The 55,436-nt window shown below is 64.2% G+C and carries 55 protein-coding genes and 1 tRNA gene (1 of these 56 running past the window's edge); 31 read left to right on the forward strand and 25 right to left on the reverse strand.

Features of this window, described 5'->3' with window-relative positions; all coding sequences use genetic code 11:
- The first annotated feature begins 379 nt into the window (after positions 1–379).
- From LQK81_RS19190 to LQK81_RS19240, 11 genes are all read left to right on the forward strand, one after another.
- The gene (locus tag LQK81_RS19190; RefSeq protein WP_230807992.1) at positions 380–3,391 is read left to right on the forward strand and encodes a phage tail length tape measure family protein; all 3,012 of its coding nucleotides are present in this window, start codon (positions 380–382) and stop codon (positions 3,389–3,391) included.
- 3 nt (positions 3,392–3,394) lie between these two features.
- The gene (locus tag LQK81_RS19195; protein ID WP_230807993.1) at positions 3,395–4,048 is read left to right on the forward strand and encodes a hypothetical protein; all 654 of its coding nucleotides are present in this window, start codon (positions 3,395–3,397) and stop codon (positions 4,046–4,048) included.
- Complete coding sequence (locus LQK81_RS19200; RefSeq protein ID WP_230807994.1) at positions 4,048–4,683, forward strand: hypothetical protein; 636 nt, start codon at positions 4,048–4,050, stop codon at positions 4,681–4,683. Before LQK81_RS19195 ends, LQK81_RS19200 begins: the two co-directional genes overlap by 1 nt.
- A gap of 10 nt (positions 4,684–4,693) precedes the next feature.
- Entirely contained in the window at positions 4,694–5,104 is a 411-nt protein-coding gene (locus LQK81_RS19205) for a DUF6950 family protein (protein WP_230807995.1), read from the forward strand.
- Between the two features lie 31 nt (positions 5,105–5,135).
- Positions 5,136–5,354, forward strand: a complete 219-nt coding sequence (locus tag LQK81_RS19210) for a hypothetical protein (protein WP_230807996.1) — start codon at positions 5,136–5,138, stop codon at positions 5,352–5,354.
- A gap of 28 nt (positions 5,355–5,382) precedes the next feature.
- A complete protein-coding gene (locus LQK81_RS19215) occupies positions 5,383–5,571 on the forward strand; it encodes a hypothetical protein (RefSeq protein ID WP_230807997.1) in 189 nt (62 codons plus the stop codon).
- 58 nt (positions 5,572–5,629) lie between these two features.
- A complete protein-coding gene (locus tag LQK81_RS19220) occupies positions 5,630–9,973 on the forward strand; it encodes a phage tail protein (protein ID WP_230807998.1) in 4,344 nt (1,447 codons plus the stop codon).
- 6 nt (positions 9,974–9,979) lie between these two features.
- On the forward strand, positions 9,980–10,402 hold the full coding sequence (locus tag LQK81_RS19225) for a hypothetical protein (RefSeq protein WP_230807999.1): 423 nt from the start codon (positions 9,980–9,982) through the stop codon (positions 10,400–10,402).
- The gene (locus tag LQK81_RS19230; RefSeq protein ID WP_230808000.1) at positions 10,392–10,802 is read left to right on the forward strand and encodes a hypothetical protein; all 411 of its coding nucleotides are present in this window, start codon (positions 10,392–10,394) and stop codon (positions 10,800–10,802) included. Before LQK81_RS19225 ends, LQK81_RS19230 begins: the two co-directional genes overlap by 11 nt.
- 348 nt (positions 10,803–11,150) lie before the next feature.
- Positions 11,151–11,951, forward strand: a complete 801-nt coding sequence (locus tag LQK81_RS19235; RefSeq protein WP_230808001.1) for an N-acetylmuramidase domain-containing protein — start codon at positions 11,151–11,153, stop codon at positions 11,949–11,951.
- Positions 11,948–12,127, forward strand: a complete 180-nt coding sequence (locus LQK81_RS19240; protein WP_230808002.1) for a hypothetical protein — start codon at positions 11,948–11,950, stop codon at positions 12,125–12,127. The genes LQK81_RS19235 and LQK81_RS19240 overlap by 4 nt, the downstream gene beginning before the upstream one ends.
- On the opposite strand, the gene LQK81_RS19245 is transcribed toward LQK81_RS19240, so the two are convergent.
- Complete coding sequence (locus LQK81_RS19245) at positions 12,100–12,333, reverse strand: hypothetical protein (RefSeq protein ID WP_230808003.1); 234 nt, start codon at positions 12,331–12,333, stop codon at positions 12,100–12,102. The two genes, LQK81_RS19240 and LQK81_RS19245, sit on opposite strands and share 28 nt — an antisense overlap.
- Positions 12,334–12,458: 125 nt before the next feature.
- On the opposite strand from LQK81_RS19245, the gene LQK81_RS19250 reads away from it, so the two are divergent.
- Together LQK81_RS19250 and LQK81_RS19255 are read left to right on the forward strand one after the other, a co-directional pair.
- The gene (locus LQK81_RS19250) at positions 12,459–12,758 is read left to right on the forward strand and encodes a hypothetical protein (RefSeq protein ID WP_230808004.1); all 300 of its coding nucleotides are present in this window, start codon (positions 12,459–12,461) and stop codon (positions 12,756–12,758) included.
- Between the two features lie 167 nt (positions 12,759–12,925).
- Positions 12,926–14,368, forward strand: coding sequence for a DUF1254 domain-containing protein (locus tag LQK81_RS19255; RefSeq protein ID WP_230808005.1), 1,443 nt, complete (start codon positions 12,926–12,928; stop codon positions 14,366–14,368).
- Between the two features lie 302 nt (positions 14,369–14,670).
- Here the strand turns inward: LQK81_RS19255 and LQK81_RS19260 are convergent, their stop codons facing one another.
- From LQK81_RS19260 to xylF, 11 genes are all read right to left on the reverse strand, one after another.
- Positions 14,671–14,922: a YMGG-like glycine zipper-containing protein gene (locus LQK81_RS19260; RefSeq protein WP_230808006.1), complete on the reverse strand. Its 252-nt coding sequence runs from the start codon at positions 14,920–14,922 to the stop codon at positions 14,671–14,673.
- Between the two features lie 406 nt (positions 14,923–15,328).
- On the reverse strand, positions 15,329–15,733 hold the full coding sequence (locus LQK81_RS19265) for a helix-turn-helix domain-containing protein (protein ID WP_230808007.1): 405 nt from the start codon (positions 15,731–15,733) through the stop codon (positions 15,329–15,331).
- Between the two features lie 128 nt (positions 15,734–15,861).
- A complete protein-coding gene (locus LQK81_RS19270; RefSeq protein ID WP_230808008.1) occupies positions 15,862–16,140 on the reverse strand; it encodes a hypothetical protein in 279 nt (92 codons plus the stop codon).
- Positions 16,133–16,321, reverse strand: coding sequence for a hypothetical protein (locus LQK81_RS19275; protein WP_230808009.1), 189 nt, complete (start codon positions 16,319–16,321; stop codon positions 16,133–16,135). Before LQK81_RS19275 ends, LQK81_RS19270 begins: the two co-directional genes overlap by 8 nt.
- Before the next feature lie 10 nt (positions 16,322–16,331).
- Complete coding sequence (locus LQK81_RS19280; RefSeq protein ID WP_230808010.1) at positions 16,332–16,520, reverse strand: hypothetical protein; 189 nt, start codon at positions 16,518–16,520, stop codon at positions 16,332–16,334.
- Between the two features lie 527 nt (positions 16,521–17,047).
- Entirely contained in the window at positions 17,048–17,248 is a 201-nt protein-coding gene (locus tag LQK81_RS19285) for a helix-turn-helix transcriptional regulator (protein WP_230808011.1), read from the reverse strand.
- Positions 17,249–17,460: 212 nt separating this feature from the next.
- Positions 17,461–17,709: a hypothetical protein gene (locus LQK81_RS19290; RefSeq protein ID WP_230808012.1), complete on the reverse strand. Its 249-nt coding sequence runs from the start codon at positions 17,707–17,709 to the stop codon at positions 17,461–17,463.
- 109 nt (positions 17,710–17,818) lie between these two features.
- Positions 17,819–17,895 (reverse strand) — tRNA-Arg (locus tag LQK81_RS19295).
- Positions 17,896–18,106: 211 nt separating this feature from the next.
- Complete coding sequence (locus tag LQK81_RS19300; RefSeq protein WP_230808013.1) at positions 18,107–18,892, reverse strand: ATP-binding cassette domain-containing protein; 786 nt, start codon at positions 18,890–18,892, stop codon at positions 18,107–18,109.
- Between the two features lie 14 nt (positions 18,893–18,906).
- On the reverse strand, positions 18,907–20,220 hold the full coding sequence (locus tag LQK81_RS19305) for a sugar ABC transporter permease (protein WP_230808014.1): 1,314 nt from the start codon (positions 20,218–20,220) through the stop codon (positions 18,907–18,909).
- Positions 20,221–20,564: 344 nt separating this feature from the next.
- Entirely contained in the window at positions 20,565–21,602 is a 1,038-nt protein-coding gene (gene xylF / locus LQK81_RS19310; protein ID WP_230808015.1) for a D-xylose ABC transporter substrate-binding protein, read from the reverse strand.
- A 244-nt stretch (positions 21,603–21,846) separates the two neighbouring features.
- On the opposite strand from xylF, the gene LQK81_RS19315 reads away from it, so the two are divergent.
- Positions 21,847–23,064 (forward strand): ROK family transcriptional regulator, encoded by a 1,218-nt coding sequence (locus tag LQK81_RS19315; protein ID WP_230808016.1) that lies wholly within the window; start codon positions 21,847–21,849, stop codon positions 23,062–23,064.
- A 102-nt stretch (positions 23,065–23,166) separates the two neighbouring features.
- Here the strand turns inward: LQK81_RS19315 and iolG are convergent, their stop codons facing one another.
- The gene (gene iolG / locus LQK81_RS19320) at positions 23,167–24,159 is read right to left on the reverse strand and encodes an inositol 2-dehydrogenase (protein WP_230808017.1); all 993 of its coding nucleotides are present in this window, start codon (positions 24,157–24,159) and stop codon (positions 23,167–23,169) included.
- A 351-nt stretch (positions 24,160–24,510) separates the two neighbouring features.
- Between iolG and LQK81_RS19325 the strand changes: the two genes are divergently transcribed.
- Complete coding sequence (locus LQK81_RS19325; RefSeq protein WP_230808018.1) at positions 24,511–24,756, forward strand: hypothetical protein; 246 nt, start codon at positions 24,511–24,513, stop codon at positions 24,754–24,756.
- Positions 24,757–24,799: 43 nt separating this feature from the next.
- Here the strand turns inward: LQK81_RS19325 and LQK81_RS19330 are convergent, their stop codons facing one another.
- Both LQK81_RS19330 and LQK81_RS19335 read right to left on the reverse strand, forming a co-directional pair.
- Positions 24,800–25,309 carry a hypothetical protein gene (locus LQK81_RS19330; RefSeq protein WP_230808019.1) on the reverse strand — a complete coding sequence of 170 codons (510 nt, stop codon included), beginning with the start codon at positions 25,307–25,309 and terminating at the stop codon, positions 24,800–24,802.
- A gap of 9 nt (positions 25,310–25,318) precedes the next feature.
- Positions 25,319–26,335, reverse strand: coding sequence for a LysR family transcriptional regulator (locus tag LQK81_RS19335; RefSeq protein ID WP_230808020.1), 1,017 nt, complete (start codon positions 26,333–26,335; stop codon positions 25,319–25,321).
- 267 nt (positions 26,336–26,602) lie between these two features.
- Between LQK81_RS19335 and chvE the strand changes: the two genes are divergently transcribed.
- The 4 genes from chvE (at position 26,603) to araD1 (ending at position 31,663) form a co-directional block, all read left to right on the forward strand.
- On the forward strand, positions 26,603–27,673 hold the full coding sequence (chvE, locus tag LQK81_RS19340) for a multiple monosaccharide ABC transporter substrate-binding protein (RefSeq protein WP_230808021.1): 1,071 nt from the start codon (positions 26,603–26,605) through the stop codon (positions 27,671–27,673).
- 117 nt (positions 27,674–27,790) lie between these two features.
- Positions 27,791–29,326: a multiple monosaccharide ABC transporter ATP-binding protein gene (gene mmsA / locus LQK81_RS19345; protein WP_230808022.1), complete on the forward strand. Its 1,536-nt coding sequence runs from the start codon at positions 27,791–27,793 to the stop codon at positions 29,324–29,326.
- On the forward strand, positions 29,326–30,534 hold the full coding sequence (gene mmsB / locus LQK81_RS19350; RefSeq protein ID WP_230808023.1) for a multiple monosaccharide ABC transporter permease: 1,209 nt from the start codon (positions 29,326–29,328) through the stop codon (positions 30,532–30,534). Before mmsA ends, mmsB begins: the two co-directional genes overlap by 1 nt.
- 133 nt (positions 30,535–30,667) lie before the next feature.
- On the forward strand, positions 30,668–31,663 hold the full coding sequence (gene araD1 / locus LQK81_RS19355) for an AraD1 family protein (protein WP_230808024.1): 996 nt from the start codon (positions 30,668–30,670) through the stop codon (positions 31,661–31,663).
- 20 nt (positions 31,664–31,683) lie between these two features.
- Here araD1 and LQK81_RS19360 read toward each other — a convergent pair whose 3' ends face one another.
- Positions 31,684–31,824 (reverse strand): hypothetical protein, encoded by a 141-nt coding sequence (locus LQK81_RS19360; RefSeq protein WP_230808025.1) that lies wholly within the window; start codon positions 31,822–31,824, stop codon positions 31,684–31,686.
- Between LQK81_RS19360 and LQK81_RS19365 the strand changes: the two genes are divergently transcribed.
- Together LQK81_RS19365 and araD are read left to right on the forward strand one after the other, a co-directional pair.
- Positions 31,823–33,256, forward strand: a complete 1,434-nt coding sequence (locus LQK81_RS19365) for an aldehyde dehydrogenase family protein (protein ID WP_230808026.1) — start codon at positions 31,823–31,825, stop codon at positions 33,254–33,256. The genes LQK81_RS19360 and LQK81_RS19365 overlap by 2 nt on opposite strands.
- A gap of 65 nt (positions 33,257–33,321) precedes the next feature.
- The gene (gene araD / locus LQK81_RS19370; RefSeq protein WP_230808027.1) at positions 33,322–35,061 is read left to right on the forward strand and encodes an L-arabinonate dehydratase; all 1,740 of its coding nucleotides are present in this window, start codon (positions 33,322–33,324) and stop codon (positions 35,059–35,061) included.
- A 53-nt stretch (positions 35,062–35,114) separates the two neighbouring features.
- Here the strand turns inward: araD and LQK81_RS19375 are convergent, their stop codons facing one another.
- The 4 genes from LQK81_RS19375 to LQK81_RS19390 are packed head-to-tail and all read right to left on the reverse strand — an operon-like array spanning position 35,115 to position 39,237.
- Positions 35,115–36,014: an alpha/beta fold hydrolase gene (locus tag LQK81_RS19375; RefSeq protein ID WP_230808028.1), complete on the reverse strand. Its 900-nt coding sequence runs from the start codon at positions 36,012–36,014 to the stop codon at positions 35,115–35,117.
- Between the two features lie 32 nt (positions 36,015–36,046).
- Positions 36,047–36,871, reverse strand: coding sequence for a transglutaminase family protein (locus tag LQK81_RS19380; RefSeq protein ID WP_230808029.1), 825 nt, complete (start codon positions 36,869–36,871; stop codon positions 36,047–36,049).
- 24 nt (positions 36,872–36,895) lie between these two features.
- Entirely contained in the window at positions 36,896–37,837 is a 942-nt protein-coding gene (locus LQK81_RS19385; protein WP_230808030.1) for an alpha-E domain-containing protein, read from the reverse strand.
- Positions 37,838–37,842: 5 nt separating this feature from the next.
- Positions 37,843–39,237 (reverse strand): circularly permuted type 2 ATP-grasp protein, encoded by a 1,395-nt coding sequence (locus LQK81_RS19390; protein WP_230808216.1) that lies wholly within the window; start codon positions 39,235–39,237, stop codon positions 37,843–37,845.
- A gap of 350 nt (positions 39,238–39,587) precedes the next feature.
- On the opposite strand from LQK81_RS19390, the gene LQK81_RS19395 reads away from it, so the two are divergent.
- Both LQK81_RS19395 and LQK81_RS19400 read left to right on the forward strand, forming a co-directional pair.
- Positions 39,588–40,478: a DMT family transporter gene (locus LQK81_RS19395; protein WP_230808031.1), complete on the forward strand. Its 891-nt coding sequence runs from the start codon at positions 39,588–39,590 to the stop codon at positions 40,476–40,478.
- Between the two features lie 145 nt (positions 40,479–40,623).
- The gene (locus LQK81_RS19400) at positions 40,624–41,262 is read left to right on the forward strand and encodes a LysE family translocator (RefSeq protein WP_230808032.1); all 639 of its coding nucleotides are present in this window, start codon (positions 40,624–40,626) and stop codon (positions 41,260–41,262) included.
- 76 nt (positions 41,263–41,338) lie between these two features.
- Here LQK81_RS19400 and LQK81_RS19405 read toward each other — a convergent pair whose 3' ends face one another.
- A complete protein-coding gene (locus LQK81_RS19405) occupies positions 41,339–42,853 on the reverse strand; it encodes a DEAD/DEAH box helicase (protein ID WP_230808033.1) in 1,515 nt (504 codons plus the stop codon).
- Positions 42,854–43,276: 423 nt separating this feature from the next.
- On the opposite strand from LQK81_RS19405, the gene LQK81_RS19410 reads away from it, so the two are divergent.
- Positions 43,277–43,723 carry a host attachment protein gene (locus LQK81_RS19410; protein ID WP_230808034.1) on the forward strand — a complete coding sequence of 149 codons (447 nt, stop codon included), beginning with the start codon at positions 43,277–43,279 and terminating at the stop codon, positions 43,721–43,723.
- 233 nt (positions 43,724–43,956) lie between these two features.
- On the forward strand, positions 43,957–44,469 hold the full coding sequence (locus LQK81_RS19415) for a c-type cytochrome (RefSeq protein ID WP_230808035.1): 513 nt from the start codon (positions 43,957–43,959) through the stop codon (positions 44,467–44,469).
- Positions 44,470–44,497: 28 nt separating this feature from the next.
- Here the strand turns inward: LQK81_RS19415 and LQK81_RS19420 are convergent, their stop codons facing one another.
- Entirely contained in the window at positions 44,498–46,090 is a 1,593-nt protein-coding gene (locus LQK81_RS19420; protein WP_230808036.1) for a trimethylamine methyltransferase family protein, read from the reverse strand.
- 234 nt (positions 46,091–46,324) lie between these two features.
- On the opposite strand from LQK81_RS19420, the gene LQK81_RS19425 reads away from it, so the two are divergent.
- On the forward strand, positions 46,325–50,038 hold the full coding sequence (locus tag LQK81_RS19425) for a PAS-domain containing protein (RefSeq protein WP_230808037.1): 3,714 nt from the start codon (positions 46,325–46,327) through the stop codon (positions 50,036–50,038).
- Positions 50,039–50,062: 24 nt separating this feature from the next.
- Here the strand turns inward: LQK81_RS19425 and mnmD are convergent, their stop codons facing one another.
- Complete coding sequence (gene mnmD / locus LQK81_RS19430; RefSeq protein WP_230808038.1) at positions 50,063–50,827, reverse strand: tRNA (5-methylaminomethyl-2-thiouridine)(34)-methyltransferase MnmD; 765 nt, start codon at positions 50,825–50,827, stop codon at positions 50,063–50,065.
- Here mnmD and LQK81_RS19435 point away from each other — a divergent pair.
- A complete protein-coding gene (locus LQK81_RS19435; protein ID WP_230808039.1) occupies positions 50,826–52,016 on the forward strand; it encodes an NAD(P)/FAD-dependent oxidoreductase in 1,191 nt (396 codons plus the stop codon). The two genes, mnmD and LQK81_RS19435, sit on opposite strands and share 2 nt — an antisense overlap.
- Positions 52,017–52,019: 3 nt before the next feature.
- On the opposite strand, the gene LQK81_RS19440 is transcribed toward LQK81_RS19435, so the two are convergent.
- Positions 52,020–52,397 carry a PRC-barrel domain-containing protein gene (locus tag LQK81_RS19440; RefSeq protein ID WP_230808040.1) on the reverse strand — a complete coding sequence of 126 codons (378 nt, stop codon included), beginning with the start codon at positions 52,395–52,397 and terminating at the stop codon, positions 52,020–52,022.
- A gap of 140 nt (positions 52,398–52,537) precedes the next feature.
- On the opposite strand from LQK81_RS19440, the gene puuE reads away from it, so the two are divergent.
- From puuE to uraH, 4 genes are read left to right on the forward strand one after another with little or no spacing between them, the layout of a single operon-like run.
- Positions 52,538–53,467, forward strand: coding sequence for an allantoinase PuuE (gene puuE, locus LQK81_RS19445; protein ID WP_230808041.1), 930 nt, complete (start codon positions 52,538–52,540; stop codon positions 53,465–53,467).
- Positions 53,464–53,967 (forward strand): 2-oxo-4-hydroxy-4-carboxy-5-ureidoimidazoline decarboxylase, encoded by a 504-nt coding sequence (gene uraD / locus LQK81_RS19450; protein WP_230808042.1) that lies wholly within the window; start codon positions 53,464–53,466, stop codon positions 53,965–53,967. Before puuE ends, uraD begins: the two co-directional genes overlap by 4 nt.
- Complete coding sequence (locus tag LQK81_RS19455; RefSeq protein WP_230808043.1) at positions 53,960–54,493, forward strand: ureidoglycolate lyase; 534 nt, start codon at positions 53,960–53,962, stop codon at positions 54,491–54,493. Before uraD ends, LQK81_RS19455 begins: the two co-directional genes overlap by 8 nt.
- Positions 54,490–54,852 (forward strand): hydroxyisourate hydrolase, encoded by a 363-nt coding sequence (gene uraH, locus LQK81_RS19460; protein WP_230808044.1) that lies wholly within the window; start codon positions 54,490–54,492, stop codon positions 54,850–54,852. The genes LQK81_RS19455 and uraH overlap by 4 nt, the downstream gene beginning before the upstream one ends.
- A 115-nt stretch (positions 54,853–54,967) precedes the next feature.
- On the opposite strand, the gene LQK81_RS19465 is transcribed toward uraH, so the two are convergent.
- On the reverse strand, positions 54,968–55,436 hold the final stretch of the coding sequence (locus LQK81_RS19465; RefSeq protein WP_230808217.1) for an alcohol dehydrogenase family protein. The gene runs 587 nt beyond the window's last position; 469 of the gene's 1,056 nt are visible here — the last part of the coding sequence; its start codon lies beyond the right edge, outside the window — the gene reads right to left on this strand; the stop codon is at positions 54,968–54,970.

The following is a 55,436-nucleotide window of genomic DNA, read 5'->3' on the forward strand; positions in this document are numbered from 1 at the left end:
CAAGCATCCAAATAAAAAGCCTCCGATGAAACCGGAGGCTGTTGTAACCCCATCGCAGATGGGGGTCCCGTTTGGACGCCGATCACCCCATGTGCGGGGTCCTTATTCCATGCCGAAACACACTCCAGGAGGAGAAGGCCGATGCCGACGAGCGCCAGAAAAAGCAAGATGAGGCGAAGCGGTAATGGTCACTGAGGTTCGCAGTCTTCGCGTCGTCGCCGGCATGGATGAGAGCGGCTATACCGCCGGCGCTGCCCGCAAGGTTGCCGCCGACAAGGCCATGGCCGCGTCTGGCAAAGAGGTCGTCTTTCAGTTCACGGAAACCGACCAGAAGGTCAGCCAGACCGGCAACGTGCTTGCGCGGCTGTCGCGGCAGTATGTGGACGGCTTCGCCTCCGCGCAGCGCTTCAATGCCGCCATCAACCAGCTGACGCGTGGTGTCGAGCTCGGCAAGATCGAGATGACGCAGGCGACCGTCATCCTCGACGGCATCTATAAGCGATACGGGCTGATGGCTGATGCTGCGCAGATCGCACAGCGCGGCCAGTTGGACCTTGCCCGCGCTGTCGAGCAGGCCAATACCCGGTTGGCGGCGCAGCAGAAGATCACGCCTGCGAACCAGAATGGCGCACTCGGTCAGCGGCCGGCAAACATGAACCCCGGGAGCTTCCAGACTGCCAACATCGCTGCGCAGTTTCAGGACATTGGCGTCACCGCTGCCATGGGCATGGCGCCGCTGCAAATCGCCCTGCAGCAGGGCACGCAGCTATCGATGGTGTTCGAGCAGATGAAGGCGAGCGGGCAGAGCGCAGGCTCGGCTCTGGCCGCCGCCTTCGCCTCGGTCATAAGCCCGCTCTCACTCATCACGATCGGTCTTGTGGCAGGCAGCGCCGCGCTGATCCAGTATTTCATGACCGCGGAGAGCGCCAGCGAGAAGGCGAACAAGCTTCTCAAGGAGCAGAACGACATCATCCGCAATGCTGCCAAGCTCTGGGGTGACGCAACGCCTGCGCTCAAGGCCTATGTGGATGAACTCGATCGCGCCGACAAGCTGAACCAGGGTCGCGAGGCCGGCGGGGTGCTCGCCACCAAGATCCTGGAGGAAATGTCACCCAAGCTCGATGCACTGCGCGACAAGGCCGTCTCGGCCTTCTCCGCGCTGCGGGCGCGACCGGGCTCAGACGACACCGTGCGTGCGCTGGGCTATGCCTGGGACGATCTGAGGGAGCGCGTCGCTGCCGGCACAGCGACGGTTACCGACTTCGACAGGGCCAGGAACACGCTCGACGATGCCATCGCCAAGTTCGGACTTCAGGCGCTCAAGGACTTCAGCACCGGCGTCGACGATGTCACGTCTGCGTTCTATCGAAGCTTTGAGGCAGCCCAGAAGGCGCGCGACGAGTGGATCGCTGCGACTGCTGGTGGCTCCACCGTTCAGGACATCCTTGCGGGCTCGACCTTCTCCGAGGACGGGCGCACCTACCAAAGCGATGCCTTCCGTCCTCGTGGCTCCACGCCGGTCCCGGAGCGCCGGCCGCTCTACGAACTCGACCGCGATCCCGATCCTGCAACGATCACGAACTCGGACGGCGTCACGGTCGGCGTGCCTGTTCCGGAGCGCAAGCCGTCTCCGCTTGCCGGCGATCCGGACAGGAAGGCCGAGAGCGAGGCACAGCGCGCCGCGAACGCCTATCGCGATCTGATCAAGACCGCCAACGACCGCGTGGCGCAGATGCGGCTTGAGGCCGACGTTTCGGGACAGGCAGGCATTGCGGCGCAGGCGCTGCGGTTTGAACTCGATCTCTTGCAGAAGGCGCAGGACAAGGGTCGCGAGATCACCGCGCAGCAACGCGAAGAGATCAAGGGGCTTGCCGAGGACTATCGCGTTGCCGCCGAGGCTGCCGCGAAGGCGAAGCTGCAGCAGGACTTGATGTTCGAGCGCGAACAGATGTTCCGGTCCAGCGGCGACCAGTTGATTGCCGGCAGGCTGCGCGGCGCCGGGCTTCCCGTCGATCTGCAGTCGCAAGAAGCGCAGATGATGCGCGAGAACGCACGCATCCAGGAGACGAAGGACGCTGTCAACTCGTTCTTCTCCGACTTCAAGAGCGCTCTGGAGAGCAACGGCGGAGATATCGGCGAAGCGCTTGGCGATGCGCTGAAAAACGCCCTCATGAACCAGTTGAACAAGTGGGCGGACCAGGCTTTCGAGGCTGTTGGCAATGCCATCACCAACGCGCTGTTCGGCAACGGCTCGGCCGGCAGTGGCGCAGGCGGTAGCGGCATTGCGGGCTCGGTCGTGGGTTCGATCTTCGGGTCGCGCGGCTCAAGCGCTGCTGCCGGCGCGACACGGATGTTCAACCCGGCAAATTCGAGCGTCGCCAGCGCCGGGGGCGCCGTCGATCTCGCCGGTGCGCTCCTCGGATCGAACGAGTCCACGAACGCGTCACAGATCAACAGCTTCCTGAAGCAGGGCGGCGTCGACATCGATGCGGCACGCACCGCCTGGTGTGCGGCTTTTGTCAACTCTTCGCTGCAGCAGATCGGGGTCGACGGCAGTGGTTCGCTGGTTGCCAACTCATTCCAGAACTGGGGCAGCCAGATCGACCCGAGCGAGGTGCTGCGTGGTGATGTGCTCCTCAAGACGAACGGCCTTTCTGCGTCGCAGCCCGGCGGGCATGTCGGCTTTGCGACCGGTGCGACGCGGATGCTCAACGGACAGTCCCAGCTTGAGATGCTGTCCGGGAACTACAGCGGCGGCGTGGGTAAAGGGTGGTTCAACGCCGTGGATCTGCAGGTGCGCCGTGCAACCGAAGCCTCGGACGCGCTGGCGACCCTTGCGACGTCGTCGACTGGCGCCACGCAGGGGCTCGGCCAGTTCGGGTCTGGTCTCGGTGCGCTGGGAAGCAATCTCGCCAGCTTCTTTCCGGCGGCTCCGGGCGGGGGCGTCAGCGGCGGCGGATTCGGGACATGGCTTGGAAATCTCGCGGGCAACCTGACCAACGGCGCAGGAACGCAGTGGGCGGCTGCCGTTTCCGGAAGCCTGCTGCCCGGTCTGTTTGCCGACGGAACGCAATCGGCACCTGGTGGCCTGGCGATCGTCGGCGAGCGTGGCCGCGAGCTCGTCAATCTGCCGCGTGGGTCGCAGGTGGTCCCCAACCACAAGACCGAACACCTGCTCTCGTCCGCGGCGAACAGCAACGGCGGCGGCTCGGTCAAGGTCGACGTGGAGGTCTTCATGAAAAAGGATGGCACGCTGGATGCGCATGTCAGGAAAATCTCTCGCGAGGAAAGCACCAGCACCGTCCAGCAGGGGCTTGGCGAGTACCGCCGGAATGGCGTGCAGGATGACATCAAGCGGTACAACGACGATCCGTATGCGCGGGGAGCATAAGCTATGGCCTTAAGCCACCCCCTTAATGCGTCCGAGTTCGCCAACAAGCTCCGCATCCAGACCGTTCGCTGGTGGCTGCAGGAGTATCAGGAAAGCTCGATGACTGGCGGCGGCGATTTCCTCGTTGCCGATCTCGCGCCGCGCCTGTGGCGTGCCGATGTCACGCTTATCCGCATGAGCCATGATGACGCGGCTGAGGTGCAGGCGCTTATCGAGAGCCTTGATGGCTCAATTCACGCCTTCAACCTTTACGACCCGCGCAATCGCTACCCCCGCGCCGACCCGAACGGAACTCTGATCGCAGGCTCCACGCCGATCATTTCGTCGCTGAGCAGCAACAACAAGGCGTTGGAGATCTCGGACCTTCCGGCCGGCTACAAGCTCTCGGGCGGAGACATGTTCTTCTTCCCATACGGTTCCGGCACGCAACGGCTCGCGCTCCATCGAATTGTCTCGCCGGTCACCGCGAACGGCGCGGGTGTCGCAAGCGGGGTCGAGGTCCGGCCCCACTTCAGGCCGGGCGTTGCCACCGGGATCGCCCTCGACTTCACAAGCCCGGTCGCGCGGATGAGGGTCGTTCCCGGCACCTTCGACCCGGGGACGGCGCGCGGAATGATTACCGAAGGCATGTCCTTCCAGGCGCAGCAGGTGATCTGATGGTGCGCTCCGTCGATTCGAACACCAGCAACTATCTGAACGCCGGCAAGGGCGTAATCCCCCGCAACTTCGTATGGATCAAGGCCAGGAACCGGGACACCGGGGCCGCCGAGTACGTCGGGTTCTGGAACGGCCTGGACAGCGTCGACGTGTCCGTGATCGACGGCGTTTCCGGCCTGCCGGTGACCCGGACCTATCATGCCGCCGGATCCCTGCTGGCTGTTGGCACCATCACCCGGACGCCGGAACTGGAAGTGCGCACGGTGCGGGTCGGTCTCAGCCAGATCAGCGAAGCGGTGCAACTGGCCGTTCGCGGCTACGACGTTCGCCATGCGCCGATCGAGATCCATGAGGGATATCTCGATCTGGAGACCCGCAAGCTGGTCGGCGATGCGATCGTCGACTTTGTCGGCTGGGTGAATGGCGCCCCGATCGACACGCCGGCCATCAATCAGAATGGCGGTATCCAGCTCGATTGCGTGTCGCACAGCCGCATGCTGACCCGGACGAACCCGGCAAAAAAGTCCCACGAGACGCAGAAGCGCCGGTCGGCGGACAAGTTCCGGCAATACAACACCGTCGCCGGCCAGTGGCAATACTGGTGGGGCGAGCGCGAAGGCGAGTCGATGGGGTGAGGCGATGGCGATGACCCGCAAAGACGATTGGTATTCCTGCCTGTCCGCCTATATCGACGGCGCTTTCCGCCGACCCTTTGCCTATGGCGAGTTCGACTGCACGCTGTTCGCTGCCGGCGCGGTCGAGGCGATGACCGGGGTCAACCTCTATGCCGACGTCCTCGGCCGCTACCGCACGCGGCGCGGCGGGATGCTGCAGCTGAAGAAGCTCGGGTTCGACAATCAGGTCGACTACGTCGCCTCGCTGTTCAGTGAAGTCCATCCCTCCATGGCGCAGGTGGGCGATATCGCCGTCATCGACGCCGACGACGGCCAGGGGCTCGGCATCGTCCAGGGTTCCCGCATCTACGTCACCCAGCCGGGCGCCCTCGGCCTCGGGCTGGTCGATCTTCTCCGGGCCACCCGCGCCTTCCGCGTGTAGCGCCGGTCTCTCCCCCTCGAAAGGAACGAGCATGTCTCAGGCCATCATCAGCAGCCTCAAGTCTCAGAACGCATTCCTGCAAGCCGAAGCCGAACGCTTCGCGGCTGCTGTCGACCATCTCTCGCAGCAGCTCGCAGCAGCGCTCAACCGCCTCAATCCGCACGATCCCGAATTCGTCGCCGCGATGATGGGCAACGAGCCCGGCGAGAAGGTGCCGGCCGTGCGCGTCGATGGCGACACCGCCGAGTGACAATCTCAACAGCGAAAGGACCACTGCCATGGCAAACAAGACCTACGAAATCCGCAAGGACGGCGCGCTGCTCTTTACCGTCCAGGGCGCCCGCTGCGTCGTCGATGGCATGGGCGTCCGTGTCTATGACGACGAGGGCGATGTCGTCTTCAACGGCGATCACTCCCACTCCGCCGTAAAGGAACCGGTTCGCCCTGTCGAGCCGGCCACCGAATAAGCCTCTATCGACCTTCCTCCGTCGCCGCCGGCTATCGGCGTAACGCTCCGGGTTCTCCATGAAATTTCTGGTCCTCCTTCTGGCCGCCTGGTTCGTCCTGGCGACGCCTTCGGCTGCCCATGCCGACCCGATCACCGCGCTCGTGACTGCCATCGCCTCGACGATCGGCAGTCTCGGCGCGTTCGGGCAGGCGCTTTTCGGCCTTGCGCTGAAGATCGGTACCAGCCTGCTGGCGAAGGCGATGCAGAAGGACCCGGAGCCGGTTGGCGTTCGCGGACAGATCCAGGTCGGCGGCGACAATCCGGTTTCCTTCATCGTGGGGACGTACGCCACGGAGGGGCAGCTGGAATACGTCGGCACCTGGGGAAAATCCGGCAAGACGCCGAACGCATATCTGACGCAGGTCATCTCACTCTCTGACCTGCCGGTGAACGGGCTGGTCGATCTGTTCGTCAACGGCGAGAAGGTCACGATCGACTATGACGACACGTCGTACGGCGATTGGGGCTTCCCGATCAAAGAGTATGCCGACGGTTCGGACAACGCCCTCTGGATCAAGTTCTACGACGGCACACAGACGGACGCCGACCCGCTGCTGATCGAGGAGTTCGGCGACCATGACGAGCGGCCGTGGGAGGCTGAGATGATCGGCCGCGGCGTCGCCTATGCGGTTGTCACCGGGCAGTTTCGCCGCGATCGTCTCACCGGCCCGCCGCGGTGCGTGTTCGTGATCGAGGGTATCAAGGTCTACGATCCGCGCAAGGATACGACGGCTGGCGGCAGTGGCTCCCATCGCTGGGGCGATCGCAGCACCTATGAGTGGTCGGACAATCCCAAGGTCATCCAGTACAACGTGATGCGCGGCATCTACTACGGTGGCGAGTGGTTCTATGGCGGCCAGGGCATGCGGGCCTTCCAGCTGCCCGTCTCGTCGTGGTTTGCCGCCATGAACGAGTGCGACCGCCTGGTGGACAAGAAGGGCGGCGGCACGGAAAAGAACTTCCGCTGCGGCTATGAGGTGAAAGGCGACCTCGAACCGATCGAGCTTTGCCAGAAGCTTGACCGCGCCTGCAACGGCAAGACGGCGGAGAACGGCGGCATCTACAAGACCGTCTGCGGTAACCCCGGCATGCCGGTCTACTACTTCACCGACGAAAACCTCATCGTGTCGGAGCCGCAGAGCTTCACTCCGTTCCCCGGGCTGGAAAAGACCTACAACGGCGCGCACGCCAGCTATCCGGAGCCCGAGGAGGCCTGGGCCGCGAAGGATGCGCCGCCGCGCTACCGTTCTGACCTCGAGGACGAAGACGACGGCCGCCGGCTGATCGCCAACCTCACCTATGAGGCCGTGCCCTACAAGCGCCAGGTGCAACGGCTGATGCGCGCAGCACTGGAGGCCAACCGTCGTTTCCGGTCGCATCAGGGCGTGTTCACGCCGGCCGCCAAGCTGCTGGAGCCGCTGGATGTCATCTCGTGGACGTCGGCACGCAACGGTTACGAGAACAAGCGTTTCCAGCTTGGCGCCATCGATGACCTGAACAACGTCAATCAGTCGGCCGCCTTCTCGGAGCTTGATCCCAGCGACTACGACTGGTCGACCGACTACGAACTGCCGGACAGCACCGGACCCATCGGCCGCGTCAAGCCGCAGCCACAGGTGCTGACAGGCTTCGGCGTGTTTCCCGACACGGTGAAGGATGCCAACGGCAATGACCGCCGGCCGGCAATCCTGCTCGTCTGGCCCTGGGACGCGGACGATGTCGCTGTTCGCGCCATCGCCTTCCGGGTGCGCCGGCAGGACAATCAGGAGATGGTCTTCGCCGGCCGCTTCGACCAGCCTGAAGACGGACAGGTGCTGATCGCCCCGTTCTCGCTGGTGGGGAATGACGACTACGAAGTCCGGGCCAAGTTCATCACGAACAGCAACACCGAACTGTTCGCCTGGAGCACCTGGCTGCCGGTGACGACGCCCGACGTTCAGTTCATCGCCGAGGACATTCTCGACGGCGCTATCACGGCCCAGAAGATCGCAGACGCCGCGATCACTGCCGCCAAGCTGATGGACGAGGCCGTCACCGAACTCAAAATCGCCGACCGCGCGATCTCTGACGCCAAGATCAAGCTGGACGCAATCAAGACGGAACTGATCGACAACGAAGCTGTCGTGGAGGCGGCGCTGGCTGATGTCGCTGTCACCAGCGCCAAGATCGCGAATAGTGCAGTAAGTGAGCTGAAGCTCGCTGAAAATGCCGTGACCGAGGCGAAGGTCGCCGTCGGCGCGATCACCCAACTGAAGATCGCCTCAGGGGCCGTCGGGAACGCTCAGCTTGCGGGTCTCGCGGTAGATGCGGCCAAGCTGGCAACAAACGCGGTCACTGAGACGAAGATTGCGGACGGCGCGATTACGACGCCGAAGCTTGTGGCCAACGCCGTCGTCGCCGACAAGATCGCGGCTCAGTCGGTATCCGTCTCGAAACTAATTGTTGCGAACCTCGAGAATGCTCTGGCTGGCGGCGAGGACCCTTCTACGACGGGTTGGGTGGCTGTTTCCGGGGCAGGGGGCGGGTTTAGCTCCACCACCACGTACAACGGCAAGCCCTACGCGCTTACTATCGCCCCGGCAACGGGTCTTACAACCTTTACGTATCCGGCAAAGATCGGCGTTAACGAGGGCGAGCAGTACTACCTGTCATTCATGATGAACCGCAGCGCTCTTTGGGATGGTTCCGTCGGCAATGCAAAGCTTCGCATTGGCGATCAAGACGGCAACTATCTTGCCGCGTTGAGCTACTCCAATGTGGATGCGGCTCAGAATACTTGGGTAAAACGGGAGGCGACCTACACCATCCCGGCGGGCGTCACCAGCCTTACCCTTGCGCTCACGTCAGACAGCACCGCAGGCGGGTTGCGCCTCAGCGACTTCGTCTTCCGCAAGATGGCCTCGGCTGAATTGATCGTGGACGGTGCCGTCATCGCAGGCAAAGTTGCGGCGCTCGCTATCTCCGCTGGGAACCTCCAGGCAGGTTCGGTCACGGCCGGTAAGATTGCGGTCGATGCGGTCACGGCTGCAAACATCGTTGCTGGGACCATCACTGCGACCGAGCTTGCCTCGAACTCCGTGACGGCGGTGAAAATCGCAGCAGGTGCGGTGATCGCGGGTAAGCTGGCCGCCAATTCGGTGGTGGCCGACAGTATTAGTGCTGGTGCCATTACAGCCATCAAGATTGATGCAGGAGCCGTCACCACTGACAAGATCCAGGCGGCCGCAGTCGTTGGCGACAAGATCGCCGCGAACTCAGTCACGTCGGACAAAATGGTAGCGAACTCTATCACCGCCCGTGAGCTCGTGCTTACGGACTTTGAGAACATCGTGCCGAACGGTTTCTTCAGTGATGGCACCCTGAACGGCTGGACCAACGTGGCCCCCAGCATCGCTGTGGTGCCCGGCACATCGCGACCGCCCGTACGCTCGCCCTACATTGCCGCTTATGCACCTACGACCACGCTCGACGCCATGTACACGGCGGCAAATATTCAACTGTCACCGGGTGACAAGTTTCACGTTCATTTCGAATACGCCGGCAGCGGCGGCTCGCCCGCCGGTTCGTTTACGCTGGCTATGATTTACAGTGACGCAGAGGGTGCCTTCCTTAGCGGCAGTGGAGTTACCGTCAACATTACCGGAGTGAGTTGGCAAACTGCTACCGCTGAATTCACCGCGCCTGCTGGCGCCGTTTGCATTCGCCGCATTGAGATGAGGCGAAATGCGGGTACCACCGGTGACGGCAGTGCGTATGTCACCAACATCCTGGTGCGCCGAAAGAAGAACTCCGAGCTCATCGTGGATGGAGCGATCATCGCGGACAAGCTCGCCACCAACTCGGTCACCGCCGCAAAAATTGCGGCAGGCGCCATCACTGCCGCCAAGATCTCCGCCCGCGTCATTTCCGCCGACAAGCTGGTGCTGGGCGACATCACCTACGAAGAGATCGGCAATAACCAGATCACCGTTGCCGCAACCTCCTACACGAACTCAACAACAGGCATATCGGTCAATAACAGTTGGTCGGGTGTCGGCTCAGTGACCCTGGCCCATGGCAACACAGCCGGTAAGGTCCTCATCAAGGGAATTTGCACCCATGACGCGGATATCCCGAAACTCGAAGGAGACTATCCAGTTGTGGGCATGCGTCTGGTGGACTCGAATACGGGTAACGTTATTGAGACCTTCAGCGGCATTCAACCTTATGGCAACTGTCAGGTTTACTCGGTCTGGTCGCCCCCCAGCGGGCGCACGTCAACCACCTTCAACTGCCAGATCCGCGTCGAGACAGCGCGTACCAACACAATTCAATTTAACTTCCGCAACCGTTTCGTCGAAGCGACTGCCCTCCGGAGGTGACCCTGCATGGTCCAGAATGCCAACCAATCAAACTATTCGATCTACTACCCTGAAACGGGCGAGGTCATGTGCTGCGGAATGTGCTCACCTGCCGACAGCGTCGCCAACCAACTCGATGGCTGGCCCGATCACTACGTTTATTCGGAAGCGGTCGACGGAGAGACCCACTATATGGTCGAGGGCGCCCCCGCGCCTCGGCCGGAACTGGCTTGCGCATCGAGCTACAGCGTTACTGCGGACGCGCAGGACGAGGTGACGATCGCGCTGCCGGCCGGTACGGCGATAACCTTCCAGGGTGAGACATCCGTGACGGATGGCGATGATTTCGCGTTCACGACGGATATCCCCGGAACTTACGTGTTCAGGCTCACGCCGCCGTTCCCATTCATTCCGCTTACCCTGACGATCGAGGCTGCCGATGCGGTTTGATCTTCGTGATGACCTCCCCACGCTCAAGGCGGAACTGCAGGCGGACATCGATCGCAGCGCTGGGGAAGTCCGGCTGCTGTTCATCACCGATGCACCGGGTCAGGATATGATCTACCAGGAGAAGCGGCGCGAGGCCGAAGCCTTTCAGGCGAACCCCGATCTGCCGCCCGAACAGACGCCACACATGACAGCCGAGGCTGCCGCGTTCGGTATGACGCGCGTCGCGAAGGCAAGCGAAATCCTCGCGCAGGCCAGCGCATGGACCGCCGTCTCAGCGATGATCGAGACGCGCCGACTTTCAGCAAAAGCCAGCGTCCAGGCCGCGACCTCACCCTTTGTCGCCCGTGGAGCCGCTGTCGTCGATTGGTCCGATATCGCCGCCGTTGCGCCATCAGACTAACAGGGTCACGAGAAGTACGAATAGAACGGCAATTCCAAAGACCGAGAACTCCACAAATCCGTCATGCATCGTGGCATCCTCCGTGGGACAACGTCACTAAACGCTGTCATGCAACCCAGGTTCCCGAGCCGAACGAAAAAGTCATGCAGAGTAGGCAGCGAAAGAGCCCCGCGGGGGTCACGGGGCTCTCATACTCGCGCGGCGCATCTCATCTGCCGACGTGCCGGCCGACAGACCCTGATTAAGACGCGCCCGCTTACGATCGAAGATACATCCAGCACAAGCACCGGTCCACGTGCCCGCAGTTGCGCGTAGCCCCGACCGCGGGCTCAAACAAAGGACATCACCATGACCACAAACGTGCTGGACCTCCAGCGGCGCTTGCTGGCGCTCGGGTTCAACCCCGGAACGCCGGATGGGATTGCCGGGCCACGGACCAAGGCAGCGGTGCGGCTGTTCCAGATCTCCGAGGGGCTGACGGCTGATGGCATTGCCGGCCCGAAGACATGGGAACGGCTGCGGGCGAAGGAAAACGCGCCACAGGACTCAGGAGCGCCGTTCTATATGGGAACGGGCGCCAAGCTGTCAGCCGCAGACTTCGCGCGTCTGGCGGCCTCTCACGGCATCGAGGAAGCCAAGATACGGGCTGTGAACGAGGTCGAGGCGGCGGGCTCCGGCTTCTACGCCTCTGGGGCGGTCAAATGCCTCTACGAGCCCCACATCGCGTGGAAGATGACGAGCGGGAAGGTGAGGGACGCTCTCGCCGCCGAGGGGCTCGCCTACGCCAAGTGGAAGGCCGGCGCATACCCGGCAACGTCGTTCGTGCGGATCGACCTGTGCACCAAGATCGCCGGGGCGGAAGTGGCGGCGCTCTCCACGTCGTGGGGGCTCGGCCAGATCATGGGCTTCAACCACGAAGCCTGCAGCTATCCGACCGCCGTCGCCATGGTGAAGGACTTCGCCCTGTCCGAGGCGAACCAGCTTGAGGGCATGATCCGCTTCATCAAGGCCAACCCCGCCATGTTCGCAGCTCTCCAGCGGGGCGACTGGGCCGGCTTTGCCTCTCGCTACAACGGCCCCGGATACGCAGCCAACAACTACGATTCGAAGCTGGCCGCTGCCTATGCACGGCACAAGAAAGGAGCATGACCATGCAGAAACTCTCGAAAGCCATCGCAGCAGCAGCCGGCGGCGCTGCTACCGGAACCATCGGCCTACCGTTCATGCCGGAAGGCACGCCCTGGTACGGCTATCTCGCGCTCTACGCCATCACGACGCTGCTGCCGGCGGTGATGACCTACGTCGCACCGGCAAACAAGTCCTGACCGGGATGCCCGGCCATTGCGAGTAGCTTCGCGCGATCGTGGATGCCCTCGTTGTATAGGCTGAGCAGTTGCTTGGCCAAGGCGAATGCTGCCTCGCTCTCAGCTTCGATTTGCCGTTGGCGGCATATCTCGTCGAAGGCTTCTCCCAACATCGAGAGACCATCCGGATCGATGTAACTCCCCTTCGGGAGGTGACGATGGATCATGGTGAAATCTCCCTCGTCCGGGGCGCCTGGGGCGCCTTGGCACGCAAGCATAGCATGAGAATGCGCATCGCGGGCGTCAAAGGCACGGCGCGAAACACACACACATTGGAATGGCAGGGGACTAAATGGCCGAGGATGAGATGATGGACGCCGCGGATCTCCGTGCCCGCAATGCTGCCAATGAGCAAAAGCTCATCTCGATAGACGCCCGAATGTCGGCGCTTGAGGCTTGGCAGCGGCAGATGGACATTTTCCACGCCCGCAGGGACGAGCAATTCACCAACATGATTGGCCGGTTTGCTGATCTTGAGGGGAAGCTCGACAAGCTGACCGGCGGCATCAGCCGACTGATCTGGATCATCGGAACAGCCGTCATAGGAGTTGCCGTGACCTTCGTGTTGAAGGGCGGGCTCGACGTGCCCTGACTACGGCAGCACCCTGTTGATATCCGGCGCGTCCACAGCGACGCGAGCAGCGGACGTGTTTCGCGATCTGGGTCGGGTGATCTACTACGTCAAGTTTAGGACTCGATTGTGCACGTTACTTCAGATAGCTTTTCCTCGCAGAGTGCAACCATGTTGGGGAGACAATGATGAAGATTTCACGTCGAGCGTTTACGGCATCTTCATGTGGGGGACTTGCAGCAGCACTGATGGCGGGGCCTGTTGTCGCACAGGACGGGTCGATCAGCGATGAGTTGCTAGGGCGGACGGATTTCTGGACCGCGTTGGAAGCTTACGCATACGCATATCCGCTTGTCACCATGGAGTATACACGGCGGGTGATTACGAATGTCGCCGAGCCGCACGGCACCAAAGCGCCGATGGGACAGATCGGCCGACTGCGCGAATACCCAAACGCGTCGTTTCGAGATGTGACCGCGCCAAATGCCGACACCCTCTATACCTATGCGTTCTTCGAAGTCGGCGAGGAGCCCTACGTCCTGAGCCTGCCAGACATGGGGGATCGTTATGCTCTGTTTCCGATGCTCGACGGCTGGACCAACGTCTTTGAAGTGCCGGGCAAGCGGACGACCGGAACTGGTGCTCAGACCTACGCGATAACTGGCCCGGGGTGGTCGGGTGGACTGCCCGAGGGCGTCATAGAATATAAATCACCGACCAGCATGGTTTGGCTACTCGGCCGCATCTATTGCACCGGGACGCCTGAAGACTATGCCGCCGTCCATAAGCTTCAGGACGAGGTGAAACTCGTCCCGCTAAGCGCTTATGACAAGGACTACACCCCGCCACCGGGCAAGGTCGACCCCGAAATCGATATGAAGACGGCCGTGCGCGAGCAGGTCAATGCGCTGGATGCGGTGTCGTATTTCACGCTGTTCTGCGAGTTGATGAAGAATAATCCGCCCGCGGCCGCCGACGCGCCAATTTTGGAGAAACTGGCTACCATCGGCATCGTGCCGGGTCAGGATTTCGACGCCAGCAAGTTGGATATCATCCTTCACAGGCGGCTGCCGCAAATCGCCTTTGCGCGTATCATGCTGCATTTCAAAGACAGCGGCGGAGATATCAAGGACATCAACGGCTGGGCCTATACGACGAAGACCGGACTTTATGGCACGGACTATCTCCAGCGGGCCCTGATCACCGCCATCGGTCTTGGAGCCAATCGGCCCCAGGACGCCGTCTATCCGACAAGCACCAAGTCGGGCGGCGGCCTGCTCTCCCGCGACTACAATGGGTCAGAGAAATACGTGATCAATTTCCCTGAAGGCCATTTGCCCCCGGCAAACGGCTTCTGGTCGATCACCATGTATGACGCCGGCTATTTCTTCGTGGAGAACCCAATCAACCGCTACTCTATCAGCCCGCGTCAAGATCTGAAGTCAAATCCAGACGGATCGACCACCATCTACATCCAGCATGAATCGCCGGGAGCGGCCAAAGAATCGAACTGGCTTCCGGCTCCGAAGGACAAGTTCATCCTGATGATGCGACTGTACTGGCCCAAGGAGGGAAACCCGTCGATCCTTGATGGATCATGGGTGCTACCTGCAGCGAAAAAGATAAGTTGAGCAGCAATCTGTTGTCACCGACAGCACTGCGGTTTGGTCTTGTGATCATCGTCAAGGGTGAAGCCGGCAGGAGCTGCCTGCCGGCCCACCTCTTCCTCATTTGGTGGATCGGACGCTTCCAGAGCTTGCGGCGCAGTGGACAGGCGGCATCGATTTTGCCGGCATCCAGGCATCCGCCCCCAAGGCATGCGGCAACGAAGTCTTCTCGAGCGATCGCAAGCGGTCCGCCTTCGACAGGCTGTGCATCTTGCCACGCACGCCTGGATAATCATCCCGCGCATGTAGCCCTCAGGCATCAGAGGTCAGCACGCAGCGACGTACCGCCGACCGTACCTGTCTCGATAATAGCAATGCCCGGGTTGCCCGGCGACATTACCAATCACGGCACCTGAAACGCCACCAATAGCGGCCCCCACAGCAGCTCCGCGAACGTTGCCGGTCACGGCCCCGCCTACAACAGCACCGGTTGCAGCACCGATGCCAGCACCGCGCTCGGTAGGGGTGCACCCAGCAAGCATTCCTATTGCCGCGACCAGTACTGAGATCTTCCTCATAGAAGCCTCCTCCAGATGGTTGCATCTAAAGAATGGGCCCGAAACCACTTCGTTCCGAGGCTGAGGGGAGCGCACCCGAATTTCTGGGTTCGACCCTTCGCTAGCATTGCAACCAGGTTTTTCAGGAGCTCGCAAGCGGTCGGTGCAACGCGGAAGGCATAAAAAGAGCCCCGCCAGTTGCGGGGCAATCGGGCTTGATCAAAGCCGGAGGGGAGCAGCGCCGTAGGGCTGCATATGAACGGTACCGTCCAAACGTTTTTCGTGCAAAGTGCTAAATTTAGCCCGCCCGTTCATGGGAGGGACACCCCGGTCAAAAAGAAGCCCGCCGAAGCGGGCCAGAGAAAAATCAGCGCGTACGCAGTGACATGTCGCGCCTAACAACGACGTTGCGCTCGGCATCTGAACATCAGGTAAACGGGCTTGAGGTTGAATCGCTCTCCGTCTCCCCGTCGCCGGCTAGGGTCAAGGCCAGCTTAAAAAGCGCATCTCGAACGGGTTCGTCAGACAGGCGATCATATAGTGCAGCCAGTTTGACTGCGCGCATGCTCAACAAGGGAATTGGGTCGTAGTGCCTTTCGTCGGCTACGCCGGCAAAGAGGGAAGATAGGTCGCACTCAAGCGCCTCGGCAGTCAGAACCAGTTTGCTCGCCGATATGCGGTTGAACCCTTTTTCGTATTTCTGGATCTGCTGAAACGTTATGCCGAGCTGCGCGGCCAGCGCTTCCTGACTCATCTGCCGAAGGCTGCGGATTCGGCGCAGATTTGCCCCGACGGCGACATCTATTTGGTTGGCGCGGTTCTCATCATTCATGTTGCTGTCCCTCCGGTCAGGATTGCGGACAATCGCTACAAGTTTTAGCTGTTCCACTAACCGCTGCCCGCAACCTGCCATGGCGCGCGCGGGAGTCAAGCCGCTGGAGTTCGTCTACCGCGTCGGCATTATGATGCGTTGGGTTTCTGCTTCCGCTTGCTCGGTGTTGCAGTCGAAAAGAAGTCGCCAAACGTGATGTTCTGCAATCGGTTCGGATCGAGCGACAAAAGCCACTCGTCCAGGCGCTGGCGCAGATAACGGTTACCCCAGGCGGAACCGGTAAATGCGATTGGCTTTACGGGGCAGACCTGGGCGAAGATCTCAGGCGATAGCCCACAGTAGGCGGCCGCCAGCTTCTTGTTCAGTGCTGCCGGCCAGTAAGGCAGGCGCTCAGTTTTATCAGTCATCGTCCCAGTTCTCTTTGCCATCCGGTGCGAGCCCGGTGACGGGATCTACCGTCTGCTCTTCGGGATAAGGATAGATCGTCACGACCAGCTTTCGCAGGTCGACCTGAACTATCGAGCCGACCGCTTTGGCTGCTCGAAGAATCCTCTCAATTTCCACCTGCCGGAACGATGCTCGCGGCATATCCGAGTCCTCAAAATTCTGGCCGCGAATAGTCAATACCGTCGACGTAGCCAGTCTTCGGCTGCTCCTCCGTCCCACGATTTGGGAAAATGGCGATGGTCACTTCGCCGTACTTGACCTCCATGCGGCAACCTGTCGCCTTCGCCACTGTGGCGAGCCGCATGAGCTCTGGTTGGGTGATGACGGCTTTCTTGGTCATGGCTTCCCCTCATGGCAGGGCGAAAAAGTGACAGGATGCGCGAGGGGGGCAGCGACCTACCAGTCTTTAAGGCCGCTATCGTCAGGTCCCTGGGCAGGAGCATCCGGCACAACGATTGGCGAGACGACGATGCTGCCGTCCGGATCAAGCCGAACAGTAACGTTCTTTTCGCGGGCGATGTCGGCAGCTCTTCGAACTATCGCATCAGACCAGCGGCGCCGACGTAGTCTCTCTTTCATGTCCGCTGCTTTTTTTGTCATGCGATCAGCCCAAGCACGGCCAGCGATTCATCGCCGGGGCTCACGCCACTGAGCGTACGCGAGGGCCCAAAGGCCCACCAAATTCAGAAGTGGCAGGAATGCTACAATTGCCCACCAACCCGAAAAGCCGGCTTTGTTAAGTATTCTCACAACGGGGATCGCCGTGCTGAGCCAGATGAGAACTATTAGCCAGTGCCATATGCTGAATCCGTCCATGGAGTCTCCCTCTCGCCCTATGCGCGCAAGGTGACACGGTGCACGCACGAGTCAAGATGGCGCGCGGCGCTCAAGCTCTTCGATCCACGCCCGAAGGGTCGACTTGCGTGCGGCAACTGTCTTGCCGATCTTGAACGACGGCATAATCCGGCGAGCGGTTAGGTCATAGACCTGCCGGCGGGTGAATCCAAGAAAGGCGGCTATGGCGTCGGCCCCCAACAGCATGTCGCCGGCAATCGGCTCGTCGTCCATGGCGCCCTCTGCAAAGGCTAAAGCAAAAAATGGCGCTCACATTGGTAGCAAGTAGTGACGGGATACACGCGGGTGTCAAGGTGGGGTCGCGCTACGCAATTCACCTAACAGCTGTTGTACTTCTGAAAATTGCATCGCCGCTGCCGACCATTGCGTGGGCAGGACATCTTTCTCGTAGTCCAGTTCCTTCTGGTTGCGGCCTCGCACGATCCTTATTGGGATAGGAACTCTATCTCTTCGCCCTCATCGTCATCGTAGATGAAGTCTTCCACCTGATAGTCCGGGAACCGGATGTTCGAAGTCAGCAAAAGGCGGACCTGGCAGTCGCGCTGGAGGCCAGTCATGTTGCCTAGCACCTGGCGGACGAACTCCGTCGGATCCTTCAGTTCTTTCGCGATGGTCCGTAGGGTGCTGTCATAGGGTAGGGGCATACCTGAAAGCTGCCAGAGCGCGTACAGCATTGCAATCTCTGTGAAGAGAAACCGATATGCTCACGCATCATCCGCTTCCTATATGCTTCCTGTGGGAATTTCAGAGTAGGCTCAATCGCCCGTAAGTTATTGAATTTTATGGCGCACCCGACAGGATTCGAACCTGTGACCTTTGGAATCGGAATCCAACACTCTATCCAGCTGAGCTACGGGTGCTAACCGTTTCCGGCGAAGAATCGCCGGGCCGATGGCTGGTTCTTAACCCAGGTCGCGTGCCGCTTCAATCGGCAATTTTGCTTCCCCTGGCGAAACCGGGGGAGGGGGCGGTTTCTGTGACTGCGGAGGTTCGGCCGGGCGGGCAGGAAAACTCCGCCGTACCCGTGGGGTCGGCGGAGTTTGGCGGGTGTCGGGGCGCCTGCGCGGAGGGTCAGGCCGTCTGCATGGCGCCGGGGCCGGGGATGGCCTTGGGCGGGCACTTGCCGAGGATGATCATGCCGAGCACCTCGTCCTTGGTCACGTCCTCGGTCCGCGCATGGCCGACGACCTGGCCGTTCTTCATCACCGAGACGCGGTCGGCGAGGTCGAAGACGTCGTGGATGTCGTGGCTGATCAGGAAGATGCCGATACCCTCCTTCTTCAACTGCTTGATCAGTTCGCCGACCTGCGCCGTCTCCTGAGGCCCCAGCGCCGCCGTCGGCTCGTCCATGATCAGGATGCGGGCGTCGAACAGGATCGCGCGCGCGATGGCGACGGACTGGCGCTGGCCGCCGGAAAGCGCCTTCACCGGCTCCTTGAAGCGCTGGAAGTTGGGGTTGAGCCGCCCCATCACCTCGCGGGCCTTCGCCTCCATCGCTACGTCGTCCAGCGTGCCCCAGGGTGTGCGCAGCTCGCGGCCGAGATAGAGGTTGGCGGCGGCGTCGACGTTGTCGGCGACGGCGAGCGTCTGGTAGATCGTCTCGATGCCGTATTTCTTGGCGTCGCGCGGGTTGTTGATCTCGGCCGGTTCGCCGTTGACCAGGATCTCGCCGGCGTCGCGCCGATAGGCGCCGGAGAGGATCTTGATCAAGGTCGACTTGCCGGCGCCGTTGTGGCCGAGCAGGGCCACGACTTCCCCCGGAAAGAGATCGATCGAGGCGTTGTCGACGGCGTGGATGCCGCCGAAGGAGATGGAGATGTTCTTCATTTCCACGAGCGGAGTGCGTTGGTCTGACATGGGCGTACTCCTTCTTACTTGGCTCGGGCGCGGTAGACGGTGTCGAGCCAGACGGCGACGACGAGGACCACACCGACGACGATGCGCTGGAACGGGCTGTCGATGCCGAGAAGCACCATGCCCGACTGCAGCGACTGCATGACGAGGGCGCCGATCATGGCGCCGGCGATGGTGCCGACGCCCCCGGCGAGCGAAGTGCCGCCGATGACGGCGGCGGCGATCGTGTAGAGCTCGTCGAGCTCGCCCTGGGCGTTCGTCGCCGCATTGAGGCGGGCGGTGGAGATCGCCGCCGCGATGGCGCAGAGCACGCCCATCAGCATGAAGATCTTGACGGTGACCCAGCGGGTCTTGATGCCGGCCAGTTCGGCCGCTTCCGGGTTGCCGCCGAGAGCGAAGACGTAGCGGCCGAAGCGCAGGCGGGTGGCGATGAAGGTCATGACGATGCCGACGGCGATCGCGATGAGAACGGGAATGGCGATGCCGTGCGAGATCTGCAGGCCGCCGTCCGGCCAGGCGATGCCGTTGGCGTCGGCATAGCGGCGGGCGATGTTGGTCGGCCAGTAGTAGGCGTTGGCGATCGAGACGGCGCCGAGGACGAGCACGCAGCCGAGCACGGCGAGGAAATACTCTGCCCAGACGGGGCGCAGCGGAAAGCCGAAGCGCTTGCGCTGCTTGCGCGAATTGAGGATCGCGCCGACGATGGCGACGCAGGCGAGGATGCCGACGATCCAGCTGGCGGTGGCGCCGATCGAGCCCTCGGTGCCGCCGCCCATAAGGCGGAAGGTGGCGTTCATGGGCGCAACGGTCTGGCCCGACGTAACGAACCAGGTCGCGCCGCGCCAGACGAGCAGGCCGCCGAGCGTGACGATGAAGGCGGGCACGTTGAGGAAGGCGATGATCGAGCCCTGCAGCGCGCCGATGGCGGCGCCGACGAGGACGCCGCAGCCAAGCGTGATGATCCAGATCGCCGGATGCTCGAGGCCCAGATATTGCGGCAGGATCTTCGCCTGCATGACGCCCATGATCATGCCGCAGAAGCCGAGCACGGAGCCGACCGAGAGGTCGATGTTGCGGGTGACGATGATCAGCACCATGCCGGTCGCCATCACGGCGACGGAGGAGGTCTGCACCGTCAGGTTCCACAGGTTGCGCGGCGTCAGGAACAGTCCGCCGGTCAGAAACTGGAAGCCGAGCCAGATGATGACGAGCGCGCCGACCATGCCGAGCAGGCGGGTGTCGATCTCGGTTGCCCGGAAAAAGCGCCGGATCGGATTTTCATCCGCATTCCGGGCGCGGTTTGCCTGGCGTGTTTGTGTGATGTCGGCCATTTCTGTGCCTTTCCCCCCACGTCGTATTTGTTGTTTTTGCCACTCCCCGTCTCGCCAGAGCGAATGAGGAGGCGGCAGGTCTTTCTACGGCAGGCCATTGCATAGGCAACAATACCCCTCCCAAACCCTCCCCACGAGGGGGAGGGCTTAGCCCGGTCGCCCCGTCGAAATTCAGTCAGGGCGAGAGCCGGCCGCAAATCTTCTCCCCCCTTGTGGGGGAGATGGCCGGCAGGCCAGAGGGGGAATTGGCTGTAGCGCGTTACCTCTCCACTTCACCGGCGCAAGCGCCGCAACGGGTCGCGTTGCGGCGCTCGGGAGGTCGGTTTCACCCTCGTCCGGATGGATCACTTGCAGGCGGCGAGGTCGCCCTTGACGCCCTGGCAGGCTTCGTCCTTGGAGATCCAGCCGGCGTCGATGACGACGTTCAGGTTTTCCTGGGTGATCGGCAGCGGCGCTAGGAAGACCGACTGCATGGCAACGCCCTTCGGGCCGCCGTCGAAGGTCGTCACACCTGCGATCTCTTCCATCTTCTTGCCGCCGGCGAGTTCGACGGCGATTTCGGCGGCGCGCTTGCCGAGTTCGCGGCTATCCTTCCAGACCGAGACGGTCTGCGTGCCGAGCGCGATGCGGTTCAGCGCCGCCTTGTCGGCGTCCTGGCCGGAGACCGGGACGGAGCCGGCCAGCCCCTGGGCGTCGAGCGCTGCGATCGCGCCGCCGCCGGTGCCGTCGTTGGAGGCGACGACCGCGTCGACCTTGTTGTCGTTGGCGGTCAGGAACTGCTCCATGTTCTTCTGGGCGATCTCGGGCTTCCAGCCGTCGGTATAGGCTTCGCCGACGTTCTTGATCTTGCCGCCGTCGATCGCTTCCTTCAGCACTTCCATCTGGCCGGAGAAAAGGAAGTCGGCGTTCGGGTCGGCGGAGTTGCCCTTGATGAAGACGTAGTTGCCTTCCGGCTTCACCTTGAACACCTCGCGGGCCTGCATGCGGCCGACTTCCTTGTTGTCGAAGGTGATGTAGAAGGCGGCCGGGTTCTCGATCAGGCGGTCGTAGCCGACGACCGGGATGCCCTCGGCGGCGGCCTTCTCGATCGCCGGGCCGATCGCGTCGGAATCCTGCGCCAGCACGATCAGGGCGTTGGCGCCCTGGGCGATCAGCGATTCGACGTCAGTCAGCTGCTTGGCGGCGGACGACTGGGCGTCGGCCGAGATGTACTTGTCGCCGGAGGCTTCGAGTGCTGCCTTGATCGCGGCTTCGTCGGTCTTCCAGCGCTCTTCCTGGAAGTTCGACCAGGAAACGCCGACCACGAGGTCCTTGGCCTGCGCGACCGAATGCAGCGATACGATGACGGCAACCCCTGCCATCAGCTTCAGAACTGATTTCATTTCATCCTCCCAAATGAATGCCGGCCGTCCGGACGAACCCTCCCGTCACCGTCGACGACCAACCAGGACACTGCCGCAAATTCCCTGCCCTCAAGCTCTCCCGGAATTTTCTCGACAGTCGAGAAAATAAATGTCAGATGTTGCGGAGGCTGTCAACAAGGGTGTCTGGCCCTTGTGGAGGGTTGCAACTGATGCTTTGGGAGGAGCATTCGTTGGACGTGCGCATCGAGATCGGAGTTCCTGCATGCTGACGCGATCGAGCACCGAGCTGGTGCGTCAGCAAAACAGCGCGCTCGTGCTGGCGTCGCTGCGCCGGCTCGGCGCACAGTCGCATACCGAACTCTCCGCTCGCACCGGCCTTGCCTCCGCCACGGTCTCGGCCATTACCGCCGAGCTGGAGCGGGCCCGGATCATCGAGAGGCTGGAGCACCAGAGCGCCGGCGGCCGCGGCCGCCCGCGGGTGCTCTTCAGCCCGCGACGGGACTGCGGTTATCTCGTCGCCGTGCGGATCTCCTCAGACGTCGTGCAATATTCGCTCGCCGACTATGCGGGCACGCTGATCGACCGCTTCGAGGAGTCGCGCCAGCATGCCGATCCCTCGACGGAGCGGTTCGTCGTCACGTTGCGGGAAGGGCTCGCCAAGGCGCTGCAGCGTTCCGCGCTTGGCCGCGAGCGTGTGCTCGCCGTCTCGATCAGCAGCAAGGGCATCGTCGATCCGACCGCAACGCGGCTCCTCTGGTCGCCGGTCTTTGGGACCGCGGAGATCGACTTCGCGTCGGTCCTTTGCGAATGGTCCTCCGTCACGCTCAGCAACGAGACGCTGCTCGTCGCCCATGCGCTCGGCCGGCGGGCGGAGAAGGCGGGCGAGGGCGGGCGGTCGCTGGCGGCGCTGTCGCTCGGCCACAGCGTCGGGCTTGGCATCGCCAGCGGCGACGCCGACGGCGACCTCAAGGTATCCGCCCCCAACTTCGGCCACATGCTGCACGCCACCGACGGCAAGGCCTGTCGCTGCGGCGCGCAGGGCTGCATCGAGGCCTCCGCCGGGTTCTACGGCATCCTGCGCACCGCCTTCGAGGTGCCGCCGGACACGATCCCGGCCAAGTTCGTCCCGCTTGCGGAGATGGACAAGATCGCGCTGCGGGCCCGCCAGGGGCACCGGATGTCGGAATATGCCTTCCGCCAGGCTGGCCTTGCGCTCGGCCAGGGCCTGTCGCGTGTCTTCAGCCTGCACGAGAGCATGCCGGTCACCATCACCGGGCTGGGCGCGCGCTTCATGGATCTCCTGTCGCGTGGGATCGAGGAAGGGCTGATGCAGACACAGCAGGGGCGCCTGCAGGGCATGCCCGCGATCACCATCGCGCCGGACGAGGCGACGCTCGTCTTCGAGGGGCATCTCGACCGGGCGCTGACGCAGGTCGACCGGATGCTCGCAGGAGAACGGCCGGTAACGGGCGACAAGTGACGGGTACAGGGTGAGGGGCGGCCATCCCGCCCGGCCCGGCCGGGGAGCCGGGCGCAAAAAAAAGGCCGGGCTCGGAGCCCGGCCAGTTGCTGGGAGGCGTCGTCAGCCGATCGCGACCTGCCGCTTTTCCTTGACCGATGCCAGCGCCGCATCGGCGATGACGAGCGCTGCGAGACCGTCCGCGCCGGAGGGGGCAAGCGGTGCTCCTTTCTCCAGGGAGGCGATGAAACCGGCGATCTCGTTGGCATAGGCTTCGGTGTAGCGGGTCATGAAGAAATCGTGCAGCGGCGGGCGGGTATAGCCGTCGCCGGTGGCGACCTCGATGGAAACCGGGCGCTGGTTTTCCGCAGCCACCATGCCCTTCGAGCCGTGCACCTCGATGCGCTGGTCGTAGCCGTAGGTGGCGCGGCGCGAATTGGAGATGATCGCCTGCCGGCCGGACGCCGTCTGCAGGATCACCGAGACGCTGTCATAGTCGCCGGCCGCGCCGATCGCCTTGTCTACCAGCACGGCGGCCGTCGCGGTGACCGCGACCGGCTCCTCGCCGAGCAGGAAGCGGGCCATGTCGAAATCGTGGATGGTCATGTCGCGGAAGATGCCGCCGGAGCGCTTGATATAGTCCACCGGCGGGGCGCCGGGGTCGCGTGAGGTGATCGTGACCATCTCGACGTCCCCGATCCTGCCGGCGTCGATCGCTGCGCGCACGGCCATGAAATGGGGGTCGAAACGACGGTTGAAGCCGACCATCAGCTTGCCGTTCGTCTCCTTGACGACCTTCATGCAGGCGCGCACGCGCTCGACGTCGAGGTCGATCGGCTTCTCGCAGAAGACCGCCTTGCCGGCCCGGCAGAAGCGTTCGATCAGGTCGGCATGGGTATCGGTCGGGGTGCAGATGACGACGGCATCGACGTCGCCTGCCGCCTCGATCTCGTCGATCGTGCGCACGGCGCAGCCATACTGCGCGGCAATCGCCTCGGCGGCCGAAGGAAAGGCGTCGGCAACGGCGACGAGGGTGGCGTCGGGGTTGCCGGATACCGCCTTGGCGTGAACCTTGCCGATGCGGCCGGCGCCGAGGAGACCAAATCTGACGGTCATCTGTCGTGCTCTCATATAGCCGGACGGTTCCGTCCGGCAGGGGCGGGGCTCTGCGCTTCCCCGGATCGCGCCCGCCGCCAGGCGGGATTCGGGCGAGAATCGGTCCGACATTGCCGGTATGGAACATGCAGTCTGAATTATCTCTCCCGTGGAATATTCATTCCATTGCGGGCCTGTGTCGTCAAGGGCTGGATTGCCGTTTGCACGGTGAAAGCATAGCCGCTTCCCGCATCTCCTGCATGGGCATGCCGCCCGATCGGGTACCATGTTTCATCGGAGACGACAGAACCGGTTTTCCTTTGGCAAGGAATGGCTCTAAGAGGGCACTGGAGAAAAACGGGAGCCAGCCTCATGAAATTCATCGATCCGACCCATCCGGTCTATCGTCCGCTTTGGGTGCGGCTTCTGATCGTGGGGAGCTGCGCGGCCTGGACGGCGGTCGAGTACTATAACGGCCAGGAGACCTGGGGGCTGATTTTCCTTGTCGTCAGCGCCTATGCCTTCGCCCAGCTGATCCTGTTCTACAAGCCGGACGAGGCGCGCACACCGGAGAAGAAGGCGGAGGAAAAGGCGTCGGGGGAAAACGGCGAGACGTGACGGAAGGCTCCAAGGCGTGTCGCGATCTTTTACGCGACACGCTTTAGCGGCGAAGGCCCAGGGACGTCTCCGCCTGCATCCGCCGCAGCGTCTCGTCGATCAGCATGTTGGCGATCATCATGCGCCGCGTGGCGTTTTCCCGGAATTCCGGCGGCGCGGTGTCGGGATGGTTGTCGCGGGCGAAGGCACGGCGGATGTCTGCGAGCTGTGCCCGCGTCTCCTTCCCGGTGAGGCCGAGATCGGCGGCGATCGCCTCCGGCCCGGTCCGCAACAGATGCGGCGGCGGCTCGGGCGTGGCCGGCGCGGCCTCGGCGGGAGGGTCGGCCTGCGTGACAGGTTCGGCCCGTCCAGGCGCGTCGAAGCCGTCCAGGTCGCGATAGGCGGCTGCGGCGGCGCCGGGCGCGACCGAAGGCCGGCCGGTGGAAAGCACGGTGAAGTCCGGATGGGCGCTGCGGACAGCTTCGCCCGTGTCTTCGACGGGGGCGGCCTGCCCGGCGTCCTCTTCTTCCCGCAGGCGTTCCAGCACGCTCTCGAATACGCTCTTGCCGAACATCCCTCGCCCTCAGCCGTCCGCACGGTCCGGAAAGAGCATCCGGCTGCGCTGGAGAATCAGATCATAGAACAGCTTGGCGCTCGGCGGCAGCTCCCGGCCTTTGACGGCGATGAGGCTGTAGGGCTTGATGTCGATGTCGAAGTCGGTCTTCAGGATGCGCACCTCGCTCGGTCCCCCGCCGTTCCCCGTGACGAACTCGGCCATGTCGAGGGCGATCGGGGCGATCGCGTTGGAGGAACAGACGAGCGCCACCGTCAGGAGCAGCGAGGCGGTGTTGACCACCGTCGCCGGCAGGGGAACGTCGCCGGCGATGAAGAGCTCCTCGACCCGCCGGCGCAGCAGCGTTCCCGGCGGCTGGAACACCCAGTCGTAGGAGGGCAGGTCCGTCAGCGACACGGTTTCCTTCTCGGTCAGCGGATGTCCCTTGCGCACGATCAGGCAGGCCTTCTCCACCCCGATCTCCTGGACGTGGAAGAGGCGCGGATCGAGGTCGTCGGGCACGCGCGCCATGATGAAGTCGTGCCTGGAGGAGATCAGTTCGCGGGCCAGCACGTTGCTCGTCTCGATGCGGACGTTGACCTCGATGCCGGGATAGGCGGCGCTGACCTGCTGGATCGCGGGTACCGCGAGGCTGATCGCCGGTGCCGCCACCGTGCCGAGGAAGACCGTGCCGCCGGCACCGGATTTCAGCGCGGCGATTTCGCGGTCGACCTCGTCCAGTTCCAGCAGGATGGTGCGGGCGCGGCGGGCGAAGGCCTGGCCGAACTGGGTGAGCTCGACCCCGCGCGAAACCCGTTCACAGAGCGGAACCTTCACGATACTCTCCATCTCCGTCAGCATGCGCGACGCCGCCGGCTGGGAGATGTTGAGGGCCGCGGCCGCCGCGCTGACCTGCTTGTGCTGGTCGATCGCGACGATCATGCGCAGGTGGTTCAGCTTCAACCCCGAGCGGAGCAGCCCGACGCCGAGCTGGTCGTCCGCGGGGCGCTCGGGCGTCGGCTGGCCGACGAATATGGCTTCGTGCATATGTTAACCGTGTTCCTTCACGCAAAAATCATATCATTGGCGATCAGTATATCGCTTTTGGTATGGGATTAGAAGCTTATTGTATTTGACAGATATAGCGTTTCGGTAGAGTTTGCCGCCAGGTGCGCTCGTGCCCAAGGGAGTTGAGGCCGGGAGGGGTAATTATCCTTTTCCTCCGTTGGAGACCGTCGTCTGCGACAGCGGGCAGCGAAGCACTGAATTCGGTCTGGACGTGGAGTCAGGCCTGTACAAGGGAGAGACTTTATAATGAAATTGATCACTTCGCTTCTTGCTGCGGCTGCCATCAGCGTGGCGTCGTTTGCTGTCCCTGCGTTTGCGCAGGACAAGGGCACCGTCGGCATCTCCATGCCGACCAAGACCTCGACCCGCTGGATTTCCGACGGCGAGACCATGGAGAAGCTGTTCACGGAGGCCGGCTACACGGCCGACCTGCAGTTCGCCGACGACGATATTCCGAACCAGCTGGCCCAGATCGAGAACATGGTCACCAAGGGTGCCAAGGTTCTCGTCATCGGCGCCATCGACGGCACCACGCTGTCCGACATCCTGTCCAAGGCGCACGACGCCGGCGTCAAGGTGATCGCCTATGACCGCCTCATCCGCGATTCGGGCAATGTCGACTACTACGCCACCTTCGACAACTTCCAGGTCGGCGTCCTGCAGGCGACCAGCCTCGTCGACGGTCTGAAGGCCCAGTTCGGCGACGTCAAGCCGTGGAACGTCGAGCTCTTCGGCGGTTCGCCTGACGACAACAACGCCTTCTTCTTCTACGACGGTGCGATGTCGGTCCTGCAGCCGCTGATCGACAGCGGCGACGTTGTCATCAAGTCCGGCCAGCAGGGCATGGACCAGGTCGGCACGCTGCGCTGGGACGGTGCTGTCGCCCAGGCCCGCATGGAAAACCTGCTGTCCTCGACCTACACGGATGCGCAGGTCCATGGCGTCCTGTCGCCCTATGACGGCCTGTCCATCGGTATCCTCTCGGCCCTGAAGGGCGTCGGCTACGGCTCGGGCGACCAGAAGATGGCGATCGTCACCGGTCAGGACGCCGAGCTGCCGTCGGTCAAGTCGATCCTTTCCGACGAGCAGTACTCGACGGTGTTCAAGGACACCCGCGAGCTCGCCAAGGTCGCCGTCAACATGACGGACGCCATCCTCGGCGGCAAGGAGCCGGAAGTGAACGACACCAAGACCTACGACAACGGCGTCAAGGTCATTCCGTCCTACCTGCTGAAGCCGGTCGCCGTCGACAAGTCCAACGCTAAGGACATCCTGGTCGGCGCGGGCTACTACACCGAAGATCAGATCAACAACTGATAGCGGTCTGAAATCGGAGGGTCCGCGATCGGTTGCGGACCCTTTTATCTTGGCGGGGGAGCCTGTAGACTCTGGCTCCAGACCGTCGCACGCAGAATGCTGCCGGAATGCCTGAACATGGACAACATCATCCTCGAAATGCGGAGCATCACCAAGACGTTTCCAGGCGTCAAGGCGCTCGACGACGTCAGCTTCAAGGTCCGCGAAGGTGAGATCCACGCGCTGGTCGGCGAAAACGGTGCCGGCAAGTCGACCCTGATGAAAGTGCTGAGCGGCGTCTATCCCGCCGGCACCTACGAGGGCGAGATCCACTATGACGGCGAACTGCGCCGCTTCGCCACGATCGCCGACAGCGAAGAACTCGGCATCATCATCATCCACCAGGAGCTGGCGCTGGTGCCGCTGCTCTCCATCGCCGAGAACATCTTCCTCGGCAACGAGATCGCCACCAACGGCGTGATCCACTGGCCGCAGACCTTTGCGCGGACCCAGGAACTGCTGCGCAAGGTCGGCCTGACCGAGCCGCCGGCGACGCTGATCACCGATATCGGCGTCGGCAAGCAGCAGCTGGTCGAGATCGCCAAGGCGCTGTCGAAGAAGGTGCGCCTGCTGATCCTCGACGAGCCGACCGCGTCGCTGAACGAAAGGGATTCCGAGGCGCTTTTGAAGCTCCTGATGGAGTTCCGCGCCCAGGGCATGACCTCGATCATCATTTCGCACAAGCTGAACGAGATCAAGAAGGTCGCCGACAAGATCACCATCCTCCGCGACGGCGGCACGGTGGAGACGCTGGACTGTCACAAGGAAGACATCAGCGAGGACCGGATCATCAAGGGCATGGTCGGCCGCGACATGGAAGACCGCTATCCGCCGCGCGAGCCGAAGATTGGCGAGAACCTGCTGGAAGTGAAGAACTGGAACGTCTTCCACCAGCATCACCGCGACCGGCAGTTCCTGCACGACATCCATTTCAACGTCCGCGCCGGCGAGGTCGTCGGCATCGCCGGGCTGATGGGCGCGGGCCGCACCGAGACCGCGATGAGCCTGTTCGGCAAGTCCTGGGGCCACAAGATCACCGGCGAAGTCTTCATGCGCGGCAAGCCAGTCGACGTCAGCACGATCCCGAAGGCGATCGACGCGGGGCTGGCCTACGTCACCGAGGACCGCAAGCATCTCGGCCTCGTGCTGATGAACAACATCAAGCAGAATACCACGCTTTCGAACCTCGAGGCCGTCTCGAACAACGGCATCATCGACGACCACAAGGAAACGAAGGTCGCGACCGACTACCGCTCGAAGCTGCGCATCCGCTCGCATTCGATCTATCAGGAGACGGTGAACCTCTCCGGCGGCAACCAGCAGAAGGTGGTGCTGTCGAAATGGCTGTTCACCAATCCGGAGGTGCTGATCCTCGACGAGCCCACCCGCGGCATCGACGTCGGCGCCAAGTTTGAAATCTACAGTATCATCAACCAGCTTGCAGCCGAGGGTAAAGGCATTCTGATGATCTCTTCGGAGATGCCCGAGCTGCTTGGAACCTGCGATCGCATCTATGTCATGAATGAAGGACGTATCGTCGCGGAGCTTTCCAAGGAGGAGGCAAGCCAAGAATCCATCATGCGCGCCATCATGCGCTCCGGGGAGAAACACTAATGGTCGCCGATACCAGCGCTCCAACTTCGAAACCGTCCATCGGGGACTATCTCAAGAACAATATCCGTGAGTACGGCCTGCTCGTCGCGCTCGTGGTCATCATGGTGTTCTTCCAGATCCTGACGAACGGCGTCCTGTTCCGGCCGGTTAACATCACCAACCTGGTGCTGCAGAACTCGTTCATCGTCATCATGGCGCTGGGCATGCTCTTGATCATCGTCGCCGGGCACATCGACCTGTCGGTCGGCTCGATCGTCGCCTTCATCGGTGCGATCTCGGCGATCATGCTGGTGAAATGGGGCCTGCCCGCCATCGTCGTGGTTCCGGCATGTCTCATCGTCGGGGCCATCATGGGGGCGGCGCAAGGCTACTGGGTAGCCTACCAGAAGATCCCTGCCTTCATCGTCACGCTGGCCGGCATGCTCGTCTTCCGCGGCATGACCTACGTCGTGCTCGGTGGCCGCCCGATCGGCCCGTTCCCGAAGGAATTCCAGATCCTCTCGACCGGCTTCGTGCCCGACTTCCTGTACTTCCTCAATCCCGCGCCCGAGACCATCAAGAACATGGTCGCGCTGGTGGCCGTCGTCGTCCTCGTTGCGCTGGCGATCTGGGCCGGGTTCCGCAGCCGGCGGATCAACGAGGCGCATGGAACGGAGAACGAGCCCTTCGTGTTCTTCGCAATCCAGATGGCCGTGATCACCGTCGTGGCGCTGTTCATCGGCTTCCAGCTCTCGACCTATCGCGGTCTGCCGAACGTGCTGGTCGTCATGGGCGTGCTGATCGCGCTCTATTCCTTCGTCACCACCCGCTCGACCGTCGGCCGGCGCATCTACGCCATGGGCGGCAACGAGAAGGCGGCGAAGCTTTCGGGCATCAACACCGAGCGGCTGACCTTCTACACTTTCGCCAACATGGGTGTGCTGGCCGCACTCGCCGGCATGATCATCACGGCGCGCCTCAACTCGGCGACGCCGAAGGCCGGCGTCGGCTTCGAGCTGGACGTGATCGCGGCCTGCTTCATCGGCGGCGCGTCTGCTTCCGGCGGCGTCGGCAAGATCACCGGTGCCGTGATCGGCGCCTTCATCATGGGCGTGATGAACAACGGCATGTCGATCATGGGCATCGGCATCGACTACCAGCAGCTGATCAAGGGTCTGGTGCTGCTCGCTGCCGTGTTCTTCGACGTCTACCAAAAGAACAAGGGCTGATCGGCCCAGCGCCGGACAGCCGCACCGTCGTCAACCAATCGGGCCGCGGGGCGGTCGGGCGGCGCGGCAACTGTCGCGCCGGTGGCGGAGCCTTGCCGAGGCGGGCCGTCGCGAACGAACAAGGACAAGGACCATGCTGGTATCACAGTTGAAGAATGCCGACGGCTCGATCACGGTGGCCGCACGCGAGGACGGGCAGGGCGCCCGAGCCGTCAGGAACGCGGCGAGCCTGCATGCGCTGGCGATGGAAGCCGCCGACGGCGGCAAGAGCCTGAAGGCGGTGATCGAGGCGCACGGCTACGGCGAGGCGATCGACCTGGAGAAGGCCTATGCCGAAGGCCGGCTGATCTCGCCGATCACCCATCCCGATCCCGCCCATCTGCACCTGACCGGCACCGGCCTGACGCATCTGGGCTCGGCTGCCACCCGCGACGCGATGCACAAGAAGACGACCGAGGCGGCCGCCGAGACGCTGACCGATTCCATGAAGATGTTCCGGATGGGTCTCGAAGGCGGCAAGCCGAAGCCGGGCGAAAAGGGCGTGCAGCCGGAGTGGTTCTACAAGGGCAACGGCACGCAGGCCGTGGCCCCCGGCGGCGCGCTGACCTCGCCCTCCTTTGCCGAGGATGGCGGCGAGGAGCCGGAAATGGCCGGCATCTACATCATCTCGTCGAAGGGCCAGCCCTTCCGCCTCGGCTTCGCCGTCGCCAACGAATTTTCCGACCACGTCACCGAGCGGGTGAACTACCTGTGGCTGGCCCATTCCAAGCTGCGCCAGGCGAGCTTCGGCCCGGAGATCCGCATCGGCGCGGCACCGGACGACATCCGCGGCTTCTCGCGCATCGTCCGCGACGGCAAGGTCCTGTGGGAAAAGCCGTTCCTGTCGGGCGAAGCGAACATGTCGCACACCTTCGCCAACCTCGAATACCATCATTTCAAGTACGACCTGTTCCGCCAGCCGGGCGAGGTGCACGTGCACATGTTCGGCACCGCGACGCTGTCGTTCGGTGATGGCGTCAAGACGCAGGAAGGTGACGTGTTCGAGATCGGCGCCGACGGTTTCGGCCTGCCGCTGCGCAATCCCCTGGCAATTGCCAAGGAAGAAAAGATCGAAATCCGGCAACTCTAGAGCAACTCCGGCGGAAGGGTTCACCAGAATTGTTCCAGATTGTAGTTTTTGCCGCATTGTCCGACGTCGAAGCAATCCCGCTTCGGCTGGAAATGCTCCAGTAACAGACCCGGGCGCGGCGTCCGCGCCGGGTCGCGATGAGACAGGAGGGCCTTGCCCATGACCATCCACCAGAACCTGATCGCCGGCGAATGGGTCGGCAGCGATGCGATCAAGAACATCAACCCGTCGAACACCAACGACGTGGTCGGCGAATACGCCCGTGCGTCCGCCGACGATGCCAAGGCCGCGATCGCCGCCGCCAAGGCCGCCTTTCCGGGCTGGTCGCGTTCCGGCATCCTCGAGCGCCATGCGATCCTGAAGAAGACCGCGGACGAGATCCTGGCGCGCAAGGACGAGCTCGGCACGCTTCTGGCGCGCGAGGAGGGCAAGACGCTGCCGGAGGCGATCGGCGAGACGATCCGCGCGGCGCAGATCTTCGAATTCTTCGCCGGCGAGACGCTGCGGCTTGCCGGCGAGGTCATCCCCTCGGTGCGGCCGAACATCGGCGTCGAGATCACCCGCGAAGCCGTCGGCGTCGTCGGCATCATCACGCCGTGGAACTTCCCCATCGCCATCCCCGCCTGGAAGATCGCGCCGGCGCTGGCCTATGGCAATACCGTCGTCTTCAAGCCGGCCGAGCTTGTGCCCGGCTGCGCCTGGGCGATCGTCGACATCCTGCACCGCGCCGGCCTGCCGAAGGGCGTGCTCAACCTCGTCATGGGCAAGGGCTCGGTCGTCGGCCAGGCGATGCTGGAAAGCCCGGACGTCGCCGCCATCACCTTTACCGGCTCGACCGGCACGGGCAAGCGGGTGGCGGCAGCCTCGATCGAGCATAACCGCAAGTTCCAGCTGGAGATGGGCGGCAAGAACCCCTTCGTCGTGCTCGACGACGCCGACCTCACCGTTGCCGTCGAGGCCGCCGCCAATTCCGGCTTCTTCTCCACCGGCCAGCGCTGCACGGCCTCGTCGCGGTTGATCGTCACCGAGGGCATCCACGACAGGTTCGTCGCCGCGCTGACGGAGAAGCTGAAGACGCTGGTCGTCGACGACGCCCTGAAGGCCGGCACCCATATCGGCCCGGTGGTCGATGCCGGCCAGTTGAAGCAGGACACCGACTATATCGAGATCGGCAAGGGAGAGGGCGCCAAACTGGCCTTCGGCGGCGATCTCGTCAAGCGCGACAATCCGGGCTTCTACCTGCAGCCGACGCTGTTCACCGAGGCGACGAACGCCATGCGGATCAGCCGCGAAGAGATCTTCGGCCCGGTCGTCTCCGTGATCCGGGTGAAGGACTATGACGAGGCGCTGGCGACCGCCAACGACACGCCGTTCGGCCTGTCCTCGGGGATTGCCACGACGAGCCTGAAGCATGCGACGCACTTCAAGCGCAATGCCGAGGCCGGCATGGTGATGGTCAACCTGCCGACGGCCGGCGTCGACTTCCACGTCCCCTTCGGCGGCCGCAAGGGCTCCTCCTACGGCCCGCGCGAACAGGGCAAGTACGCCAACGAGTTCTACACCACCGTCAAGACCGCCTACACGCTGGCGTGACCGCGCCGGCCTGACACATTGCCCCGGCACTGGCGCCGGGGCGGCTCTCTCAAGGACTACGACAGATGAAGAAGAAAGCGGAATGGCCGCGCAGGCTGAGGTCACAGGAGTGGTACGGCGGCACGAGCCGCGACGTGATCTATCACCGCGGCTGGATGAAGAACCAGGGATATCCGCACGACCTGTTCGACGGGCGCCCGGTGATCGGCATCCTCAATACCTGGTCGGATCTGACGCCCTGCAACGGCCATCTGCGCGAACTCGCCGAGAAGGTGAAGGCGGGCGTGTGGGAGGCCGGCGGCTTCCCGGTCGAGGTGCCGGTGTTCTCGGCTTCCGAAAACACCTTCCGCCCGACGGCGATGATGTACCGCAACCTCGCAGCCCTCGCGGTCGAGGAAGCGATCCGCGGCCAGCCGATGGACGGCTGCGTGCTGATGGTCGGCTGCGACAAGACCACGCCGTCGCTCCTGATGGGTGCCGCCTCCGTCGACCTGCCCTCGATCGTCGTCACCGGCGGGCCGATGCTGAACGGCTATTTCCGCGGTGAGCGCGTCGGTTCGGGCACGCATCTGTGGAAGTTCTCCGAGATGGTGAAGGCCGGCGAGATGACCCAGGCCGAGTTCCTCGAGGCCGAGGCCTCGATGAGCCGCTCGACGGGCACCTGCAACACGATGGGCACCGCCTCCACCATGGCCTCCATGGCCGAGGCGCTCGGCATGGCGCTGTCCGGCAACGCCGCGATCCCGGCGGTCGATTCCCGCCGCAAGGTGATGGCGCAGATGACCGGCCGGCGGATCGTCCAGATGGTCAAGGACGACCTCAAGCCCTCCGACGTCCTGACGAAGCAGGCCTTCGAGAACGCCATCCGCACCAATGCGGCGATCGGCGGCTCGACCAATGCCGTGATCCACCTTCTCGCGATTGCCGGCCGCGTCGGCATCGACCTGACGCTGGACGACTGGGACCGCTGCGGCCGCGACGTGCCGACCATCGTCAACCTGATGCCGTCCGGCAAGTACCTGATGGAAGAGTTCTTCTACGCCGGCGGCCTGCCGGTGGTGCTAAAGCGGCTGGGCGAGGCCGGCCTCCTGCACAAGGACGCGCTGACGGTGTCCGGCGAAGTCATGTGGGACGAGGTCAAGGACGTCGTCAACTGGAACGAGGACGTGATCCTGCCGGCCGAAAAGGCGCTGACGCAGTCGGGCGGCATCGTCGTCGTACGCGGCAATCTCGCGCCGAAGGGCGCGGTGCTGAAGCCGTCGGCCGCCTCGCCGCATCTCCTGACGCATCGCGGCCGAGCCGTCGTGTTCGAGGACATCGACGACTACAAGGCCAAGATCAACGACGACGCTCTCGACATCGACGAGACCTGCGTCATGGTCATGAAGAACTGCGGGCCGAAGGGCTATCCCGGCATGGCCGAGGTCGGCAACATGGGGCTTCCGCCAAAGGTGCTCAAGAAGGGCATCACCGACATGGTGCGCATCTCCGATGCCCGCATGTCCGGCACCGCCTACGGCACCGTCGTGCTGCACACCTCGCCGGAAGCCGCCGTCGGCGGGCCGCTCGCGGTGGTGAAGAACGGCGACATGATCGAGCTGGACGTGCCGAACCGGCGCCTGCATCTCGACATTTCCGACGAAGAACTGGCGCGGCGGCTTTCCGAATGGAAGCCGAACCACGAACTGCCGACGTCCGGCTACGCCTGGCTGCACCAGCAGCACGTCCAGGGCGCCGACACCGGCGCCGACCTCGACTTCCTCAAGGGATGTCGCGGAAGCGCGGTCGGCAAGGACAGCCATTGACGTGCCACAGGTGGACTGAATTCGAGGCGGGGTGGGTAGTCCCGCCTCGACTCTCAGGAATGCCATGGTTTCTGTGATAGATTGAGAATAGCTTCCGCGAAGGCCTTGGGCGCCTCCTGAGGTAGATTGTGACCGGTTCCCGGCACAATGCGGCGCTCATATGCCGCTTTGAAATGACTTTCATCATGGTCGATCGATGCGGGAGGATCGACGCCATCATCTTCCCCCTGGAGAACGATCGTCGGGACGACAATATCCGGCTGTTCCGCCAGGCGAGCTTCAATTTCCGCATATGCAGGATCGCCGGGGATACTGCCGAAGCGATGCTGGTAAGAATGGATCACAATGTCCACGAAGTCGGGATTGTCAAAGGCCTCGGCAGTGCGATCAAAGGTCGGGCTATCGAACGACCACGTCGGCGACCAGATCTTCCAGATGAATTCACAGATGCCACGGCGGTTCTGAATGAGCGCCGTCCGTCCACGCGCTGAGTGAAAGTAATATTGATACCAGTATCGGGCCTCTTCTTCGGGCGGGACGGGATTCCCGGCCCGGGCAATGTTCTGGATATTGTAGCCTGTGCCGCAACTCACCAGTCCACGCACCTTGTCCGGCCATAGAGCGGAGACAATGCACGCGGCCCGCCCGCCCCAATCATATCCGCCAAGGGTGGCGGCTTCGATGGAAAGGGCGCTCATCAGTTCCAACAAGTCCGCCCCCAAGGCTGCCTGCTCACCGGAGCGCGGCGACCAATCGGTGAGAAAACGTGTGGCCCCGAAGCCCCGTAGGAATGGGACGATACAGCGATGGCCATGAGCGGCCAGTATCTCCGATACCTCATCATAGGCGTGCACATCGTATGGGAAGCCATGTAGCAATACCACCGGCTGCCCGTGAGCAGGGCCTACATCGTTGTAGGCAATCTCCAAAGCTCCGGCGGGCACGGCCTTCATTCCACTTCCCTCCTGCGGCAGAATTCCCTCTCTCAGCTCTGGCTCTGCGACTGGCCCTGTCCCGCCGCCTCGACCCTGATCGCGACGCTCATCGTCTCGGCCGCCCGTCCGAGGACGAGGCCCGAGACCGGGGCGGCGTCGCCGTAGCAGAGGCCCGTCGCCAGCCGCACGTAGCGGTCGTCGGGGCAGATGTCGTTGGCGGCATCGAAGCCGATCCATCCGAGGCCCTGGATGTGGACGTCGGCCCAGGCGTGGCTGGCGGTCTGGTCCGTCTGGCCGTCCATCAGCAGGTAGCCGGAGACGTAGCGGGCCGGCAGGCCGAGCACGCGGGCGGCTGCGATCATCACATGGGCGTGGTCCTGGCAGACGCCGGAGCCCTTCTCCAGCGCGCGCTCGGCGGTGGTGTCGGCTGCGGTCTCGCCGGCCTTGTAATCGATCGCTTTGTGGATCAGCCCCATCATCGCATGCATGCGGGCGAGTTCGTTTTCGCCGTCGGTGGCGCGGGCGAGTTCGCGCACCAGCCGGCCGGGCTTGGTCAGCGCCGTCTCGCGCAGGTAGAGCCAGAGCGGAACGAAGCCCTGATGGGCACCGAAGACGCCGGCGCGGTCTTCCGTGTCGACCTCGCCTTCGGCGACGATGCGGATCGTCGTCTGGTCCGCATTCGTGCTGACGAGATCGACGTGATTGCCGAAATGGTCGGCGTAGCCCACCTCCACATGCGCGCCGTGCACGGTCGTCCGCCAGTCGCGGACGGTCTGCCCGGGCTGGGTTCTCGGGGTCAGCCGCAGGCGTTGCAGCGAGTACTGTACCGGCTCGTCATAGGTATAGACGGAGGTGTGGTTGATCTTCAGCCGCATCTTCAAGTCCCCTGCTGCGCAACGCTACTGATAGAAGCGGTAGCCGTCGGCGATCTCCTGCCCAAGCCTGTTGTTCTGGACTATGAATTCCTCGATGAACTCGTGCAGCCCCTGGTCCATGACGTCTTCCATCGTCCGGTTCTGCAAAAGCGTCAGCGTCGTCGACGCGGTCTCGTGGGCGGCGTGGGTCTCGCCGTAGGTCTGGCCGAGGACGCAGAGGTTGCTGACGATCTTCTCGTAGCTGAAGGCGAGCGAACGCGGCATGCGCGCGTTCAGGATGAGGAAATGGGCGATGTTGGACGGCGTGTACTCGCCGTCGTAGACCCAGCCGTAGGAGCGATGGGCGGAGACCGATCGCAGGATCGATTCCCACTGCATGTTGTCCAGCGACGAGCCGACCTGCGAGATCGCCGGAAGCAACACGTAGTACTTCACGTCGAGGATGCGCGCGGTGTTGTCGGCGCGCTCGATGAAGGTGCCGATGCGGGCGAAGTTGTAGATGTCGTCGCGCAGCATCGTGCCGTGGAAGGCGCCGCGGATCAGGCCGGCCCGCCGCTTGATCGTCTCGATGATCTCCGGCAGGTCGGTGGAGCGCGCCTTGCGGGCGAGCACGTGCCTGAGCTCGATCCAGCATTCGTTGACCGCTTCCCAGGTCTCCCGCGTCAGCGCGGTGCGCACCATGCGGGCATTGTTGCGGGCGGCCTCGATGCAGGACATCACGCTGGAGGCATTGTTCTTGTCGCGCAGCAGGTAGTCGACCGCATCCATGCTCGAAAGTGCGGCATGGGTCTTGTCGTAGTCCTCGCGCACGCCGGCGCTCTGCAGAACGCCGTCCCAGTCGTCGTCGCGGCTGTCGCTGCGGGTGAGCGACATGCGCAGGCCGGCATCGATCAGGCGGGCGGTGTTTTCCGCCCGCTCGATGTAGCGGAACATCCAGTAAAGTCCGTTTGCGGTTCTGCCCAGCATGGCGCTCAGTCCTCCAGAACCCAGGTGTCCTTGGTGCCGCCGCCCTGGCTCGAATTGACCACGAGCGATCCGGCCTTGAGCGCCACGCGCGTCAGGCCGCCGGGAATGATCTGCACCTTGTCGGACACGAGCACGTAGGGGCGAAGGTCGACGTGGCGTGGCGCCACGCCCTTGTTGACCAGGATGGGGACGGTGGAGAGCGACAGCGTCGGCTGGGCGATGTAGCTGCCCGGCTTGCTCTTCAGCTTGTCGGCGAACAGCGCGCGCTCGCGCTTCGTCGCCGTCGGCCCGACCAGCATGCCGTAGCCGCCGGACCCGTGCACCTCCTTCACCACCAGTTCTTCCAGGTGTTCGAGCACGTATTGCAGGCTGTCGGGCTCCGAACAGCGCCAGGTCGGCACGTTTTCCAGGATCGCCTTGCGGCCGGTGTAGAACTCGACGATCTCCGGCATGTAGGAATAGATCGCCTTGTCGTCGCAGATGCCGGTGCCGGGCGCGTTGGCGATAGTGATGTTGCCGGCGCGGTAGACGTCCATGATGCCGGGAATGCCCAGCGCGGATTCGGGGCGGAAGGTGAGGGGATCGAGGAAGTCGTCGTCGACGCGGCGGTAGAGCACGTCGATCGCCTCGTAGCCGCGGGTGGTGCGCATCTTCACCTTGCCGTCGATGACGCGCAGGTCGGAACCTTCCACCAGTTCCACGCCCATCTGGTCCGCCAGGAAGGCATGCTCGTAATAGGCGGAGTTGTAGATGCCGGGCGTGAGGACCGCGACGCGCGGCCGGCCGCTGCAGCCGGGCGGCGCCAGCGAGGCGAGGCTCTGGCGCAGGAGGTTCGGGTAGTTCTGGACCGGGCGGACCTTGTTCTGGTGGAACAGTTCCGGAAACATCTGCATCATGGTTTCGCGGTTTTCCAGCATGTAGCTGACGCCGGACGGCGTGCGGGCATTGTCCTCCAGCACGTAGAACTGGTCTTCGCCGGTGCGCACGATGTCGGTGCCGACGATATGGGTATAGACGCCGCCCGGCGGCTTGAAGCCGATCATCTGCGGCAGGAAGGCCTCGTTCTTCTCGATCAGCTGGCGCGGCAGGCGACCGGCGCGGATGATCTCCTGCTTGTGGTAGATGTCGTCAAGGAAGGCGTTGAGCGCGATCACCCGCTGCTCGATGCCCTGGGCCAGCTTGCGCCACTCGCGGCCGGAAATGATGCGGGGGATGAGATCGAAGGGGATGAGCTTTTCGGAGCTATCCGCGTGGCCGTAGACGGCGAAGGTGATGCCGGTCTTGCGGAAGATGTTCTCGGCGTCCCGGGACTTGGCGATCAGGCGGGCCCGATCCTGACTGGAATACCATTCGTGGTAGTCTTTGTATGGACGGCGCGGGCTCATGTCCGCATTCATCATTTCGTCAAATGCCAACGGCGTGTTCCCCAATTTTCTCGCCATTTGAGTACAACGTCATGTGCAATGCAAGAACCGTGCACAATCGGCATGCAAAAATCTGGCGGGCGCAAACAAACGGCAATTGCATGCTTTCGGTTCCGCGGGGGTCGCCTGCCGTTACGCTGCCTTCCGGCACTGACGCCTCCGTTGCCGGCGGCGATGGCCTGAATTGCCCAATAAAAATGCAAATGCCGCCGGCGCAACGCGGCTGAACCTAACGATCAAGAATATTGCTTTGACCATCAGGCGGCGTCGCCCTATCGCTGGCGCCTTCGATCCCGCAAGGCAGCCCGCAGCCCCATGATACGCGAATGACCCTCGACCGCATTGCTCCGGCCCTCTTCGTGCTGCTCTGGTCCTCCGGCTGGGTGGCGGCAAAATACGGCGGCATCTATTCCGATCCGCTGACCTTCCTCGTCGTGCGCTATGTCACCGCCGCACTCCTCTTCGCCGCGGTCTGCTGGCTGGCCGGCGTGCGGTGGCCGAGGGGACGGTCGACGGTCATGCACGCGGTGATCTCGGGCGCCTTCCTGCACGGCTTCTATCTGGGGACGGTCTGGTGGGCGATCGCGCACGGCGTGCCGGCCGCGCTTTCGGGCATCATCGCCGCGTTGCAGCCGCTGATGACGGCGCTGGCGGCGCCTTATTTCATCGGCGAGAGGCTGTCGCCGCTGCAGAAGGGCGGCATCTTCCTCGGCTTTGCCGGCGTCGCAATCGCCGTCCTGCCGAAGCTTCTCGGCACAGGGCATTCGGAGATCCCGGTGTTCCCGGTGGTCATGAACGTGATCGGCATGGTCTCGGTGACCTACGGCACGATCTACCAGAAGCAGCACCTGCAGACCGGCGACCTCAGAGCGATCGCGACGCTGCAATATGTCGGTGCGGCTGCCGTCACGCTGCCTTTCGCGCTGGCGCTGGAGCCGTTCCGGGTGGAGCTGTCCTTCGGCTTCGTGGCGCTCCTGCTCTGGTCGGTGGTCGGCATCTCGATGGGGGCGATCCTGCTGCTGCTCTATCTTCTGCGTCGTGGCCAGGTGTCGCGCGCCGCCTCGCTGATCTACCTGGTGCCGCCGCTCGCCGCCGTCCAGGCCGCCATCATCTTCGGTGAAGAGCTGACGCTGCCGATGATCCTCGGCACCCTCGTCGTCGTCGCCGGCGTCTATCTCGCCAACCGCAGGGACAGGCAGGTGGTATCGGCGGAATAGGACGGCGGGCGGGTCAGCGGGCCGCCACCGGCAATTGCATTCGCGGCAAAATTCCCTACCCTGCGGCGGCCGGATGCCGCATCCGGGCGATCGCCGGTGTCCGGACGGCGGCGGGGGTGGAGCCTATCCGGACGGGGGAGCCGACATGGTTGGAACGACCGTATTTGCGTTTGCACTCGTTGCCTTCATCGGGATCACGACGCCGGGACCAACGGTGCTGCTGGCGCTTTCGAACGGATCGCGCTTCGGGGTGCGACGCGCCTGCCTCGGCATGGTCGGTGCGGTGCTGTCGGACTTCGTGCTGATCGGTGCGGTCGCGCTCGGCCTCGGGGCGCTGCTTGCCGCGTCCGAATTCTGGTTTTCGGTCGTCAAGTGGCTCGGCGCCGGCTATCTCGCCTTCCTCGGTGTCATGCTCCTTCGTTCGAAGGGCACGCTCGACGCCGCGCTGCAGCCGGTGGACAGCACAACAGACACCGGGACATCCCGGTCGATCTTCCTCAAGAGCTTCCTCGTCGCGGTGACGAACCCGAAGGGCTATCTGTTCTTCTCGGCCTTCCTGCCGCAGTTCATCGATCCGGCGGCGGCGCAGGCCCAGCAATACCTGGTGCTTGCGATCGTCTTTGCCGGCATCGATTTCATCGTCATGTTCGGCTACGCGCTCTTGGGTGCGCAGGCGGTCCGGATGCTGCGCCGGTCGGGCGCCGTCTGGCTCGACCGGATCTGCGGCGGCGCGCTGCTGGCGCTTGCCGGATCGCTGGCCCTCTATCGGCGCGCAGGGGCGTAGAGGCAGGGCCTCGCCAAATGAAAACGGCGGGCCAAAGCCCGCCGCTATTCCGTTCACTTCACAGCGTGTGCCGCACTCAGGCCTGTTCGCGGCGCTTGCCGTTCTGGCGGCGCGACTGGCCGTTGCGGTTGCCGCTGTTCTGGCCGGGGCGGCCGCCGGCATGGTTGCGGTTGCGGCCGTCGGCGTGCTTCTGGTCGGGGCGGCCCGGCGCGTGCCGGTTCTGTCCCGTGCCGTCGTGGCCGGCAGCGTCCGGACGGCGATCCTGCCGCTTCTGCGGACGGTCGGAGAAGCCGCGGTCGACGATCTGGCCATCACCGCGTTCGCCGGCCTGTGCGCGATGCTCGCTGCGCTGCTGGCCGCCGCGGGCACCCTGGCCCTGCGGACGGGCGGGACGACCCTGACCGCCACGCTGGCCGCCGCGACCCTTGCGCGACTTGCCGCCGGGACCGGGAAGGTCGACGGGCGGTTCGCCGCTGGCAACGGCGATCGAAATGCCCATCAGCTTCTCGATGTCGCGCAGCAGGCGGATGTCGTCCGGTGCGCAGAAGGCGATCGCGATGCCGTCGCGGCCGTTGCGGGCGGTGCGGCCGATGCGGTGGACATAGGCGTCGGGGACTTCCGGCAGGTCGTAGTTGTAGACGTGGGTGACGCCGGGGATGTCGATGCCGCGGGCGGCGACGTCGGTGGCCACGAGCACGCGGATCTCGCCGTCACGGAAGGCCTTCAGCGCGCGCTCGCGCTGGCCCTGGCTCTTGTTGCCGTGGATCGAGGCGGCCTTGAAGCCGACGTGGTCGAGATGCTTCATCAGCTTCTCGGCGCCGTGCTTGGTGCGCGAGAAGATCAGCGACAGGCCGTCCGGATTGTCCGTCAGCGTCTGGCGGAGGATCTGCGTCTTGTGGTCCTTGCCGGGGACGAAGTGGACATACTGCTCGACCTTGTCGGCAGCCTTGCCCGGAGGGGTCACCTCGACCTTCTGCGGGTTGGTCAGGTATTCGCCGGCAAGTTCGGCGATCAGCTTCGGCATGGTCGCGGAGAAGAGCAGCGTCTGGCGGTTCTTCGGCACGAGCTTTGCGATCTTGCGCAGGTCGTGGATGAAGCCGAGGTCGAGCATCTGGTCGGCCTCGTCGAGGACGAGGTAGCGGCCCTGCGTCAGCGTCACCGCCTTGCGGGAGACGAGGTCGAGCAGGCGGCCGGGGGTGGCGACGAGGATGTCGGTGCCGCGCTCCAGCATCTGCTGCTGCTTGTTGATGGAGGCGCCGCCGACGACGGTGACGACACGCAGCGGCGTCTTCTTGACGAAGTCGCGCAGGTTGTCGGCGATCTGGTTGACGAGTTCGCGGGTCGGGGCGAGCACGAGGGCACGGATGTTCCTCGGGTCGGGGCGGCGGCCTTCGGCGAGCAGCCGCTCGATCATCGGCAGGCCGAAGGCGGCGGTCTTGCCGGTGCCGGTCTGGGCGAGGCCGATCAGGTCGTTGCCGGCAAGCACCAGCGGGATCGCCTTCTCCTGGATCGGGGTCGGCTTGTCGAAGCCAAGCGCTTCCAGCGCAGACAGAACGTTCTTCGACAGACCGAGGTCATGAAAAGTGGTCAAAGCAATAGCCTTTCGGGGCGCCAAACGCATCGCCCGGAGCGGCTCCATTGCCGATCCGGTACCGTCTGGCGTCAAGAACCCCGCGTGAATTGGGAACTTGTGGGTTGATAGAGGCGTCTGGCGCAGTTTCCCGCCGGGTGGCGGCACAATTTCTCTTGCGCTCTTCCTTCTTCCGCAGTCCAATCAGGGACTGTGCAGGGCTCGCTCACGCGGCGGCCGGAAGGATTACACAAGCCCCATGTCGTGCTTTTCAACCTGAAAGTCAAGCGCGAGTTTTCGCAGGTGCAACATGGCTGCCGTTCCGGACGCGCAAGGAACCTCGACCCAAGGCTCGCGTTGCCCTCATAGGGTGCACCCGCCGGAGGCATCCCGAGGCCGCAGCATCAGGTGCTGCCGCCGGCAACCGCCAAAGGAGTGAAAAGCATGACGACCACTTGGATCCTCGCCGCCGACGGAAACCAGGCCCGCCTGTTGAAGGGCGTGAATTTCCTCAAGGAAGACAGGCGCAGCCCCGAACAGGAGGTCTTCAAGAGCGAACCGAAGAAGGTACAGGACATCATGACGGACAGGCCGGGGCGCAGCTATTCCTCACACGGGCCGGGGCGTTCGGCGATGGAGTACACCACCGATCCCGTGCGCGACGAACAGCAGCGCTTCACCGCGGAAGTGGCCCAGAAGCTGGAGGGCTATGCCGATGCCGGCGCCTTCGACCGGCTGATCGTCTGCGCCGCGCCGCAGACGCTCGGCGACCTGCGCTCGATGCTCGGCGCCAGGTGCCGCGAAAAGACCACGGCGGAGATCGACAAGGACTTCACCAACCTGCCGACGGACAAGCTCGTCTCGTCAGTGCGCTCGATCATGTTCGACTAGAGTCTGCCAGCTTCATAGTGAAGCAGTCAGACTCCCGCTTTCCTTGATATCGTTTGTCTTTTCGGGAAAACCGGTTTCCACTTTTCCCTGACAAACTCAAGGACAGCTTCAGGGCGGGGCGGCGCGTGCCGTTCCGCCCGCTGCTCTGACCGGCGGCCCTACCTCCATTGCACGAATTGCCGGCCCCCGGAGGCGATTGCTATAGTTCGCGCTTTCTCGGAGAGCATCATCCCATGCGACCGCAAAGCGCCTTCGCCGCGACCGTGCTGTTGTGCTGTCCCGCGGTCTTCGCCGCCGGGATCGCCCGTGCGGAGACACCGGTAGAGCGCGGACAGTATCTGGCCCAGTTCGGCGGCTGCAACGACTGTCACACGCCCGGATATTTCTTCGGCAAGACGACGCCCGAGACCTATCTCTCCGGCTCCGATGTCGGCTTCCAGATGCCGCAGGGCACCTTTGTCGGCCCGAACCTGACGCCGGACAAGACCGGGCTTGCCGACTGGAGCGAGGCGCAGATCGTCACGGCCCTGCAGACGGGCGTGCGGCCGGACGGGCGGGTGCTGGCGCCGATCATGCCCTGGCACGCCTTCGCCAAGCTGACGAAGGAGGATGCGGCGGCGATCGCCGCCTTCCTCAAGTCGCTGAAGCCGGTCGAAAACAAGGTGCCGGGTTCGCTGGGGCCGGGTGAAAAGCCGACCTTCCCGGTGCTGACGATCATCTTTCCGGAAGGCACGTCGCCCAAGTGAAGGGCGAACGACCGCGAGGCGGCGCGGCTCAGAAGTCGGTCGGCACGCCGCCTTCCTCCTTGCGCCTTGCCACGAAGGCGTCGAGTTCCTCTTCGACCGCGGGATCGATCGCGGGACGCTCGTAGGTGTTCAGCTTCTCCTTGAACACGCGGTTGGCGTGGTCATAGGTGGTCGGTCGTCCGGCCTCCGACCAGGTCTCGAAATTGCGCCAGTCCGACAGGATCGGGGCGTAGAAGGCGGTCTCGTAGCGGGCGAGCGTATGCGGCGTGCCGAAGAAATGCCCGCCCGGCCCGACGTCGCGCACCGCATCGAGGCCCAGCGCATCGGGGCTGGTGTCGAGAGGCGCCAAGAACTCCGCCACCATCTGCAGCATGTCGACGTCGAGGATGAACTTCTCGAACGACGCGGTGAGCCCGCCCTCGCTCCAGCCGGCGGAATGCATGATGAAATTGCCGCCGCCCTGCGTCAGTGCCCAGAGCGAAAACGCCGATTCGTAGGCGGCCTGCGCGTCGAAGGTGTTGGAGGCGCTGGTGTTGGAGGTGCGATAGGGAATGCCATAGCGGCGCGCCAGCTGGCCACCCGCGATCACCGCCTTCATGTATTCGGGGGTGCCGAAGGCGGGCGCGCCCGATTTCATGTCTACGTTGGAGGTGAAGCCGCCATACATCACCGGCGCGCCCTTGCGCACCATCTGGGTGAAGGCGATGCCGGCGAGCGCTTCGGCGTTCTGCTGGGTCAGGGCGCCTGCGACCGTGACCGGCGCCATGGCGCCGGCGAGCGTGAACGGGGTGACGACCACGACCTGGTTGTGCGACGACATCTCGATGATGCCCTGCAGCATCGGGCCGTCGAGCCTGAGCGGCGAGGAGGTGTTGATGATGGTGAAGAGCGAGGGTTCGCGCTCCATCTGCTCCGTGGAGATGCCGCGGCCGATGCGGGCGATCTCGATGCCGTCGAGGTTGCGCTGGCGGCCGAGAGAATAGACGTGGAACACCTTGTCGGTGAGCTTCACCAGGTCCGACAGGCAGTCGAGATGGCGGACCGAGGCATGCAGATCGACAGGCTCGACGGGATAGCCGCCGGTGGTGTGGATCACGTCGTAGGACTGGGCGAGCTTGACGAGCTTGCGGAAGTCCTCGTGATTGCCGGTGCGCCGGCCGCCTTCACGGTCGGCGACGAAGGGGGCGGATGCGACCTGCGCGAAGACGAGGTTGTCGCCGCCGATCTCGACGTTGCGCACCGGATTGCGGGCGTGCATCGTGAAGCCGGACGGCGCCTGCGCCACCATGTCCATGATCAGCCCGCGGTCGAAGCGGACGCGGTCGGTGCCGGGGGTGACGTCGGCGCCCGCCGCCTTCATCCGCTCGCGCGCCTCGGGCAGGATGATGTCCATGCCGATCTCTTCGAGGATCGTCAGCGAGGCCTGGTGGATGGCCTCCACGGCGTCGTCCGAGAGCACGCTCGACGAGGCCATCGTGTTTCTGAGTTTGAGATATCGCGATCCCGTCGGCGCCGTCCTCTGCCGCTCGGCCCCGCGCCCCCCGGAGCGCCGGCGACGCTCGACCGGCCCCTCTGCGGCCTGAAGTTCGTGGTGCAAGTCCAGGTTCACGACTTCGCCCATGTTCCGCCCCGATTGCCGTTCAATTCTCAGGCGATTCTGCCATAGAATCACGCCTGAGGACTGGCGATTTGCGACATGCTGCGCCTTGCGGAGAGGTGCGCGAATTTCCGCAATTTGCGGCTGTGAAGACGCAACCATACGGCGCAAGCAACCGTTTCTTAACCATCTGTTCAAGTCCTCCGTGCTAATCGCTGGAGACAGACTTCCTTCTGCCCATTCTTGGAAAGCGCCGGCGTGGCTGACATACGAGACGATCTTTTGCTGACCGCCCGCGAAGCGATCCTGGCGCAGAAATCGCCGGCCTACATCAAGAGCAGCGAGATGCGTTATCTCGCCGTCAACGATGCCTTCTGCACGCTCTTCGGCCTGTCGGAGAGCGAGGTCACGGGCCGCAGCGGCGAGGAGATCGGCGAGGGCGAGGGCCACGAGGACAGGAGCGAGCACGAGCGCCGCTGCCTCGTTTTCGGAAGCGACGAGACGGCCCGCTATCATCACGGGGAAAGCGGCTCCTCCTTCGTCATATCGATGCGGCGGCAGAAACTGTCGCCCGCCCTTTCGATCGTGGTCGGCACTTTCCTGCCGGCGACGGAATCGCTTGCCAACCGCCTCGACGTGCTGGCGCAGGGAGCGGGCATCGCCTTCGCCGGCGGCCCGGAGGGCCCCCCTGTCGCCGGGCTGTCGAAGGTGGTGGCCGAACCCGTGGTGGCCGACGCAAGCCCCGCCTCGGCGGAGAACCTGCTGGATGCGATCGGGACCGGCGTTGCGATCTACGACCGCGCCGACCGGCTGACCCACGCCAACCAGGTGATGCGCGCCTTCTACACCGCGCTTCTGGGCGAGGTCGCCGACAAGGACATCACCATGCGCGCTCTGCTGGAGGCGCTGTACGAAGTCGAGGCGCCGGAGGAGGCGGCCGACGAAGGGGAGGGCGTCCGCGAGGACTGGATCCGGCGCCGGCTTGAGGAATACGAACTGCCGCTGTTCGAGCGCGTCAGCCGGACCGTTGCCGGCGGCTGGATGCGGCTCGTCACCCAGCGCCGCCCCGACGGCACGCTGGTGGCGCTGCGCTCCGACGCCACCGCGATGAAGGAGAACGAGAGCCGGCTGCGCCAGCAGGGGCAGGAGATCGGGCTCTACCGTGCGCTGCTCGACGAATTGCCGGTGGCGACCTTCGTGCGCGACGAGAAGCAGCGGCTGGTGTTCGCCAACCGGGCCTTCCTCGAACTGACCGGACTTGTCGCCGCCGAGGTCATCGGCAAGACCACGCACGAGATGTTCCCCGACCAGGGCGAGGAGTTCCATGCACAGAACCAGCGCGTTCTGGACGACGGTGAACTGGTGGAGATGGAAACCGAGTTCCACCGGGAGGGCGGCCAGGTCGTCCCGACCATCGCGCGCAGCTACCGGGTGATCTCCGCCGACAACCATAAATACCTGATCGGCTCGATTACCGACACCTCGATGCTGAAGCGGCGCGAGGAACAGCTGATCGAGGCGCGCCGGCAGGCGGAAGAGATCAAGGCTGACCTGGAAAGCATCGTCGCCTCGCTGCATGTCGGCATCGTCGTGGTCGACGAGAGTTCGACGATCGAGCGGGTCAACAGCGCCTTCGAAAGCCTCTGGGACGGTGCGCTGCCGGCGCTGACCGGAGAGCCCTTCAGCGCGCTGCTGCGGTTCAAGAAGGAACAGGGCGAAACGATCGGCATCGAGGCGGATGTTTGCGACACCGATCATCAGGCCTGGCTCTGCCGGGTCCGCGACGGCGGGTTTCCGACGCGCGAGGTCGGCTATGCGAACGGCCGCACGCTGATCGAATCCGGGCAGCCGATATCGGGCGGACGCTGCCTGCTGACCTATATCGACATCACCGAGCGGCGCGAGCACGAGCGGGAGGTGCTGGAGACGCGCAGCGCGCTCGAGGAGGTCGGAAGCCTGGTCAAGGACGCCATGGCGGCGATGAGCCAGGGGCTGCTCATCATCGACAAGGACCGCGTCGAACTCGCCAACGAGGCGCTGCTGTCGATGGTGGACATCGCTCCCCACCTGCTCCGGCCCGGGGCGCTGGTGGCCGACATCATCGCCGATTGCCGCGAACGCGGCATCTACGGCTACTCCGGTGACCAGCGCGTCTCGATCGCGGACTTCCGCGAAACGCTGCTGCGCGACCGGAAGACTTCGATCACGCTTCTGAGCGGCAAGGGCAGCTGGCTGCAGATCGAGGCGCGGCCCACCGAGCACGGCCGGATCGTCTTCGTCTTCTCCGACATCAGCCAGTTGAAGGAGCGCGAGGACGAGCTTCGCCGTCTCGTCGTCCGGGCGGAGACGGCCGACAAGGCGAAGTCCGAGTTCCTGGCCAATATGAGCCACGAGATTCGCACGCCGATGAACGGGGTGCTCGGCATGGCCGAGCTGCTGGCGAAATCGAACCTCGACACGCGCCAGAAGACCTTCATCGACATCATGGTGAAGTCCGGCAATGCGCTCTTGACGATCATCAACGACGTGCTCGACTTCTCCAAGATCGATGCGGGCCAGATGAGCCTGCGCAAGGCGCCGTTCAATCCGCTGGAGGCGGTAGAGGACGTGGCGACGCTCTTGGCGGCGAAGGCGGCCGAAAAGAATATCGAACTGGTGGTCCGGGGGGCGGCGGACATGCCTGCGGCGGTGCTCGGCGACGCCGGGCGCTTCCGCCAGATCGTGACCAACCTCGTCGGCAATGCGGTGAAATTCACCGACCACGGGCACGTCCGCATCGACATGGCCGCGCAGGAGGCCGAAGACGGCAGGATCGACGTCACCCTGACGGTGGAGGATACCGGCACGGGCATTCCGGAAGACAAGCTCGCCTCGGTGTTCGAGAAGTTCTCGCAGGTCGATTCGTCCTCCACCCGCCGTCATGAGGGCACCGGCCTGGGCCTGGCGATCACCCATGGCCTGGTGACGCTCTTCGGCGGCTCGCTCTCGGTGGCGAGCACGGTCGGCAAGGGGTCCATCTTCACCGTGACCCTGCCGTTCGAGATCGACCAGCTCTCGGCGTCGAACACGGCCGTGCCCATCAACCTGCGCGGGACGCGCATCCTAGTCGCCGACCGGAGCGAGGCGACGCGCACCGTCGCGCGCGAACTGCTGTCGGAGTGGGGCTTCGACGTCACCGCCGTGGCCAATGCCGAGGAAGCGCTGGCGCTGCTTTCGGCGGCCAGCGCCATCGACATCATGGTGGAGGCGGTCATCGTCGACCGCACCATCCGCGACGGCAACGGCCGCACGCTGATCGAGGCGATCCGCAAGGAGTTTCCCGAGACAGCGCTGATCGCCGTATCCACCTTCAGCGGCGCCTCGCCGCAGGGCGGGATGGAGGCGTTCGAGACCGAGGCGCACCTGATGAAACCGGTGCGGGCGGGGCTGTTGCGCGAGGCGGTGTGCGAGGTGGTACGGGCGGCACGCCGACGCGCATCCGGCCAGACCGGCCCGGAGGCCGAAGGCGGCATCGTCGTCAGCATCCGGCCGTCATCGCCTGCGGCTGCGGCCGCAGCGGAAGGGACCGTCGACGTGCTCGTTGCCGAGGACAACGAGGTCAACCAGCTGGTCTTCCGGCAGTTGCTGGAGGGGCTGGGGGTCGGCTACGAGGTGGTCGCCAACGGCGAGGAGGCCGTCCGGGCCTACCAGCGGATGAAGCCGCGGGTGATTCTGATGGACGTGTCGATGCCGGTCATGAACGGCCACCAGGCGGCGCGGGCGATCCGCGACCTGGAGAAGGGGACGCGGGACCGCGTGCCGATCGTCGCGGTGACCGCGCATGTGCTCGACGGCGACCGGGAGAACTGCCTGGCGTCTGGGATGGACGACTACCTGACGAAACCGATCAGCACCGACCGGCTGGAGGAAATGCTGGGGCGCTGGATGGACCTTGCCGCATTTTCCGCCGGCCGCCGCTCCACGCTTCACTGACCGGACGCTTGCCGCAGGCCGGCTTCAGGGACGCCGGCCGCACAGCATCTCGCGCTTTCCGGCAAAGCCCGGGCGTCGCTCCACCGCAAAGCCGGCACCGGCGAGATTGCGCCGAACGAAACCCGCAGCCGCATAGGTCGCGAACGTGCCGCCGGGGCTCGTGTGCCCGAACACCTGCCCGATCAGTTCCGCCGACCACATATCGGGATTGCGCGACGGGGCGAAGCCGTCGAGATACCAGGCGTCGAAGGAGAGGCCACACGCCTGAAGCCCCTCCAGCGCGGGGCCGCAGACGACGGTGAGGCGGGTGCGTTCGTCCAGTTCCAGGGCGATCGCACCATGACCGTCCGGCGCCTCCGGCCAGAGACCGGACAGGGCCGCGCGCTCGCGATCGATCTGTGGCCAATGGGAGAGCGCACGGTCGATGGCCGCCCGGGGCAAGGGGAAGCGCTCGAAGGAGACGAAGTGCAGCGTGCCGAGGGCGTCGCCGCGGGCGGCGCGCCATTGCCGCCAGGTCTCGCAGAGATTGAGGCCGGTGCCGAAGCCGAGTTCGCCGATCGTGAAGTCGCCGCCATCCGACCAGCGGGAGGGCAGGCCGTTACCGTCGAGAAAGACGTGGCCGCATTCCAGACGGCCATCGGTGCGACAATAAAAGTGATCGCCATAGGCCTGCGAATAGGGCATATCGCCCTCGTGCCAGTCCAGGGCCAGATCGGGGGCCAATTCGGGCGTCCGGTCGGTCGTCGGTCCGTTCGCCGCCGCGGCATTTTCAGGAGCGTTTTCAGCCATGCCGCCAGTCGATAGTCGCCTCAGCGGCCCCGGTCAACCGCAGCCCGACGTGCTGGTGATCGGCGGGGGCGTCATGGGGCTGTGGGCGGCCCTGATGGCGGCGCGCGCCGGGCTCTCGGTGCTGGTCGCCGAGCGGCACCGGGTCGGCGCCGGCGCCAGCGGCGGCCTGCTGGGCGCGCTGATGCCGCACCTGCCGGACCGCTGGAACGCCAAGAAGCAGTTCCAGCTCGAGGCGCTGGTCTCGCTCGAGGACGAGATTTCGGCGATCGAGGCGGCGACCGGCCTTTCGGCCGGCTATCGTCGCTGCGGGCGCGTCATTCCGCTGGCCGGGCCGCATCATCGCGAGCGCGCATTGAAGCATTCGCGCGATGCCACGGCCGTCTGGGACGCTTCGGGACGGACGTTTTCCTTCGACGTGCTCGACCGCGCACCGGCAGCAAGCTGGCCGGCGGGAGAGGCGGCGGCAAGCGGGGTGGTGTTCGACAGCCTCGCCGCACGGGTGTCGCCGCGGGGCCTTTTGGCCCTTCTGCGCGCCGCGCTCGAGGCGATGCCGCAAGGGCGTGTCGCAGAAGGCGTCGATATCGTCCGCCTCGATCCGGTCGCGCGGGTTGCGCGTTGCGCCGATGGCACGGATATCGCGTTCGGGCATGTGGTGGTCTGCGCGGGCGTCGCAGGCTTCGAACTGCTGACGGGACTGGAGCCGCGCATGCTGCCGCGGCCGCTGGGCGTGGCGGTCAAGGGGCAGGCGGCGCTGTTTACGGCCGTGCTCGATCCCGATCTGCCGATCCTGTTCGACAACGGCATCTATGTCGTGCCGCACGACGGCGGGTATTGCGCGGTCGGCAGCACGAGCGAGGACGCGTTCGGGGACGCTGCCTCCACCGACGGGTTGCTGGACGATGTGATCGAAAGGGCGCTGCATCTTGCGCCGGTGCTGAGTCGGGCGTCGCTGGTGGAACGCTGGGCGGGATTGCGGCCCAAGGCGATCGGGCGGGACCCGATGGCCGGCCTGCATCCGGAGTTTCCCTCCGTCGCGGTTCTCGGCGGTGGCTTCAAGATCAGCTTCGGGATCGCGCACGAGCTTGCGCGCGCCGTCGTCAGACAGATCGACGGCGGTAGCGCAGGGGAGCTACCGCCGTCGTTTGCCATCGGCGCGCATCTGGAGGCTGCGCGCCGGGTTCCCGGCTAGGCGTCACATCCAGTAGGGCGGAACGCCGTAGTAGTCGTGGATCAGCTTGCCGTTGCGGCGATCCCATTCGTATTCCGCGTCGCTCTCGTAGTGCGGTGCGGCCTCGACCTGTTCCTTGGTCACGTCGATGCGATAGCCGCTGAGGCTTTCGTCATAGTTCAGCTTGCCCCAGGGCAGCGGATAGTGGTCGTGGCCGATGCCAAGGAAGCCGCCGAAGCTGAGCACGGCATACGAGACGTGGCCGCTGCGCTTGTCGAGGATCAGCCGTTCGATCGAGCCGATGTGCTTGCCGTCGGCGCCGTAGACGGCGGTGCCTTCGACCTTGTCGCTGGCGATCAGGGCTTCGGTTTCCTTGATGTTCGCATCCTGAGCAATCATCATGTTCTCCCTTTCTGGTTTTCCGAAAAATCAACGCGCCGGTCGCGCTCTTGTTCCATCGCCGACATCGTGGACAGGCCGCTTTCCGCCTCGACTTTCCTGCCGCGGATGCTACCGTCGCCGAAAAGTCTCAAGGTGGAACCATGTCTGAAAAGCCCTATCCGCGCGACCTCGTCGGCTATGGCCGCACGCCGCCCGACCCGCTATGGCCGGGGGATGCGCGCATCGCCGTGCAGTTCGTCGTCAACTACGAGGAGGGCGGCGAGAGTTGCGTGCTCGACGGCGATCCGGCATCCGAGAACCTGTTGTCGGAGATCGTCGGCGCCCAGGCTTGGCCGGGCCAGCGCAACCTCAACATGGAATCGATCTACGAATACGGTTCGCGTGCCGGCTTCTGGCGGCTGTGGCGTCTGTTCACCAGCCGCAAGGTGCCGGTCACCGTCTATGGCGTGACGCTGGCGATGGCGCGAAACCCGGAAGCGGTCGCGGCCATGAAGGAGGCGAACTGGGAGATCGCCAGCCATGGCTACCGCTGGCTGGAGTACAAGGATTTTTCCGAGGAGGTCGAACGCCAGCACATCCGCGATGCCGTGCGGCTGCATACCGAACTGACGGGATCGCACCCGCTCGGTATGTACCAGGGCAAGCCGTCGGCGAACACGCTGCGGCTGGTGATGGAGGAGGGCGGCTTCGTCTACTCCTCCGACAGCTATGCCGACGACCTGCCGTTCTGGGTGAAGGGCATCGACGGCGCGCCGTTCCTGATCATTCCCTATACGCTCGAGACGAACGACATGCGGTTTGCCACGCCGCAGGGCTTCAATTCCGGCGACCAGTTCTTCACCTATCTGAAGGACGCCTTCGACGTGCTGTATGAAGAGGGCAAGGAGGGCAGCGCGAAGATGCTGAACGTCGGGCTGCACTGCCGGCTCGTCGGCCGCCCGGGCCGGGCGGCGGCCCTTGCCCGCTTCGTCGACTACGTGCTGTCGCACGACAAGGTCTGGGTGCCGCGCCGCATCGACATCGCCCGCCACTGGCACGAACATCACAAGCCGAAGGGGGCCCAGCCGTGACGCGCGCGGATTTCATCGCCCGCTTCGGCGGGGTCTTCGAGCACTCGCCCTTCATCGCCGAGCGCGCCTATGACGCCTGTGGCAACGAGGTGCCGCGGACGGCCGACGGCCTGCACGCGGCGATGGCGGCGCAATTCCGCACGGCCTCCGCCGAGGAACAGCTCGGCGTGCTGCGGGCCCATCCGGATCTCGCCGGCCGACTGGCGATCGCCGGCGAGCTGACCGAGGACAGCCGCAAGGAGCAGGCCGGTGCCGGCCTCGACCGGCTGAGTGCTGCGGAACATGCGCGCTTCACCGCGCTGAATGCGGCCTATGTGGAGAAATTCGGCTTTCCCTTCATCATCGCCGTCAAGGGGCTGACGAAGGACGATATCCTTTCCGCCTTCGAGACGCGCATCGAAAACAGCCGGGAACAGGAGTTCGAGACGGCGAAGGCGCAGGTGGAGCGGATCGCGCTGTTGCGGCTCGGCGCGCTCCTGCCGGGAGACGGCGATGCCTGACCCGCGCGAGACCGGCGGCGGGCCGGCCGTCCTCCGCATCCGGCCGCTGACGAAGGCGGCGTTCGCGCCCTTCGGCAGCGTCATCGAGGCCGATCCCGCAGCCATGCGGCTGATCAACGGCGGCAATACCGAGCGCTATCATGCGCTGGCGGAGGCCGAGGCGACAGGGCCGGAGGCGCGCGTCGTCATCAACATCTTCCGCGGCAGCCCGCGTGCCTTTCCCTATGCCGTCACGATGATGGAGCGCCATCCCTTCGGCAGCCAGAGTTTCTCGCCGATCGACGACCGGCCCTGGCTTGTGATCGTCGCCGAGGACGCGGGCGGCCGTCCCGGCCTGCCGCAGGTCTTCCTCGCCGGCGGCCGGCAGGGCGTCAACTATCGCCGCAACGTCTGGCATCACCCGCTGATGACGGTCGGGGCGACCAGCGACTTCCTCGTCGTCGACCGGAGCGGTTCCGGCGACAATCTCGAGGAATTCTTCTACGACGAACCCTTCATCATCGAGCAGGCGGAGTTGCGCCCATGACCAGGCCCGGACGACTGACGACGCATGTGCTCGACACCGCGCTGGGAAAACCGGCCGCGGGCCTGACGATCGACCTCTTCTGGCTGGAGCAGGGCGACCGGCAGTGGATCACCACGGTGAAGACGAATGCCGACGGGCGTGTCGACGCCCCGCTGGTCGAGGGCGTGGGCTTCATGGCCGGAACCTACGAACTGGTGTTCCATGCCGGCGACTACCTGCGGGGCACCGGGGCGGACTTGCCCGATCCCGCCTTCCTCGACGTCATCCCCCTGCGCTTCGGCATCGCCGATCCGTCGAGCCACTACCACGTGCCGCTGCTGCTCTCGGCCTATGGGTATTCGACCTACCGGGGGAGTTAGAGCACTGCCGGCGATTATTGACTCGCCGGCAATGCTCTATCTTCTTGGTTTTACGCAATTCCAGACGCAGAACCGGTTCCCACTTTTGCTGGAATTGCTCTCGTTTTCGAATGCGTCAGGCTCCGTCCGGCGTCACCACGAGCTTGCCGACGAATGCCTTCGCCATGAAATCGGTCTGCGCACGGTGGAATTCCGAAAGCGGATAGACCCCGCCGACCAGCGGGCGGATCTTCCGATCCTCGATATAGCCGACCAGACGGCGGAAATCGGCGCGACTGCCCTGGCTGGAGCCGTGCATCTCCAACTGTTTCAGATACAAGGTCCTGAGGTCGAGTTGGACGACCGGGCCGCCGATTGCGCCGGCCGTGGTGTAGCGGCCCTCGGGGCGGAGGACCTTCAGGAGATCGTTGAACATCGGGCCGGCCACGAGATCGGCCACCACGTCGATCGGTCGTCCCCCTGCGGCCCTATCGACCGCCGCAACGAAATCGCCCGCGCCTCGGGTGACGATCGCCTCGGCTCCGATCTCGCGCAACGCCGCCTCCTTGCCCGGTGCGGTGACCGCAATGGGGATGGCGCCGCGG

It is taken from the genome of Rhizobium sp. GN54 (assembly GCF_021026345.1).
In the GTDB taxonomy this organism is placed as follows: domain Bacteria; phylum Pseudomonadota; class Alphaproteobacteria; order Rhizobiales; family Rhizobiaceae; genus Mycoplana.

Bases quoted from the DNA above. Each gene is read 5' to 3' on its own strand.
- LQK81_RS19195 (WP_230807993.1), top strand. From the start codon at position 3,395: ATGGCCTTAAGCCACCCCCTTAATGCGTCCGAGTTCGCCAACAAGCTC.
- LQK81_RS19200 (WP_230807994.1), top strand. From the start codon at position 4,048: ATGGTGCGCTCCGTCGATTCGAACACCAGCAACTATCTGAACGCCGGC.
- LQK81_RS19205 (WP_230807995.1), top strand. From the start codon at position 4,694: ATGACCCGCAAAGACGATTGGTATTCCTGCCTGTCCGCCTATATCGAC.
- LQK81_RS19210 (WP_230807996.1), top strand. From the start codon at position 5,136: ATGTCTCAGGCCATCATCAGCAGCCTCAAGTCTCAGAACGCATTCCTG.
- LQK81_RS19215 (WP_230807997.1), top strand. From the start codon at position 5,383: ATGGCAAACAAGACCTACGAAATCCGCAAGGACGGCGCGCTGCTCTTT.
- LQK81_RS19220 (WP_230807998.1), top strand. From the start codon at position 5,630: ATGAAATTTCTGGTCCTCCTTCTGGCCGCCTGGTTCGTCCTGGCGACG.
- LQK81_RS19225 (WP_230807999.1), top strand. From the start codon at position 9,980: ATGGTCCAGAATGCCAACCAATCAAACTATTCGATCTACTACCCTGAA.
- LQK81_RS19230 (WP_230808000.1), top strand. From the start codon at position 10,392: ATGCGGTTTGATCTTCGTGATGACCTCCCCACGCTCAAGGCGGAACTG.
- LQK81_RS19235 (WP_230808001.1), top strand. From the start codon at position 11,151: ATGACCACAAACGTGCTGGACCTCCAGCGGCGCTTGCTGGCGCTCGGG.
- LQK81_RS19240 (WP_230808002.1), top strand. From the start codon at position 11,948: ATGACCATGCAGAAACTCTCGAAAGCCATCGCAGCAGCAGCCGGCGGC.
- LQK81_RS19245 (WP_230808003.1), bottom strand. From the start codon at position 12,333: ATGATCCATCGTCACCTCCCGAAGGGGAGTTACATCGATCCGGATGGT.
- LQK81_RS19250 (WP_230808004.1), top strand. From the start codon at position 12,459: ATGGCCGAGGATGAGATGATGGACGCCGCGGATCTCCGTGCCCGCAAT.
- LQK81_RS19255 (WP_230808005.1), top strand. From the start codon at position 12,926: ATGAAGATTTCACGTCGAGCGTTTACGGCATCTTCATGTGGGGGACTT.
- LQK81_RS19260 (WP_230808006.1), bottom strand. From the start codon at position 14,922: ATGAGGAAGATCTCAGTACTGGTCGCGGCAATAGGAATGCTTGCTGGG.
- LQK81_RS19265 (WP_230808007.1), bottom strand. From the start codon at position 15,733: ATGAATGATGAGAACCGCGCCAACCAAATAGATGTCGCCGTCGGGGCA.
- LQK81_RS19270 (WP_230808008.1), bottom strand. From the start codon at position 16,140: ATGACTGATAAAACTGAGCGCCTGCCTTACTGGCCGGCAGCACTGAAC.
- LQK81_RS19275 (WP_230808009.1), bottom strand. From the start codon at position 16,321: ATGCCGCGAGCATCGTTCCGGCAGGTGGAAATTGAGAGGATTCTTCGA.
- LQK81_RS19280 (WP_230808010.1), bottom strand. From the start codon at position 16,520: ATGACCAAGAAAGCCGTCATCACCCAACCAGAGCTCATGCGGCTCGCC.
- LQK81_RS19285 (WP_230808011.1), bottom strand. From the start codon at position 17,248: ATGGACGACGAGCCGATTGCCGGCGACATGCTGTTGGGGGCCGACGCC.
- LQK81_RS19290 (WP_230808012.1), bottom strand. From the start codon at position 17,709: ATGCTGTACGCGCTCTGGCAGCTTTCAGGTATGCCCCTACCCTATGAC.
- LQK81_RS19300 (WP_230808013.1), bottom strand. From the start codon at position 18,892: ATGTCAGACCAACGCACTCCGCTCGTGGAAATGAAGAACATCTCCATC.
- LQK81_RS19305 (WP_230808014.1), bottom strand. From the start codon at position 20,220: ATGGCCGACATCACACAAACACGCCAGGCAAACCGCGCCCGGAATGCG.
- xylF (WP_230808015.1), bottom strand. From the start codon at position 21,602: ATGAAATCAGTTCTGAAGCTGATGGCAGGGGTTGCCGTCATCGTATCG.
- LQK81_RS19315 (WP_230808016.1), top strand. From the start codon at position 21,847: ATGCTGACGCGATCGAGCACCGAGCTGGTGCGTCAGCAAAACAGCGCG.
- iolG (WP_230808017.1), bottom strand. From the start codon at position 24,159: ATGACCGTCAGATTTGGTCTCCTCGGCGCCGGCCGCATCGGCAAGGTT.
- LQK81_RS19325 (WP_230808018.1), top strand. From the start codon at position 24,511: ATGAAATTCATCGATCCGACCCATCCGGTCTATCGTCCGCTTTGGGTG.
- LQK81_RS19330 (WP_230808019.1), bottom strand. From the start codon at position 25,309: ATGTTCGGCAAGAGCGTATTCGAGAGCGTGCTGGAACGCCTGCGGGAA.
- LQK81_RS19335 (WP_230808020.1), bottom strand. From the start codon at position 26,335: ATGCACGAAGCCATATTCGTCGGCCAGCCGACGCCCGAGCGCCCCGCG.
- chvE (WP_230808021.1), top strand. From the start codon at position 26,603: ATGAAATTGATCACTTCGCTTCTTGCTGCGGCTGCCATCAGCGTGGCG.
- mmsA (WP_230808022.1), top strand. From the start codon at position 27,791: ATGGACAACATCATCCTCGAAATGCGGAGCATCACCAAGACGTTTCCA.
- mmsB (WP_230808023.1), top strand. From the start codon at position 29,326: ATGGTCGCCGATACCAGCGCTCCAACTTCGAAACCGTCCATCGGGGAC.
- araD1 (WP_230808024.1), top strand. From the start codon at position 30,668: ATGCTGGTATCACAGTTGAAGAATGCCGACGGCTCGATCACGGTGGCC.
- LQK81_RS19365 (WP_230808026.1), top strand. From the start codon at position 31,823: ATGACCATCCACCAGAACCTGATCGCCGGCGAATGGGTCGGCAGCGAT.
- LQK81_RS19360 (WP_230808025.1), bottom strand. From the start codon at position 31,824: ATGGGCAAGGCCCTCCTGTCTCATCGCGACCCGGCGCGGACGCCGCGC.
- araD (WP_230808027.1), top strand. From the start codon at position 33,322: ATGAAGAAGAAAGCGGAATGGCCGCGCAGGCTGAGGTCACAGGAGTGG.
- LQK81_RS19375 (WP_230808028.1), bottom strand. From the start codon at position 36,014: ATGAAGGCCGTGCCCGCCGGAGCTTTGGAGATTGCCTACAACGATGTA.
- LQK81_RS19380 (WP_230808029.1), bottom strand. From the start codon at position 36,871: ATGCGGCTGAAGATCAACCACACCTCCGTCTATACCTATGACGAGCCG.
- LQK81_RS19385 (WP_230808030.1), bottom strand. From the start codon at position 37,837: ATGCTGGGCAGAACCGCAAACGGACTTTACTGGATGTTCCGCTACATC.
- LQK81_RS19390 (WP_230808216.1), bottom strand. From the start codon at position 39,237: ATGATGAATGCGGACATGAGCCCGCGCCGTCCATACAAAGACTACCAC.
- LQK81_RS19395 (WP_230808031.1), top strand. From the start codon at position 39,588: ATGACCCTCGACCGCATTGCTCCGGCCCTCTTCGTGCTGCTCTGGTCC.
- LQK81_RS19400 (WP_230808032.1), top strand. From the start codon at position 40,624: ATGGTTGGAACGACCGTATTTGCGTTTGCACTCGTTGCCTTCATCGGG.
- LQK81_RS19410 (WP_230808034.1), top strand. From the start codon at position 43,277: ATGACGACCACTTGGATCCTCGCCGCCGACGGAAACCAGGCCCGCCTG.
- LQK81_RS19415 (WP_230808035.1), top strand. From the start codon at position 43,957: ATGCGACCGCAAAGCGCCTTCGCCGCGACCGTGCTGTTGTGCTGTCCC.
- LQK81_RS19420 (WP_230808036.1), bottom strand. From the start codon at position 46,090: ATGGGCGAAGTCGTGAACCTGGACTTGCACCACGAACTTCAGGCCGCA.
- LQK81_RS19435 (WP_230808039.1), top strand. From the start codon at position 50,826: ATGCCGCCAGTCGATAGTCGCCTCAGCGGCCCCGGTCAACCGCAGCCC.
- mnmD (WP_230808038.1), bottom strand. From the start codon at position 50,827: ATGGCTGAAAACGCTCCTGAAAATGCCGCGGCGGCGAACGGACCGACG.
- LQK81_RS19440 (WP_230808040.1), bottom strand. From the start codon at position 52,397: ATGATGATTGCTCAGGATGCGAACATCAAGGAAACCGAAGCCCTGATC.
- puuE (WP_230808041.1), top strand. From the start codon at position 52,538: ATGTCTGAAAAGCCCTATCCGCGCGACCTCGTCGGCTATGGCCGCACG.
- LQK81_RS19455 (WP_230808043.1), top strand. From the start codon at position 53,960: ATGCCTGACCCGCGCGAGACCGGCGGCGGGCCGGCCGTCCTCCGCATC.
- uraH (WP_230808044.1), top strand. From the start codon at position 54,490: ATGACCAGGCCCGGACGACTGACGACGCATGTGCTCGACACCGCGCTG.